Source organism: Pseudoduganella umbonata, from assembly GCF_014192225.1.
In the GTDB taxonomy this organism is placed as follows: Bacteria; Pseudomonadota; Gammaproteobacteria; order Burkholderiales; family Burkholderiaceae_D; genus Rugamonas; species Rugamonas umbonata.
On record NZ_JACHXS010000003.1, the window covers coordinates 703,906 to 761,318 of the forward strand.

Annotated in this window: 35 protein-coding genes; 16 read left to right on the forward strand and 19 right to left on the reverse strand. The window is 67.9% G+C overall.

What is annotated here, in order from left to right; translation table 11 throughout:
- Nucleotides 1–44 precede the first annotated feature (44 nt).
- From FHS02_RS11720 to FHS02_RS11755, 8 genes are all read right to left on the reverse strand, one after another.
- Complete coding sequence (locus FHS02_RS11720) at nucleotides 45–1,628, reverse strand: aldehyde dehydrogenase (NADP(+)) (protein ID WP_137313583.1); 1,584 nt, start codon at nucleotides 1,626–1,628, stop codon at nucleotides 45–47.
- A complete protein-coding gene (gene araD1 / locus FHS02_RS11725; RefSeq protein WP_137313584.1) occupies nucleotides 1,625–2,605 on the reverse strand; it encodes an AraD1 family protein in 981 nt (326 codons plus the stop codon). Before araD1 ends, FHS02_RS11720 begins: the two co-directional genes overlap by 4 nt.
- 150 nt (nucleotides 2,606–2,755) lie before the next feature.
- Nucleotides 2,756–4,498 (reverse strand): IlvD/Edd family dehydratase, encoded by a 1,743-nt coding sequence (locus tag FHS02_RS11730; protein WP_137313585.1) that lies wholly within the window; start codon nucleotides 4,496–4,498, stop codon nucleotides 2,756–2,758.
- Nucleotides 4,499–4,758: 260 nt separating this feature from the next.
- Entirely contained in the window at nucleotides 4,759–5,823 is a 1,065-nt protein-coding gene (locus FHS02_RS11735; RefSeq protein WP_137313586.1) for an aldose epimerase family protein, read from the reverse strand.
- Nucleotides 5,824–5,895: 72 nt separating this feature from the next.
- The gene (locus FHS02_RS11740; protein ID WP_137313587.1) at nucleotides 5,896–6,879 is read right to left on the reverse strand and encodes a glycoside hydrolase family 43 protein; all 984 of its coding nucleotides are present in this window, start codon (nucleotides 6,877–6,879) and stop codon (nucleotides 5,896–5,898) included.
- Nucleotides 6,880–6,945: 66 nt separating this feature from the next.
- Nucleotides 6,946–7,920: a glycoside hydrolase family 43 protein gene (locus FHS02_RS11745; protein WP_137313588.1), complete on the reverse strand. Its 975-nt coding sequence runs from the start codon at nucleotides 7,918–7,920 to the stop codon at nucleotides 6,946–6,948.
- A 26-nt stretch (nucleotides 7,921–7,946) separates the two neighbouring features.
- Nucleotides 7,947–9,299 carry an MFS transporter gene (locus FHS02_RS11750; protein ID WP_137313589.1) on the reverse strand — a complete coding sequence of 451 codons (1,353 nt, stop codon included), beginning with the start codon at nucleotides 9,297–9,299 and terminating at the stop codon, nucleotides 7,947–7,949.
- A gap of 405 nt (nucleotides 9,300–9,704) precedes the next feature.
- Complete coding sequence (locus FHS02_RS11755; protein WP_175424780.1) at nucleotides 9,705–11,141, reverse strand: ATP-binding protein; 1,437 nt, start codon at nucleotides 11,139–11,141, stop codon at nucleotides 9,705–9,707.
- Nucleotides 11,142–11,310: 169 nt separating this feature from the next.
- On the opposite strand from FHS02_RS11755, the gene FHS02_RS11760 reads away from it, so the two are divergent.
- The 3 genes from FHS02_RS11760 to FHS02_RS11770 all read left to right on the forward strand — a co-directional run bounded on the left by FHS02_RS11760 (nucleotide 11,311) and on the right by FHS02_RS11770 (nucleotide 15,401).
- Nucleotides 11,311–11,949: a response regulator gene (locus FHS02_RS11760; RefSeq protein ID WP_229422592.1), complete on the forward strand. Its 639-nt coding sequence runs from the start codon at nucleotides 11,311–11,313 to the stop codon at nucleotides 11,947–11,949.
- A 92-nt stretch (nucleotides 11,950–12,041) separates the two neighbouring features.
- Nucleotides 12,042–14,999 carry a CHASE domain-containing protein gene (locus FHS02_RS11765; protein WP_137313591.1) on the forward strand — a complete coding sequence of 986 codons (2,958 nt, stop codon included), beginning with the start codon at nucleotides 12,042–12,044 and terminating at the stop codon, nucleotides 14,997–14,999.
- A 24-nt stretch (nucleotides 15,000–15,023) separates the two neighbouring features.
- The gene (locus FHS02_RS11770; RefSeq protein ID WP_229422593.1) at nucleotides 15,024–15,401 is read left to right on the forward strand and encodes a hypothetical protein; all 378 of its coding nucleotides are present in this window, start codon (nucleotides 15,024–15,026) and stop codon (nucleotides 15,399–15,401) included.
- Between the two features lie 10 nt (nucleotides 15,402–15,411).
- Here the strand turns inward: FHS02_RS11770 and FHS02_RS11775 are convergent, their stop codons facing one another.
- Both FHS02_RS11775 and FHS02_RS11780 read right to left on the reverse strand, forming a co-directional pair.
- On the reverse strand, nucleotides 15,412–16,911 hold the full coding sequence (locus FHS02_RS11775; RefSeq protein WP_371861478.1) for an AMP nucleosidase: 1,500 nt from the start codon (nucleotides 16,909–16,911) through the stop codon (nucleotides 15,412–15,414).
- Nucleotides 16,912–17,042: 131 nt separating this feature from the next.
- Complete coding sequence (locus FHS02_RS11780; RefSeq protein WP_137313593.1) at nucleotides 17,043–18,020, reverse strand: ribose-phosphate diphosphokinase; 978 nt, start codon at nucleotides 18,018–18,020, stop codon at nucleotides 17,043–17,045.
- Between the two features lie 157 nt (nucleotides 18,021–18,177).
- On the opposite strand from FHS02_RS11780, the gene FHS02_RS11785 reads away from it, so the two are divergent.
- Both FHS02_RS11785 and FHS02_RS11790 read left to right on the forward strand, forming a co-directional pair.
- The gene (locus FHS02_RS11785; RefSeq protein WP_175424781.1) at nucleotides 18,178–20,496 is read left to right on the forward strand and encodes a sensor histidine kinase; all 2,319 of its coding nucleotides are present in this window, start codon (nucleotides 18,178–18,180) and stop codon (nucleotides 20,494–20,496) included.
- Nucleotides 20,497–20,745: 249 nt separating this feature from the next.
- The gene (locus FHS02_RS11790) at nucleotides 20,746–23,763 is read left to right on the forward strand and encodes a TonB-dependent receptor (protein ID WP_307722198.1); all 3,018 of its coding nucleotides are present in this window, start codon (nucleotides 20,746–20,748) and stop codon (nucleotides 23,761–23,763) included.
- A gap of 23 nt (nucleotides 23,764–23,786) precedes the next feature.
- On the opposite strand, the gene FHS02_RS11795 is transcribed toward FHS02_RS11790, so the two are convergent.
- Entirely contained in the window at nucleotides 23,787–25,151 is a 1,365-nt protein-coding gene (locus FHS02_RS11795) for an MATE family efflux transporter (RefSeq protein WP_137313595.1), read from the reverse strand.
- A gap of 78 nt (nucleotides 25,152–25,229) precedes the next feature.
- On the opposite strand from FHS02_RS11795, the gene FHS02_RS11800 reads away from it, so the two are divergent.
- A complete protein-coding gene (locus FHS02_RS11800; protein ID WP_137313596.1) occupies nucleotides 25,230–25,628 on the forward strand; it encodes a group III truncated hemoglobin in 399 nt (132 codons plus the stop codon).
- A gap of 121 nt (nucleotides 25,629–25,749) precedes the next feature.
- Here the strand turns inward: FHS02_RS11800 and FHS02_RS11805 are convergent, their stop codons facing one another.
- Nucleotides 25,750–26,133: a tautomerase family protein gene (locus FHS02_RS11805; protein WP_137313597.1), complete on the reverse strand. Its 384-nt coding sequence runs from the start codon at nucleotides 26,131–26,133 to the stop codon at nucleotides 25,750–25,752.
- A 219-nt stretch (nucleotides 26,134–26,352) separates the two neighbouring features.
- On the opposite strand from FHS02_RS11805, the gene FHS02_RS11810 reads away from it, so the two are divergent.
- Nucleotides 26,353–27,636 carry a cytochrome P450 gene (locus FHS02_RS11810; protein ID WP_137313598.1) on the forward strand — a complete coding sequence of 428 codons (1,284 nt, stop codon included), beginning with the start codon at nucleotides 26,353–26,355 and terminating at the stop codon, nucleotides 27,634–27,636.
- A 4-nt stretch (nucleotides 27,637–27,640) separates the two neighbouring features.
- Here the strand turns inward: FHS02_RS11810 and FHS02_RS11815 are convergent, their stop codons facing one another.
- From FHS02_RS11815 to FHS02_RS11825, 3 genes are all read right to left on the reverse strand, one after another.
- Nucleotides 27,641–28,591 (reverse strand): alpha/beta fold hydrolase, encoded by a 951-nt coding sequence (locus FHS02_RS11815; RefSeq protein WP_175424782.1) that lies wholly within the window; start codon nucleotides 28,589–28,591, stop codon nucleotides 27,641–27,643.
- Between the two features lie 104 nt (nucleotides 28,592–28,695).
- The gene (locus FHS02_RS11820) at nucleotides 28,696–29,862 is read right to left on the reverse strand and encodes a PEP-CTERM sorting domain-containing protein (protein ID WP_175424783.1); all 1,167 of its coding nucleotides are present in this window, start codon (nucleotides 29,860–29,862) and stop codon (nucleotides 28,696–28,698) included.
- A 190-nt stretch (nucleotides 29,863–30,052) separates the two neighbouring features.
- A complete protein-coding gene (locus tag FHS02_RS11825) occupies nucleotides 30,053–32,260 on the reverse strand; it encodes a TonB-dependent receptor (protein ID WP_229422595.1) in 2,208 nt (735 codons plus the stop codon).
- A 295-nt stretch (nucleotides 32,261–32,555) separates the two neighbouring features.
- On the opposite strand from FHS02_RS11825, the gene FHS02_RS11830 reads away from it, so the two are divergent.
- The 4 genes from FHS02_RS11830 to FHS02_RS11845 are packed head-to-tail and all read left to right on the forward strand — an operon-like array spanning nucleotide 32,556 to nucleotide 41,214.
- Nucleotides 32,556–34,784, forward strand: coding sequence for a TonB-dependent receptor (locus tag FHS02_RS11830; protein ID WP_137313601.1), 2,229 nt, complete (start codon nucleotides 32,556–32,558; stop codon nucleotides 34,782–34,784).
- A gap of 12 nt (nucleotides 34,785–34,796) precedes the next feature.
- Nucleotides 34,797–37,952 (forward strand): hybrid sensor histidine kinase/response regulator family protein, encoded by a 3,156-nt coding sequence (locus FHS02_RS11835; RefSeq protein WP_137313602.1) that lies wholly within the window; start codon nucleotides 34,797–34,799, stop codon nucleotides 37,950–37,952.
- The gene (locus FHS02_RS11840) at nucleotides 37,949–38,851 is read left to right on the forward strand and encodes a diguanylate cyclase domain-containing protein (RefSeq protein ID WP_137313603.1); all 903 of its coding nucleotides are present in this window, start codon (nucleotides 37,949–37,951) and stop codon (nucleotides 38,849–38,851) included. Before FHS02_RS11835 ends, FHS02_RS11840 begins: the two co-directional genes overlap by 4 nt.
- 14 nt (nucleotides 38,852–38,865) lie before the next feature.
- The gene (locus FHS02_RS11845) at nucleotides 38,866–41,214 is read left to right on the forward strand and encodes a DNA polymerase II (RefSeq protein WP_217496964.1); all 2,349 of its coding nucleotides are present in this window, start codon (nucleotides 38,866–38,868) and stop codon (nucleotides 41,212–41,214) included.
- Nucleotides 41,215–41,597: 383 nt separating this feature from the next.
- Here the strand turns inward: FHS02_RS11845 and FHS02_RS11850 are convergent, their stop codons facing one another.
- Nucleotides 41,598–43,046, reverse strand: a complete 1,449-nt coding sequence (locus tag FHS02_RS11850; protein WP_137313604.1) for a M28 family peptidase — start codon at nucleotides 43,044–43,046, stop codon at nucleotides 41,598–41,600.
- Between the two features lie 235 nt (nucleotides 43,047–43,281).
- On the opposite strand from FHS02_RS11850, the gene FHS02_RS11855 reads away from it, so the two are divergent.
- The 4 genes from FHS02_RS11855 to FHS02_RS11870 all read left to right on the forward strand — a co-directional run bounded on the left by FHS02_RS11855 (nucleotide 43,282) and on the right by FHS02_RS11870 (nucleotide 48,168).
- On the forward strand, nucleotides 43,282–44,601 hold the full coding sequence (locus tag FHS02_RS11855; RefSeq protein WP_221403835.1) for a GGDEF domain-containing protein: 1,320 nt from the start codon (nucleotides 43,282–43,284) through the stop codon (nucleotides 44,599–44,601).
- Nucleotides 44,602–44,778: 177 nt separating this feature from the next.
- On the forward strand, nucleotides 44,779–45,579 hold the full coding sequence (locus tag FHS02_RS11860; RefSeq protein ID WP_137313606.1) for an HDOD domain-containing protein: 801 nt from the start codon (nucleotides 44,779–44,781) through the stop codon (nucleotides 45,577–45,579).
- 455 nt (nucleotides 45,580–46,034) lie between these two features.
- A complete protein-coding gene (locus FHS02_RS11865; protein ID WP_137313607.1) occupies nucleotides 46,035–46,661 on the forward strand; it encodes a LysE family translocator in 627 nt (208 codons plus the stop codon).
- Nucleotides 46,662–46,722: 61 nt separating this feature from the next.
- A complete protein-coding gene (locus tag FHS02_RS11870; protein ID WP_229422596.1) occupies nucleotides 46,723–48,168 on the forward strand; it encodes a pyridoxal phosphate-dependent decarboxylase family protein in 1,446 nt (481 codons plus the stop codon).
- Here FHS02_RS11870 and FHS02_RS31510 read toward each other — a convergent pair.
- Nucleotides 48,165–50,255 (reverse strand): ATP-grasp domain-containing protein, encoded by a 2,091-nt coding sequence (locus FHS02_RS31510; protein WP_137313608.1) that lies wholly within the window; start codon nucleotides 50,253–50,255, stop codon nucleotides 48,165–48,167. The genes FHS02_RS11870 and FHS02_RS31510 overlap by 4 nt on opposite strands.
- Nucleotides 50,256–50,365: 110 nt before the next feature.
- Here FHS02_RS31510 and FHS02_RS11880 point away from each other — a divergent pair, with 110 nt between their 5' ends.
- Complete coding sequence (locus FHS02_RS11880) at nucleotides 50,366–52,165, forward strand: pectinesterase family protein (protein ID WP_175424784.1); 1,800 nt, start codon at nucleotides 50,366–50,368, stop codon at nucleotides 52,163–52,165.
- Between the two features lie 45 nt (nucleotides 52,166–52,210).
- Here FHS02_RS11880 and FHS02_RS11885 read toward each other — a convergent pair whose 3' ends face one another.
- Both FHS02_RS11885 and FHS02_RS11890 read right to left on the reverse strand, forming a co-directional pair.
- Nucleotides 52,211–53,863: a GH35 family beta-galactosidase gene (locus FHS02_RS11885; protein ID WP_137313609.1), complete on the reverse strand. Its 1,653-nt coding sequence runs from the start codon at nucleotides 53,861–53,863 to the stop codon at nucleotides 52,211–52,213.
- A gap of 7 nt (nucleotides 53,864–53,870) precedes the next feature.
- Complete coding sequence (locus tag FHS02_RS11890; RefSeq protein WP_137313610.1) at nucleotides 53,871–56,951, reverse strand: TonB-dependent receptor; 3,081 nt, start codon at nucleotides 56,949–56,951, stop codon at nucleotides 53,871–53,873.
- Between the last annotated feature and the right edge of the window lie 462 nt (nucleotides 56,952–57,413).

Below are 57,413 nucleotides of genomic sequence, written 5' to 3' on the forward strand. Positions count from 1 at the left end.
CTCCCGTTTCTTATCCAACAACAACTCTTGTTTAATCCTGCCGGTCATTCCTTGCCCAGCACGCCATCGCGGCGGCGCCAGATCCCCAGCGGATTACCGTCGCGCAGCGCGTCCGGCAGCAGCGGCTGCGGCAGGTTCTGGTAGCACACCGGGCGCAGGAAGCGCAGGATGGCACCGGTACCGACCGAGGTACTGCGGCCGTCGGACGTGGCCGGGAACGGACCGCCGTGCACCATCGCCGTCGATACTTCGACGCCGGTCGGGAAGCCGTTCGCGAGGATGCGGCCGACCTTGCGTTCCAGTGCCGGCAGCAGCGCGGCGGCGGCATTGTAATCTTCTTCCTCCAGCTGCAGCGTGGCGGTCAGCTGGCCTTCCAGGTGCGTCGTCACGCGGCGCATCTCTTCCACGTCGCGGCAGGCCACCAGCAGCGAGGCCGGACCGAACACTTCGCCATGCAGCGCCTTCTCCGCCAGGAACGCATCGGCGGACGTGACGAACAGCGCCGCGCCACCCTTGCCTTCCGCGTGGGCACCCAGCGCCAGCGTCTTCACGCTGCCCTGGCCGGCCAGCGCCGCCACGCCCTGCTGGTAGGCGCCGGCGATGCCGGCGGTCAGCATGGTGCCCGCCGCAACGCCACCCAGCGCGGCGGCCGCGGCATGGGCGAAGGCGTCGAAGTCCGGGCCGGCGATGCCGAGCACCAGGCCCGGGTTGGTGCAGAACTGGCCGACGCCCAGCGTCAGCGAACCGGCGAACTGCTGGGCGATATCAAAGCCACGCGCCTTCAATGCGCCCGGCAGCAGGAACAGCGGATTAATGCTGCTCATCTCGGCATACACGGGAATCGGCTGCGGACGCGCCGCGGCCACGGCCATCAGCGCCAGGCCGCCGAAACGGGAGCCCGTGAAGCCGACCGCCTGGATTTCCGGATGGGCCACCAGCTCCTGGCCGATGGCATTGCCGACGCCGGTCAGCAGCGCGAACACGCCGGCCGGCAGGCCGGACAGTTCCACCGCCTTCGCCACCGCGCGGCCCACCAGTTCGGACGTGCCCGGGTGCGCCGGATGCGCCTTCAGCACGACCGGGCAGCCGGCCGCGAAGGCCGACGCGGTGTCGCCGCCGGCGACCGAGAACGCCAGCGGGAAGTTCGATGCGCCGAACACGGCGACCGGGCCCACGCCGATCAGGCGATAGCGCAGGTCCGGGCGCGGCGGTGCGCGTTCCGGCAGCGCGGAATCGATCCGCACGTCGCGGTACGAGCCTTCGCGCAGCAGGTCGGCGAACAGTTTCAGCTGGTTGACAGTGCGGCCACGCTCGCCTTCGAGGCGGGGGCGCGGCAGGCCCGTTTCGGCCATCGCGCGTTCGATCAGTTCATCGCCGATGGCGAGGATCTGTCCGGCCACCGTTTCCAGGAACGCGGCGCGTTCCGTGTCGGTGGTGGCGCGGAACGTGTCGAACGCGGCACCGGCCAGGCGGCATGCCTGGTCGATCTGGTCCGTATCCGCCGTGTGGAACGCCGGCTCGATATGCTGGTTCAGGCCCGGATTCCAGGCCTTGAAGTCGCTGCCGTTGCCCTTGACGGCAACGCCGCCGATCAGCGAGTTGCCGGTAATCGTCGGGCTGGCGATCATAAGGCCTTGACCTGCGCCACTTGCGTTTCGACGACGGTCAGCTTGTTGCGCAGCGCCGGGCCGAAGGCCGGCGATTCCACTTCGAACGTCTCGCCCGGCTGCACGGAGATGTTGTCGGCGAAGCTCAGCGTGGCGGTGCCGAAGAAGTGCACGTGCACGTCGCCCGGGCGCTTGAACAGCTGGTACTTGAAGTGGTGGTGTTCCAGGTTGGCGATGGTGTGCGACATATTGTTTTCGCCGGACACGAACGCCTTTTCCCAACGGACCTTGCCATCGGTGTCCAGCACGCGCGACACGCCGTCGATGTGCGCCGGCAGTTCGCCCACCAGCAGTGCCGGGCCGACGCCGCACACGCGCAGCTTCGAGTGGGCCAGGTACAGGTAGTTCTGGCGTTCGGTCACGTGGTCGGAGAATTCGTTGCCGATCGCGTAGCCCAGGCGGTACGGCTGGCCGTCGTCGCCGATCACGTACAGGCCGGCGATTTCCGGCTCTTCGCCGCCATCGAGCGCGAAGTCGGGCATGGCCAGCGCTTCGTTGGTGGCAGCCACGATCGAGCCGTCGCCCTTGTAGAACCATTCCGGCTGCACGCCCGCTTCGCCCGCCGCGGGCTTGCCGCCTTCCACGCCCATGCGGAACATCTTCATCGAGTCGGACAGCGTTTCGACGTCGCCGCCGATCTTCTTGTGCATCGCGTCGCGCGCGTCGGCGGAACCCAGGTGGGTCAGGCCGGTGCCGGTCACGTAGGTGTGTGCGGCGTCCTCATGGTCCAGCGGTGCCAGCGGGGTCACGTCGGCGTAGGCGACGGTCGTCGAGCCGGCCGACGCTTCGGCCAGCGCGGCCAGGCCCTGGCTTGAGCGGATGGCCGCTTGCGCCAGTGCGTAGGTGGTGGCGTAGCCGTCGATCACGCGCAGCGTGCCGTTTTCCAGGATGCCAACGTGGCGGGCGCCTTCTTTGTTCTTGAACTGTACGAGCAGCATATCGGAGTCTCCTGAAGCCATCCGCGACACGCATGTCCTGCTGCCGCGAACGTCTCGATTAATTGGGTGCCGGCGCCGCCACGAGGGGGTGGGAGTGGGCAGCGGCGCCGGCGAAAGGTTTCAGTACGCCAGGATCAGTGCGGGCAGAGATCAGTGCGAGTGCTTCGGCACCTTGGAACCGCGCATGCCGACCAGGAAGTCGAAGTCGCAGCCCTCGTCCGCCTGCAGCACGTGGTCCACGTACAGCTGGGCGTAGCCGGATTTCGGCAGGTCGTTCTTCTGCTCGGCGCGGGCGGCCTGGCGGGCTGCCATTTCCTCGTCGGAGATCTCCAGGTCGAGGCGGCCGCCGGCGCAGTCCAGCGAAATCATGTCGCCATCCTTGACGATGCCCAGCGGGCCGCCGGCCATCGCTTCCGGCGCCACGTGCAGCACCACGGTACCGTAGGCGGTGCCGCTCATGCGCGCGTCGGAGATGCGCACCATGTCCTTGATGCCCTTGGCCAGGATCTTCGGCGGCAGGCCCATGTTGCCCACTTCGGCCATGCCCGGGTAGCCTTTCGGGCCGCAGTTCTTCATCACCAGCACGCAGTTTTCATCGACGTCCAGGTCCGGATCGAGGATGCGCGTCTTGTAGTGGTCGAAGTCCTCGAACACGATGGCGCGGCCGCGGTGCTGCATCAGGTGCGGCGAGGCGGCGGACGGCTTCAGTACGGCGCCGCGCGGCGCCAGGTTGCCGCGCAGGATGCAGATGCCGCCATCCTTGATCAGCGGATTGTCGATCGGACGGATCACTTCCTCGTCGTAGATCGGCGCTTCCTTGTTGTTTTCCCAGATTGTCTTGCCGTTGGCGGTCAGCGCGTCCTTGTGCGGCAGCAGGCCGTTCTCGCCCAGGCGGCGCAGCACGCCCGGCAGGCCGCCGGCGTAGTAGAACTCTTCCATCAGGAAGCGGCCCGACGGCAGCAGGTCGACGACGGTCGGCGTGCCGCGGCCGATCTTGGTCCAGTCTTCCAGTTCGAGATCGACACCGATCCTGCCGGCGATCGCCTTCAGGTGGATCACGGCATTGGTCGAACCGCCGATCGCGGCGTTGACGCGGATCGCGTTCTCGAACGCTTCCTTGGTCAGGATCTTGGACAGGCGCAGGTCTTCCCACACCATGTCGACGATGCGCATGCCGGACATGTGCGCCAGCACGTAGCGGCGCGCGTCGACGGCCGGGATCGCGGCGTTGTGCGGCAGCGACGTGCCCAGCGCTTCGGCCATGCAGGCCATCGTGGAGGCGGTGCCCATCGTGTTGCAGGTACCGGCCGAGCGGGAGTGGCCCGCTTCGGCGGCGAGGAAGTCGTGCATCGAGATCTCGCCCGCCTTGACCTGCTCGTGCAGCTGCCAGACGGCGGTGCCGGAGCCGATCGACTTGCCGTTCAGCTTACCGTTCAGCATCGGGCCGCCGGTGACGACGATCGCCGGGATGTCGCACGATGCGGCGCCCATCAGCAGCGCGGGGGTGGTCTTGTCGCAGCCAACCAGCAGCACCACGGCATCCATCGGATTGCCGCGGATCGATTCCTCGACGTCCATCGACGCCAGGTTACGGGTCAGCATCGCGGTCGGGCGCAGGTTCGATTCGCCGGAGGAGAACACGGGGAATTCGACCGGCCAGCCGCCGGCCTCGATGATGCCCTTCTTGACGTGCTCGGCGATCTTGCGGAAGTGGGCGTTGCAAGGGGTCAGCTCCGACCAGGTATTGCAGATACCGATGATGGGCTTGCCCTGGAATTCATGGTCCGGAATGCCCTGGTTCTTCATCCAGCTGCGGTACATGAAACCGTTCTTGTCCTGGGTGCCGAACCATTCGGCGGACCGCAGTTTTACATTCTTCTTCGTCTCAGACATTCGCTTCTCCAGAGTTGTTCTGCGCCCGCCGAAATGAAAATCCCCCGCCGAGCTTTGATTTACGAATGTTAAAGAATGGAATGATTCTATTCCAATGAATAAAAAATGGTCAGCGATATGAAAAAAGATATCGATGCACAAAAAAACCGGTGTCTGACACCCATCCCGTCGGGATGGATGTCAGACACCAGTCGGATGAGCCATTGGCGGCTCGCGAAATTGGTGTCAGACACCCTTCAGGGTGTCTGACACCGGTTTTTTCAAGCCTGAACGGTAAACCGGTACAGCGACCGCGTCGAATACGTCTCGCCCGGCCGCAGGATGGTGTTCGGGTAGTCCGGCCGGTTCGGCGAATCCGGGTAATGCTGCGGTTCGAGGCACAGCGCTTCGCGGTGGCCGAACTGCCAGCCCTTGCCGGTCAGCGAGCCGTCCAGGAAGTTGCCGCTGTAGAACTGCACGCCCGGTTCCTGCGTATACAGTTCCAGCACGCGGCCCGAGGCCGGGTCGCGCAGCGTGGCGGCCAGGCTCAGCACGTTGGGATTCGGCTTGTTCAGCACGAAGTTGTGATCGTAGCCGAGGCCGTTTTTCAGTTGTTCGTCTGCAACGTCGATGCGCGAGCCCACGGTGTGCGGCGTACGGAAATCGAACGGCGTGCCATCCACCGGCGCCAGCGGGCCCAGCGGGATTGAATCGGCATCGATCGGCGTGTAGCGGTCGGCGTGGATGGTCAGTTCGTGGTCCAGGATCGAACCGCGGCCGGCCAGGTTGAAGTAGGCGTGGTGCGTCAGGTTGACGGGGGTGGCCTTGTCGGTCGTCGCGCTGTACTTCACCAGCAGTTCGTTGGCGTCGTTCAGTTCATACGTGACCGTCACGTCCAGGTTGCCGGGGTAGCCATGGTCGCCGTCCGGGCTCGTCAGCGTGAGCTTCAGGCCGATGGTCAGGTCCGTCACCAGCGGTACCGCATGCCATACCTGCTTGTGGAAGCCGAGCGAACCGCCATGCAGGTGGTTCTTGCCATTGTTCACCTCGAGCTGCACCGGCTGGCCGTCCAGCGTGAAGCGGCCACCGGCGATGCGGTTGCCGTAGCGGCCGATCAGCGCCCCGAAGTACGGCACCGCATCGGTGAAGTACGGCGCGGCTTCGTCGAAGCCGAACGTCACGTCGGCCAGGTTGCCATGCTTGTCGGGAATGTGCAGCTCGGTGATGACGCCGCCATAGTTGCTGATCTTGACGACCATGCCGCTGCGGTTGCGCAGCGTGTACAGGCTCAGCGCCTGGCCATCCGGCGCGATGCCGAACGGTTCCTGCTCGATACTCAATTCCATCCGTATGTGTTCCTGGAAAGCGCCGGTGCAATGCACGTTTATTCAGGCAACCGAGACTCAGGCAACCAAGACTCAGGCAACCGAGGGCCGGCCAAAGTCCGGCATGCCGTCATCGCGCCAGCGCAGGGGTTTGACGAAGGTATGGCGGTCCGGATTCCACAGCGGATCGCCTTCGATTTCAGTATAAGTCCGCGCATGGTACACCAGGAGCACGGTTGCGCCATCCTCGGCTACCGTGAAGCTGTTGTGGCCCGGACCATAGATCCTGTGCTCGGCGCAGGTCTGCAGCACCGGCTCGCGCGACTTGGTCCACGACGCGGGATCGAGCAGGTCGGCATCCTCGTCGGCCCACAGCAGGCCCAGGGCGTAGCGGTGGTCCGTGGCGCTGGCCGAATAGCTGATGAAGATCCTGCCGTTCTTCTTCAGCACCGACGGCCCGCCGTTGACGCGGAAGCCCTGGCATTCCCAGTCGAACTCCGGCTTGCTCAGCATGACCGGCGCGCCATCGATCTGCCATGGCGTCTTCATCGGCGCGATGTACAGGTTCGAGTTGCCCTCGATGTCGTCGTGCTTCTGCGCCCACAGGTAGTACAGCCGGCCCTTGTGGGTGAAGGTCGTCGCATCCAGGCAGAACGTGTCGATGCCCGTATCGACCTGCCCGACGAATTCCCACTCGCCCACCAGCGGATTGGCGTTGGTGTTGCGGATCGCGTACATGCGGTGCTGGAACAGCTTGTTCCTGGTATCGGCATCGCGCGACGGCGCCGCGGCGAAGTACACGTACCAGTCGCCGCCGTTGCAATGGATTTCCGGGGCCCACACCAGGTCCCCGCACGGGCCGGGACTCTTGCGCCACACGGTACGCGTCTGCGCCGAGGCCAGGCCTTCGATCGTTTTCGCGCGGCGCAGTTCGATGCGGTCATAGCGCGGCACCGAGGCGGTGAAGTAGTAATAGCCGTCCGTATGGCGGTAGATGTGCGGATCGGCGCGCTGCTCGATCAGCGGCTGGAGGATGTCCTCTTCATTTTCTCTTTCCAGAAATCCAGCCTGCCACATGATCCAGCCTCCGCGTGTCGTCCGTTACATGGTGGGAACCGCCGCTGCGCCGTTCTCCGCCGCCGCTCAGGCGATCGAAGGACGCCCGAACACCGGCATGCCCTGGTCGTCCCAGCGCAGCGGCTTGACGAAGGTGTGGCGGTCCGGGTTCCACAGCGGGTCGCCGATGATTTCCGTGTACGTGCGCGCGTGGTACACCAGCATCACGCCTTCGCCGTCTTCGGACACGGTGAACGAATTGTGGCCAGGGCCGTAGATGCCGTGTTCCAGGCAGCTCTGCAGTACCGGTTCCTTCGATTTCGTCCACGACGCCGGGTCGAGCAGGTCGGCGTTTTCATCGGCCCACAGCAACCCCATCGCATATTCGATGCCGGTGCCGCTGGCCGAGTACGAAATGAAGATCCGGCCGTTGCGCTTGACCACCGACGGGCCTTCGTTGACCCAGAAACGCTCGATTTCCCAGTCGTACTCGGGCTTGCTCAGCATCACCGGCGTGCCGGCGATGGTCCACGGATTGCTCATCGGCGCGATATACAGGTTCGAGTTGCCGCGGATCTCCTTGTCCTTCTGCGCCCACAGGTAGTACAGCTGGCCCTTGTGCGTGAAGGTGGTGGCGTCCAGGCAGAACGAGTCGATGCCGGTGTCGATCTGGCCCATGAACTCCCACTCGCCTTCCAGCGGGTTGGCGTTCTGGTTGCGCACGCAGTACATGCGGTGCTGGAACAGGTCGTCCTTGATGTCGCGGCTCGGCGCGGCGGCGAAGTACACGTACCAGGCGCCTTCGTTGAAGTGCAGTTCCGGCGCCCACAGCAGTTCGCTGTACGGACCGCTGTCCGGCTTGGTCCACACATCCTTCGGCGCGGCTTCGGCCAGGCCGGCGATGGTGGTGGCGCGGCGGATCTCGATGCGGTCGTATTGCGGCACCGAGGCGGTGAAATAATAGTAGCCGTCGCTGTGGCGGTAGATATGCGGGTCGGCGCGCTGCAGGATCAGCGGGGCGAGTTTTTCAACGGCGGTCTGTGCTTGGTTCGTAGTAGTCATGATGTGTTACCTGGATCGTTCAGTGGTCAGCCGGCTGCGTAGCCGCGCTTGTTCATGTCGGCTTTCAGCTCGACGTAATAGGAATCGCTGATGCGGTACTTGAACATGAAGAGGCCCATCAGCAGGTGGAAGAAGCCGGGAATCACGGTCAGCATCAGCGCGATGCCGTTCAGCGCGTGGGCCGATTGCGCGGCGTTCGGCACGTAATGGAAATAGGTGAACAGGCCGCCGACGATGGCGCCGGCGATGCCCATGCCGGCCTTCTGGCATACCGAGATGCCGCCGAACGCAAAGCCGGAGACGCGCTTGCCGGTCTTCACATGGCCGTAGTCGATGGTCTCGGCGATCGCCGACCAGAACACCGGCGCATGCAGGTCGACGATGAACGACAGCAGGAAGTACAGGACGAACGCCAGCACCATGTCGCCCGGCTTGACCAGCACGTAGATCGCCACGCTGATCAGCGCCACCAGCACCTGCGAGTTGCGGAACAGCTTGACCTTGCAATACGACTTGGTGATCCAGGTGGATGCCACCATCGACAGGATCGCCGCCGCCACGCCGGTCGACAGGAAGGCCGATACCACGGCCGCGTCGCCGCCCAGGTAATACTTGGCGTAGTAGATCGCCACCGAGCCGCGGATCACGTAGCCGATCGTGCCGGTCACGCAGGCGCCGCACAGCAGCAGCCACTGGTCGTTTTTCAGCAGCACTTTCAGCTGCGCGGCCAGCGACTGGCGTTCGACCACGTGGCGCACCCGCTCCGTGGTGGTGAAGAAGCAGAACAGGAACAGCGCCACGCCCATCGCCGCCATCACCGCCATCGCGGCCTGGTAGCCGGCGGCCGGATTGCCGTGGCCCCAGCGTTCGGCCAGGATCGGCACGATGATCGTCACCATGAAGGCACCGATCTTGGCGAAGAACAGCCGGTAGCCGTTGGCCGACAGGCGCTCCTGCGGATCGGCCGTCAGCGCGCTGGGCAGCGAGATGTACGACACGCCGACGCCGGAGGTCATCAGCGTCATCAGGATGTACGTCGAATAGGCCCACAGCAGCTTGGCGTCATACTGGAAATCCGGCGTCATGAAGACGAAGAACACCGAGATCCCGTACGGTACCGCCAGGAACAGGAACCACGGGCGGTAGCGGCCCCACTTGTTGGTGTAGCGGTCGGTGATCTGGCCCATCGCCAGGTCGGAAATCGCGCCGATCACCTTCACGACCAGCAGCAGCATCGCCAGGTCTTCGACACGCAGGCCGTAGATGTCGGTGTAGAAGAAGGTAATGATCAGCATCATCGACGAGATCACGACGTTCAGCGCCATGTCGCCGGCGCCGAAGCCTACCTTTTCCAGCGTGGTGAGTTTTTTAGTCTCCATGTCTTCCTCTTCAATAGCCTGGCGGTGGCCGGGCTGGAACAGCGGCGTTACTTTCGCGCCACGCACGGGGCGTGGGCGCGGTCCAATGGGCGAACCGGGGCGGCAGGAGCCGTCGACGAGTCGCGTGAAACGTTCGGGATGGAAGAAGTGGAGCCGGGCACGCTGCCTGGGGAGATGGGCTTCATGGTCTCCGACGTTTCTTTTGCTTGTTATGTTGTATGGATGCAGCAGGCTCGCAGGATGAGCTGCTGGCCTGCACCGATCTTAGGCGGGCGAGCGAAAACGATCCAATCAAATTTTACCAATTTGCAATATCATTTTTGGTATCGGATGCTCGTTTGGTGAGCAAACTGATCAAATTTTTGATCATTCTATGGCGAAAAGGCCGGTTTTTACGCCGATCGATCAGTAGCGGTCGAGCGACAGCGCATAGGCGCGCGTTGTAGCGAGGAGACGAAAGCGGGCCTGCCGGCCGTGTTCGACGGCGAGCAGCGAATGGGCGGCGAGCGCGGCGAGGCTGTCGATCGTTTCATAGGCGGAGTACGCCGGACGCAGCAGCGCGGCCGCTTCATCCAGTGTAAACCAGGCCGGCAGCCCGGCCAGCCGGCACAGCGCGGCCTGCGCTGGTGGCGGCAGCAGCACGTAGCTCCAGTCCAGCGCGGCGCGCAGCGTGCGGTGGCGCGGCGTGGCGGTGCCGGCCGGCCCCTGCAACAGGCGCAGCATGTCGTCGAGCCCCGCCCCGATGCGCTGCAGGCCCAGGGCGGGCACCTGCGCGGCGGCCAGTTCGATCGCCAGCGGCAGGCCGTCGAGCCGGCGGCAGATCGCCGCGACCGACGCCAGACCGGCCGCATCCGGTACGAACGCGTGGCCGGTCGCGGCGGCGGCCCGCGCCACGAACAGCGCCACGGCGCCGCTGCCGGCCAGCCGGGCGGGATCGGTTTCCTCCGGCGCGGGCAGGTCCAGCGCGGGTATGCGCACCACCATTTCGCCGCCGGCCAGCAGCGGTTGCCGGCTGGTGGCCAGCACGCGCAATGCCGGGCACTGCGCCAGCAACGTTTCCACCAGCCGGCTGCAGGCATCGGCCAGGTGCTCGCAATTGTCCAGTACCAGCAGGACCGGACCGGCATACTGCGCGGGCGGCAGCGCGGCCACCAGCGCGCCCGCCGAGCTCCAGCGCGGGCCGGGCGCCAGGCCCAGTGCCCCGGCCACGATGCCGAGCATGCCCTCTTCCGTGCCCGTCGCATCGAGTTCGGCCCAGGCGACCGTACCGGCATGGCGGTGCGCGGCCGCCAGCGCCAGCGCTGTCTTGCCGATGCCGGGGGCGCCCGCCAGCGTAACGAACCGGCTGGCGGCGACGCGCGCCAGCACGGTATCCGCGGAAACACCAGCGCCGGAAACAGCAGCGGCCGGCACGCCAGCGGCCTGGGTGGCATGCCGGGCCGCATCGGGCTGTTCCGCGCGGCCGACGAGGGGCGACGCCGGCACCGGCAGCCGCGACCGGGCGACCGGGCGCCGCTCCGCCCTGCCGGCAAACAGGTAGCCGCGGCCGGCCACCGTGCCGATCAGCGCGCGGTCGTCCGCCAGGGCGCGGCGCAGCGCGGCGATCTGCACGCGCAGGTTGCCGTCATCGATCTGCTGGCCCGGCCAGGCACGCCGCAGCAGGTCGTCGCGGCTGAGTACGCGGCCGCCCGCTTCGATCAGCGCCTGCAGCAGGCGGGCGGCGCGCTGCCCTAGCGGCACCGGAGCGCCGGCCGCGGTGCGCAGTTCGCAGCGCTGCGGATCGAAGGTGTGCCGGCCGAAGGCGATCGCCCCGGTAGCGCCGGATATCCAGTTTGTTTCCATGGCCGAAGGGTACGTTGCCACGGCGCCGCGGCCCATCCCACAACGGGTCCGTATTTGCTGCCCCGATATGCTGGCGCGGCCATCCCCCGAAAGGGGAACCTCCCTCGATCGGGGGCTATCGGCCCCGCCTGCCGGGTGTAAGATGCGCTTTTTCAGCGGGAGCGGCAGCATGCGGGATAGCTTGGGTGGCGCGCCGGTGCGCGTGATGGTGGTGGACGATCATCCACTGATGCGCGAAGGGATCGCCGCCGTGCTGTCGATCGGCGGGCGCTTCGAACTGGTGGCCGAGGCGGGCGACGGCCGCGAGGCACTGGAACAGTACGTGCGCCACCAGCCCGACGTGGTGCTGATGGACCTGCAGATGCCGGTGATGAACGGGCTCGACGCGATCGTGGCGATCCGCGAGATCGCCCCGCAGGCCCGCATCATCGTGCTGACCACCTACAAGGGCGACGTGCAGGTGCTGCGCGCGCTGAAGGCAGGCGCGATGGGCTACCTGTTGAAAAGCATGCTGCGCACCGAACTGGCCGACGCGATCGGCAAGGTGTATGCCGGCCAGCGCCACATCCCGCCCGAGATCGCCATCGAACTGGCGGCCCATATCGATGCCGATGCGCTGTCCGCCCGCGAAACCGAGGTCCTCGGCCTGGTTGCCGACGGCAATTCCAACAAGCGCGTGGCGCAGGCGCTCGGCATTGCCGAGGAAACCGTGAAAGCACACATGAGCACCGTGCTCGGCAAGCTGGGCGCGCGCGACCGCACGCACGCCGTCACCATCGCGATCCGGCGCGGCATCCTGGAACCCTGAAAGCCGGCGGCCATCCGCAAGACGTTCCCTCAGAGCATCAACTCGTGGAGAAGCGGGCGCTGACGAGCCGGTCGGGGGAGTACGATGGCGAAATGCCGACGTCCGCCTACCTTCCACCCCCGCCCGGCCGCGCCGCGCGCCTGCTGCCCCTGGCGCTGGCGCTGGCCGCGCTGTGCGCGGGGCTGGCTGCCACCGCGCTGGTCTGGGACGGCCTGCGCGACGGGCACGACCGCGAAGCCAGGGCCGAATTCGACTACCGGGTGCGCGAACTGCAGTCGCGCATCGCGCGGCGCATGGCCACGTATGAACAGGTGCTGCGCGGTGCCCAGGCCTATGCGCTGGCCGCCCCGCCGCTGCCGGACGCCGCCGGTTTCCGCACCTTCATCGGTACCCTGCAGTTGCGCGAATACTATCCCGGCATCCAGGGCGTGGGCATCGCCATGGCGCGAGGCGATGCGGGCAGCGCCATCGAGATGATCGAACCGCTGGACACGATGAACCGCCGCGCGCTGGGCTACGACATGTTTGCCGAACCGGTGCGCCGCACGGCGATGGCGCGGGCGCGCGACAGCGGCGCGGCGGCGCTGACGGGCCGGGTGCGCCTGGTACAGGAAGGCAGCGGCGCCGGCCAGCCGGGTTTCCTGATGTACCTGCCGCTGTACGCGGCGGGTGCGAACGGCCAGCCGGCCGACGTGGCAGCGCGCCGCCAGGCATTCCGTGGCTGGGTGTACGGCGCCTTCCGCATGCACGATTTCATGTCGGGCCTGAACGGCGAGCGCGAAGCCGACCTGCACGTGACGGTCTACGACGCGGCGCCCGATCCGGCGAGCTGCATGTATGGCTGCGCCTACCCGGAGGGCGCCGCGCACCTGGACGAGCTGCGCACGATCGCCATCGCCGGCCGTCCCTGGATCCTGCGGGTGCGCAGCAATCCGGTGTTCGAGCAGCGCCTTGCGTCGCAGCAGGCTGCCTGGGCCGGCGTGTCGGGCATCATCGTCAGCATGCTGTCGGCCACCCTGGTCTGGCTGCTGGCGCAGGGCCGCGACCGCGCGCGCCAGCTGGCCCGCCGCATCACCGACGACCTGCAGCGCTCCTATGGCACGCTGCGCAACGAGCGCAGCCGGCTGGTCAGCATTCTCGATAACGCCAACGATGCCTTCGTGGCCGTCGATGCGGCCGGGCACATCATCTATTGGAATCCGCAGGCCGAGCGCATCTTCGGCTGGACCGTGGCGGAGGCGCTGGGCCGCCCGCTGCGCCACCTGTTTCCCGGCGAGCAGCCGGAGCTGGACCGCCTGCTGGCGTTCGACGACGCGGCGTTCGAAAACGGCCGTGGCCGCCGGCTCGAGCTGCTGGCCGCCACCCGCGAAGGCTTGCAGCTGCCCGTCGAGCTGTCCTGTTCGCGCGTCGACAGCGACGGCGCGCCGGTACTGCATGGTTTTATCCGTGACCTGACGGCAAGGCACGCGGCGCTGGCGCGCGAGACCCAGCGCCAGCGCGACCTGCAACAGGCCCAGCAGGCGCTGGAGCGCGCCCGCAAGCTGGAAGCGGTCGGCAAGCTGACGGGCGGCGTGGCCCACGACTTCAACAATGTGCTACAGGTCATCTACGGCAACGTGCAGGCCGCGGCCATGGCGCCGCGCTCTCCGGAAGCGCCGCGCCGGCTCGCGGGCGCGCTGGCCGCCGTCGAGCGGGGTGCCAACCTGTCGCGCCAGCTGCTGGCGTTCGCCCGGCGCCAGCCCCTGGAGCCGGTGGTGATCAACCTGGCGCGGCTGCTGCGCAATATCGGCGACCTGCTGCACCGGGCGCTCGGCGAAGGCGTGGAACTGGCCACGCACGTGGAGCCGGGGCTGTGGAACACGCGCGCCGATCCGAACCAGCTGGAGAACGTGGTGCTGAACCTGGCCATCAATGCGCGCGACGCGATGGCCGGCCACGGCCGGCTGACGATCGAACTGTCGAACCAGGTACTGGACGAGGACGACGCCGCCACGGTGCCGGATGCCGTGGCCGGCGACTATGTGCTGCTGGCGGTCTCCGATACCGGCAGCGGCATGCCGCCGGAAGTGCAGGAACGCGTGTTCGAGCCCTTCTTCACGACCAAGCCGGAAGGCGAAGGAACCGGCCTCGGCCTGTCGATGGCCTACGGCTTCGTGCGCCAGACGGGCGGCCATATCCGCATCGACAGCGAGGTGGGCGTGGGCACCACGATGCGGCTGTACTTCCCCCGTTCCGGCGCCCCGGAAGCGGCGCAGCCGGACCTGCCGCCGCCGGCGACCGGCGGTACCGAGACGATCCTGCTGGTGGACGACGACGCCGACGTGCGCGACACCGTGGGCGCCATGCTGCGCAGCCTGCGCTACACGGTGCTCGAAGCGGCCGACGCCGACGCCGCCCTCGGCATCCTGCGCTCGGCCGGGCCGGTGGACCTGCTGTTTACCGATGTCGTCATGCCCGGCGGCTTGCCGGTGGCCGAGCTGGCACGCCTGGGGCGGCAGCTGCGGCCCGGCCTCGCCGTGCTGTTCACGTCCGGCTACACGCAGGATGCGGCGCAGCATGGCAGCCAGCTCGAACCGGGCACGCACCTGCTGTCCAAGCCCTACCGCCGCGACGAGCTGGCCCGCAAGGTGCGCGCCGTGCTCGATGAGCGGTCCACCCCTCCCCCGCCGCCGCCGGCGCCGCAGCGCGTGCTGGTGGTCGAGGACAACGATGACCTGCGCGACCTGACCTGCGAAATGATCATCGCGCTGGGCTGGCAGGCCACCGGCGTCGGCAGCGCCGAAGCGGCGCTCGAGTCGCTGCAGGCGGGCGGCATCGGCGCCGTATTCACCGACGTGGAACTGCCCGGCATGAGCGGCCTGGAACTGGCGCGGCGCCTGGCCGACGATCCCGACCTGCCGGTAGTGGTCGTCAGCGGCCGCGCGCTCGGCAACGACGTGCCGCCCGGCGTGCGCTCCCTCTACAAGCCCTACCGGATCGATGCCGTGGAAGAGATCCTTGCGCAGTTGCGGCTGCAGCGCCAGGAGACTAGCGATCCCGACATGGAGTGATCCCAGGACAGGATGGACGATGCAATGTCAGATGCGATGCCCGATACGATGCCCGATGCGATCTCCGACAAGCAGCCCGATAAATATCCCGTGACGCCGGATGGCCGCTACTTCGTCGTCAATGGCCGCCTGTGGCGCACCAGCAATCCGCACCTCGCCCCGGATGTGCGGCAGGAACTCGTGGTGCAGCTGATGAACGCACGCCGCCAGGTCGGCGCCGCGAAAAAGGCGGACGATGCCGCCGCCGAACGCAGCGCGCGCGCCGCGGTCGACGAGGCCAAGCGCGCGCTCGGCGAACGCGGGCCGGTCTGGTGGACCGACGGCGCGCCCGATTTCAACCGGCGGATGGTGGGCAATACGCCGTATGCGGACTGGTACGCAGGCATCGCACAGCCTGAATGACGCCAGAACGCTACTGGAACGCCACCTCGGCAAAGCTGCGCAGCTTGCGGCTGTGCAGCCGGTCGACGCCCAGCGCGCGCAGCAGTTCCAGCGCGCGGATGCCGATCCGCAGGTGCTGGTCGACCCGGTCCCGGTAGAACTGGTTGGCCATGCCCGGCAGCTTGATCTCGCCGTGCAGCGGCTTGTCGGAGACGCATAGCAGCGTGCCGTAGGGTACCCGGAAGCGGAAGCCGTTGGCGGCGATGGTGGCGCTTTCCATGTCCAGCGCCACCGCGCGGCTCTGCGAGAAGCGCCGCTCGGGCGTACGCTGCGGCAGCAGTTCCCAGTTGCGGTTGTCGGTACTGGCCACGGTGCCGGTGCGCAGCACGCGCTTCAGGTCGTGGCCCGTCAGCTGCGTGACCTCGGCCACGGCGCCCTCGATCGCCACCTGCACCTCGGCCAGCGCGGGGATCGGCACCCACAGCGGCAGGTCTTCGTCGAGCACGTGATCCTCGCGCACGTAGCCGTGGGCCAGCACGTAGTCGCCCAGCTGCTGCGTGTTGCGCAAGCCGGCGCAGTGGCCCAGCATCAGCCACGCATGGGGGCGCAGCACGGCGACGTGGTCGGTGATCGTCTTGGCATTGGCCGGGCCGACGCCGATGTTGACCATGCTGATGCCGCTGCCGTCCTCGCGCACGAGGTGGTAGCCCGGCATCTGCGGCAGGCGCAGCGGCGGCGCGCCCAGCGATTCGCCCGGCCGCGCTTCCTGGCCGGCGCGGCGCGTGATCAGGTTGCCCGGCTCGACAAAGGCCACGTACCTGTCCTCGTCGCTGGACGGTTCGCGGCTCATGATCGCATGGCCGAGGCGCACGAATTCGTCGATGTAGAACTGGTAGTTCGTAAACAGCACGAACTTCTGGAAGTGCTCCGGCGACGTGCCCGTGTAATGGCGCAGGCGCTGCAGCGAGTAGTCGACGCGCGGCCCGGTGAACAGCGACAGCGGCAGGGCCTCGCCCGGCGCCGGATCGCAGGTGCCGTTGGCGATGCCGTCGTCCATCGCCGCCAGGTTGGGCAGGTCGAACACGTCGCGCATCATGGCGCGCCGCTCGGCGCTCATGCTGCCCTCGATGTGGTCGTGCTCGGCGAACGAAAAGTGGATCGGGATGGGCTGCGACGACAGGCCCACTTCCAGCTGCACGTTGTGCTGGCCGTGGTTCTTCAGCAGCAGCCGGAATTGTTCGAGGTAGTAGCGCGCGAACAGGTCCGGCCGCGTCAGCGTGGTTTCATAGGTGCCGGGGCCTTCGACGAAGCCGTAGGAAAGCCGGGTGTCGGCGCGCGCGAACGTCTCGGTCTGCACGCGCACGAACGGATAGCAGGCGCGCACGTGGCTCGGCGTTTCGCCTTCCACGAAGCGCTGCAGGCTTTCGCGCAGGTGGCGGATGCTGCCGTCATAGATCTCCTGCACGCGCGCCAGCGCGGCGGCAGGATCGTCGAACCGTTCAGGGGGTACGAAGGGGCGTGTGGACACGATGCACTCCTGTTCTTCTGTTGTTGTTCTTGGTGTGATCGTAGCATGGCCCGCCATGTCATGCCGGCAAGCGCGCGGCTGTATCCGGCGTGACCTTCCAGCATCGTTCCCCCATCCGACGCCCCCGGAAACCCTTACCGGGCCACCTCGTCGTGCAACGCCCGGATCGCCCCGGCAAACAGCGCGCCGCTGTCCAGCACCGTGAACAGCGGACCGGCCCGCTCGCCATCCTGCACGGTGTCGGCCACCGCCCCGGCATCGAGCCCGGCGCGGGCCAGCGTGCCGGCCGCGTCGCCGGCGAACACCGCATGCGTGGCCGCCGCCATCACGCGCGCCGCGCCGTGTTCCCGGCAGGCCTCGACCGCGCGCGCCATCGTGCTGCCGGTACCGATGATGTCGTCGAACACGATGGCCAGCTTGCCGGCCACGTCGCCGGCCATCAGGTCGCCCGTCAGTTCGCGGCCGCGCCGGTGTTTCTCGACGAAGGCCAGCGACACCGGCCGGCCCAGTTCGTGGGCCAGCGCCACCCGCAGGCCCTCGGCACGGCGGATGCCGCCGCCGTCCGGCGCCACCACGCACACCTCCCCGTCGCCGGCCACGGTGGCGAAGTGCGCCGCGAACAGCGCACTGCCGTCCAGGTGCTCGGTGCGGCAGCGGAAGGCGTTCTGGAATGCGGCAAGGTTGTGCACGTCCAGCGCCAGCACGGTGTCGGCGCCGGCCGCCTCCAGCAGCGTGGCCACGTAGCGCAGCGTCAGCGGATCGCCGGCCTGGTGCCGTGTGTCCTGGCGTGCGAACGCCACGTACGGCAGCACGGCAGTGATGCGCGCCGCGCCCGCATCGCGCAGCGCGCCGATGAAGAACAGCAGCCGGCACAGCCGTTCGCCGCTGCCCTGCCCCGGCGCGCCGGCCAGCGAATGGATCACGCAGGCATGGCCGCCGCGCACGGCCGACGGGGCCCGCACGATGTATTCGCCGTCGTCGAAGTCGTTCTCCTCGTGGGCGGCCAGCGGCAGGCCCAGGTGCCGGGCCACGCGCTGGCCGAACGGTGCGCTGCCAGCCAGCGCAAACAGGTGCAAGGTCGGATGCAAGGTCGGGTGCAGGGGTACGTTCATCGTCGTGCGGGTTGCTGTCGTGAGTGGTGGATAAGCCATTGTAGGCGCAAGGGGCGGATCGCCAACGTACGCGGACGTACAAAGAGCGGCGTGCCAACTGGTAGTATGCGCACTCCAGCGGCGCATGTGGCCCGCGTGGTGGCATACAGCGGGCAACATGACAGCCGAAACGACCGATACCGACATCCTGATCCTGGGCCATGCGCCGAAGGCCCGCGAATGGCTGCGCGCGCTGCCGTGCTTCGTGCGCGCCGTGACCGACGCCTGCCTGGCCGCCGCCCAGCCCTGGCACGGCGTGCGCCTCCTGCTGTGCGCGCCCGCCGTCGATCCCGGCCTGCTGGCCCGGCTGCGCGTGCTGCCGGCAATGCAGGATTGCGCGATGGTGGCGCTGTCGCCCGCCTGCGACGACGGCCGGGTCGAGTTCGACGACGTGATCGACCTGGCCGGCAGCACGGCCGAGGCATTCGTGGCACGCATCCAGGCCACGCTGAACGGCGCGCGGGTACGGACGCGGCGCAACGCCCGCTACCGGCTGCTGCAGCAGGTCGACGACATGTTCCGGCACCTGGACGACCCGCGCGACATCGCCCAGGCCGCCGCCGGCCTGCTGGGCCGGCACCTGCGCGTGAACCGCTGCGCGTTCGCCGACGTGGCCGCGGACGAGGACACGTACCAGCTGACCGGCGACTACAACGCCGGCGTGCCCGTCATCGCCGGCCGCAGCCGGTTCGCCGATTTCGGTGCCGCCTGCCTGGCCGCCATGCGGCAGGGCGTGCCGTTCGTGGTCGAGGATGCCGAAACCGATCCGCGCACCGCCGCCACGCTGGAACGCTACCGCCAGGGCGGCATCTATGCGGCGATCTGCGTCCCGGTGCTGAAGGAAGGCCGCTTCGTGTCGGCGATGGCGGTGCACACCGTCACGCCGCGCCGCTGGCGCACGGACGAAGTCTCGCTGCTGGTGGCGGTGGCCGACCGCTGCCGCGAATCGATGGAGCGGGGCCGCATCGCGCGCACGCTGCAGTCGAAGGAGGCGCGCTACCGCACGCTCGTCGAGACGATGTCCGCCGTGGTCTGGCACATGGAAGGCGACCGCATGCGCGCCGGCGAGAATCCCAGCTGGTCGGCATTCACCGGCCAGTTGCCGGAAGAGTACGAAGGCGCGGGCTGGATGGATGCGCTGCATCCGCACGACCGGCCCGCCGCCGCGGCCGCATGGCAATCGGCCTCCACGCACGGCCATCCGTACGTGGCCAGCTACCGGCTGCGCCGGCACGATGGCGAATACCGCCACATGCTGTCGCGCGGCGCCGTCGTGCGCAGCGGCGACGCGGCCGTCGAGTGGGTCGGCAACTGCCTCGACGTGACCGATATCCGCCATGCGCAGGAAGCGCTGCGGGTGGCCAACACGCGGCTGCAGTTCACGCTCGATTCGGCGCAGATCGCCGACTGGATCTACGATCCCGTGCGGCACAGCATCAGCGGCTCGGCGCGGCTGGCACGGCTGCTCGAATGCGACGCCCCCGACGGCGCGTGGGAACTGGCCAAGGTCAGGGAGCGCATCCACCCGGACGACCTGCCCCGGCTGGGCGAGAGCTTCCGCGCCGCCGTGGCGGCGAACCGGCCATGGCGCGACGAATGCCGGCTGGTCGGTCCGGACGGCAAGGAACGCTGGGTGGCCGCCCACGGCAGCCGCTACAGCGACGACCAGGCGTCCGGCTGGCGCCTGCTCGGCATCGTCTACGACATCACGGCCCACAAGCGCTCCGAACAGGCACTGCGCGAGGCCGATGCCCGCAAGGACGAGTTCCTCGCCATGCTGGCGCACGAACTGCGCAACCCGCTTGCGCCGATCGGCGCCGCCGCCCAGGTGCTGGCGGTGGCCGGCGCCGATGCGGCCAAGGTATCGATGGCCAGCGCCGTCATCGGCCGGCAGGTACGCCACATGGCCGGCCTGGTCGACGACCTGCTCGACGTGTCGCGCGTGAAGCGCGGCCTGGTGCGGCTGGAAAAGCGGCGCTGCGACATGGCCGCCGTGATCGCCGCCGCGCTCGAGCAGGTACGCCCGCTGGCCGACCGCCGCGGCCACCGGCTGGCGGTGGCGCTGCCCGATGCGCAGGCCTGGGTCGACGGCGACGAGAAACGTCTCGTGCAGGTGGTTGCCAACCTGCTCAACAACGCGGTGAAATACACGCCGGACGGCGGCAGCATCGACGTCGTGCTGGCGCTCGGCGGCAGCACCACGGTGGTGACGGTGCGCGACAACGGCGTGGGCATGAGTGCCGACTTCCTGGAACGGGCCTTCGACGTGTTCGCCCAGGCCGACCAGAGCATCGCCCGCTCGCAGGGCGGCCTGGGACTCGGCCTGGCGCTGGCGCGCAGCCTGGTCAGCGCGCATGGCGGCGCCATCGAAGGCGCCAGTGGCGGGCCGGGCAAGGGCGCGACCTTCACGGTCACGCTGCCGCTGGCGGCCGGCTAGCGCGCGCCAGCTGTCGTCCAGCCGTCCTGTCGTCCTGCCTCTCTTTTTCCCTGCTGCCCCGCCTCCTCCTGACGGCCATTCCGGCCGTCGATCGCGTTAGCGCCCTTGCAAATTTCATTGTGTGGTTTCGTCGTTCTCATAATTGAAAACGTTTGCAAACCACCAGATGATTCCCATGGCTTTGGATTTTTATAAATAGAATACAAGTCACCAATAACGCGAACAACAACCACGATCTGGAGACGCACCATGGGAATGAGGAAACAGCTGAGGAAGCGCGCGATCGCCATCGCCGTCGCGCAACTGGCCATGATGTCCGGCGCCGCCTGGGCGCAGGACACCGCCGCCGGCAGCGAAGCACAGGCGCCGGCCGCCGCCGTCGTCACCGTCACCGGGCAGCGCGCGGCGCTCAACTCGGCGCAGAAGATCAAGCAGAACTCGGACGAGATCGTCGATTCGATCGTCGCCGAAGACATCGGCAAGCTGCCGGACAAATCGGTCACGGAGGTACTGCAGCGGGTCGTCGGCGTAACGATCGACCGCATGCTGGCCAAGGGCGACGACGAGCATTTCTCGGTCGAAGGCTCCGGCGTGTCGATCCGCGGGCTGAACTACGTGCGCTCGGAGCTGAACGGGCGCGATTCCTTTTCCGCCAACGGCGGCCGGGCGCTCAACTTCGAGGATGTGCCGCCCGAGCTGATGGCCGGCGTGGACGTGTACAAGAGCCCCTCCGCCGAGCAGGTCGAAGGCGCGGTCGGCGGCCTGGTCAACCTGCGCACCGCGATGCCGTTCGACTTCAAGGGCTTCAAGTTCGGCGCCTCGCTCGACACCACCTATTCGGAGCTGCGCAAGGACCGCGACCGCCCGAGCGGTTCCGTGCTCGTGTCCAGCCGGTGGAAGACCGGCCTGGGCGAGTTCGGCGCGCTGATCGACGTGGCCTCGTCCAACAGCAAGGTGCGCACCGACGGTTTCCAGGTCGACGCCTACTTCCCGCGCGACGACGTGAGACCCGGCGGCCGGGTGTGGGTGCCCAAGGCGGCCCAGTGGCGCACCATGACATACGACCGCGAACGCGACGGCATCTATGGCGCACTGCAGTGGAAACTGAACAACGACCTGCGCAGCTCCCTCACCTATTTCAAGTCGAAGTACAAGATCCACTGGGATGAGAACGCGGTGTTCGCCTCGGCCGAGCCGTACCGGGTCACGCCCAGCGCCGACACGGTGTACGACGCCAACGGCGTGATGCTGACCGGCACGCTGGAAACGCCCAACTCGACCGGCATCAACTTCGGCAACGACACACGCTCGGCGGACCGCGAATCGTCCACCACCGACCTGGCGTGGAACGTCGAGTGGCGCCCCAGCCCGGCATGGACGCTGTCGGCCGACGTGCAGCGCATCCGCGCCCGCACCGAGGCGTTCGATTCGACGATCGCCACCGGCATCCTGGTGCCCAAGGAACGGCTGGACCTGACCGGCCGCGTGCCGCACATCACGTTCGACGACAGCGACCGTGCCTTCCTGGTAAACCCCAACAATTATTTCTGGGATTTCACGATGGAGCACCGGGATGCCAGCGTGGCCAACGAGACGGCGTGGCGTACCGATGCGAAATACGCGTTCGACCACCCCGTGCTGCGCGACGTGCGCTTCGGCATACGGCTGACCGACCGCGATTCGCTCAACACGAACTCGAATCCCAGCTACAACTGGGCGGCCGTCTCCGAACCGTGGATGCTGGGTTCGCAGATCGGCCAGCTGGCCTCGCTGGGCGATCCGCGCTTTGCCGGTGGCGCCTCGGTGCGCACCTTCCCCAACTACTTCAACGGCGATGCGCCGGCGCCGCCGCCGATGCTGTTCCCGGACGTGGCGCTGACCACCGGCTACCCCGGCAGCTATGCGAAACTGCACAGCTACCACGAGGTGCTGTGCGCGGAATTCGGCTCCACCTGCGAGCCATGGAAGCCGGCTGCCTGGGGCACCGATCCGGCCGGCGTGAACCGCCAGAACGAAAAGACCAAGGCGCTGTACACCCAGCTGCGCTTCGGCTGGGACGACCTGCGCTATCCGGTGGACGGCAATATCGGCATCCGCTACGTCAGGACGAACATGACCGCGGCCGGCTACACCGCCTTCACGCCACCGGCGAACCTGATCCCGGAGGGCTACGCGGTCATCGGCCCGGCGGTGCCGCGGATTCCCGCGTATGCCGAAGCGCGCGATTACGACCACAGCTACGGCAATGTGCTGCCCAGCCTGAACCTGCGCATGAAGGTCAGCGACCGGCTGCAACTGCGCCTGGCATTTTCAAAAGGTATCTCACGGCCGGACTTCTCGCAGCTGCAGGGCTACACGAGCCTGAGCCAGTCGATCACGGCCGAGCGCGACGAGGCAACCAGGCAGATCATCGTGTCGAGCAACAACCTGACCGGCACGGCGTCCGGCAATCCGTACCTGAAACCCGTGTCGTCGAAGCAGCTCGACCTGACGGCCGAATATTACTGGTCGCAGGTGGGCTCGTTCACGGTGGCGCTGTTCAACAAGGACCTGAAGGACATCATCATCAAGCAGCTGAACAGCTTCACGGTGAACGACACGTCCGGCCGGCCACAGGAATTCATCGTCGACTCGCCCGTCAACGGCGCCAAGGGCCACGCGCGCGGCGTCGAAATGGCTTACCAGCAGTACTTCGACATGCTGCCCGGCTGGCTGTCCGGCTTCGGCGTGCAGGCCAACTTCACCTTCGTCGACAGCAAGAAGGAGCTGTACAACCCGGTCTACCAGGAATACTGCTCGGGCGGCAGCACCCAGTCCAACCTGAACATGGCGCTGAACGGCTGCGACACCGATGGCCGCACCTTCGGCAACCTGCCGCTCGAGGGTTTGTCGCGGCGCGCCGCCAACCTGGCGTTCATGTACGACAAGGGACCATGGTCGGCCCGCGTGGCGTACGCGTGGCGCTCGAAAAGCCTGCTGACGGCCAGCGGCACGCGCGGCGGCCAGGCGCTCGACACCAACCCGGCCAGCCCGACCTTCGGCCAGCGCAACCTGAACTGGAGCCTGCCGGTGTGGACCGACCAGTACGGCCAGGTCGATGCGTCGCTGTTCTACAAGATCAACGAGCACGCCACGTTCGGGCTGGAGGGCACCAACCTGACCGACGCCATCTTCCGGCAGGTGATGCAGCAGCACATCGGCATGAAGGGCCGCGCCTGGTTCTCGTCCGGTCCGCGCTATTCGGCCAAGCTGCGCATCAATTTCTGATCGGCGTAACGGCGGCCGGGCGCTCAGCGATCGCGCAGCCGGCGCCGGGCGGCGCGGGCGTGCGGCACCCAGGCCTGCACGGCCCAGCGCCGCCACATGATCAGGCCGCGGATCCACTCGTCCGCGGCGAAGGCGATGTACAGGCCGGCCAGGCCGAAGCCGAAATGGATGCCCAGCACCCAGCTGCCGCCGGCCAGCACCAGCGCCATCGACGCGGCGCCCGCCATCACGGGGAAGCGCACGTCGCCGGCGGCGCGCAGCGCGTTGATGACCACCAGGTTGAACGTGCGCCCCAGTTCCACCAGCACACCGATCCACAGCAGCTTGCACCCTTCGGCGACGATCGCCGGGTCGTTCGTGAACGCACCCAGCAGCCAGGGCCCGGCCAGCGCGACGCCGCCCGCCACCACGCCGCTGATGACGAGTCCCCGCCCCAGCGCGCTGCGCACCAGCCGGTGCGCAGCGCCCAGTTCGCCGGCGCCGACCATGTGGCCGACCATGATTTCCACGGCGAACGCGGTGGCCAGGCTGAACACGATCACCATGGCGCCGATCTGCTGCACGTAGGCATGCGTGGCCAGTGCCGCCGCGCCCAGCGTGCCGGCGGCCGCCATCGCGGCCATGAACGCCAGCCGCCACGCGATGTTCTCGGCCGCCGCCGGAATGCCGATGTGCAGCACCTCGGCCAGCTCGCGGCGCGGCAGGTGCCACCAGTCCGCGGCGCGGGTGACAAGGCCGAGGTGCTGGCGCCACAGCACCAGGTGCAGCACCAGGCCGAGCGCGCGGCTGACCGTCAGCGCAAGCGCGAAGCCCGGCAGGCCCAGCGCCGGCACCGGCCCCCAGCCCTGCATCAGCGGCACCGCCAGCACCACGTGCGTGGTATGCATGGCCACCAGCACGAGCAGGGTGTCGCGGGTGCGCAGGTGGGCGCGCATCACGGCCGCCATCGACGCGTTCCACGCATCGAACAGCAGCGCGGGCGCCAGCGCCATCAGGAACGGCGCCGCCAGCGGGAACACGTCGGCCGGCGTCTGCAGCAGCTCCAGAAGCGGCCCGGCGCCGAACAGCGCCACCAGCGCCGTGACGACGCCGATCCAGGTGCTGGCGCCGACCGAGGCCAGCGCCACCCGGTGGGCGCCGTCCCGCTGCCCTGCCCCGAGGCTTTGCGTGATGACCACGCCGACGCCGGAACCGACGATACGGAACAGCAGGAACAAGGTGACGGAAATATTGTGCGCGATCGCGAACGCGGCACCGGCCGTGTCGGACAGGTGCGACGCCAGCCACGTGCCGGCGACGCCGATGGCGACAGCGAGGACGAGTTCGACGAGCAGGGGCCACGCGAGCGTGAAGATATGGGGACGGGGGGAGTTCGGGGAAAGAGTCATGGCGGCGGCGGAGAATCCGCCATTCTACGTGCTCCGGGCTCCTATAATGATGGTTTCCAGCGCATTTTTCGCCCAGCCATGTACGCCGCCGCCGATCCAGCCTCGCTGACCCGCCTGGTCCACGAATTCTATGCCGACGTGCGGCGCGAGCCGCTGCTGGCCGCCGTGTTCGGTCCCCGCATCGGCGACGACTGGGACGCCCACCTGGCCCGCATGGTGGCCTTCTGGAGCGACGTGATGCTGGGCCGCACGCCGGGAACCCCTGCTTTCCAGGGCAATGTCTACGGCAAGCACATGACACTCGAAGGCGTCACGCCCGAGCATTTCCGGCGCTGGCTCGACCTGTTCGACGCCACCGCGCGCCGCCTGTTCGAGCCACCGGTGGCGGACGAGCTGCTGGTGGTGGCGAAGCGCATCGCCGCCAGCCTGCAATATGGCTTCTTCGGCAAGGTCGAGGTGGCCGGGCCTTCCGCCTGAGCGTCGCCTCATGCCTCACGCCTCACGCCTCACGTCTCAGGCATCAGGCATCAGGCATCAGGCATCAGGCATCAAGCATCAGGCATCAGGCAGCGCGCCGGCGACAGCCATCCGGCCGGTTTCAGGTGACGTACTGCGCGACCCCGTTCCCGAACGACCAGTTTTCCTTCTTCACCTCGATCAGGTTGATAAACACGTCTTCCGGCCGCACGCCCGCCTCGACACCGAGGCCGTCGGCGATGCTCTTGTAGAGCAGCTTCTTCTGCTCCACCGTGCGGCCTTCGCTGATGGTGATCTGGATGAACACCAGCCCATCGGTGCGTTCGATGCCGAGGTATGCCGGGTCGTAGACGAAGTGGTCCTCGTCATGCTCGTTCAGCACCTGGAAGTTGTCGCGATCGGGTACGCCGATCGTGGCTTTCAACGCTTCATACACCACATTGCCGAGCTTTCGGGCATACGAAGGATCGGGGTTTTTCCTGATATCGATCCGGACCAGGGGCATCGGGTTTCTCCTCGCAGATGATGGATCGTTCAATATAACCCAGCGCCGCGGCGCGGCTTGCGCTGCGTGCCTGGGCGCCCGGTGCAGCGTTCCGGGCCCCCGCCATGGCGCGTTCCGCGCGATGCGGGTTTCCTTCCGGATCGGTGCGCCGCCCGCCCCGCCGCCGCTGCTAAGCTTTTGACTCTCCGCCGGTCACGCCGGCCATCACGAGGAGCGCCGATGAAGACAAACGCCCATTCCACCGCCGCCCCGGCCAGCCGCGCGTTGCCGCGCGACGGGCGGCTCGACGCGACGCTGGCACTGAAGCGGGATCCTTACGGCTATCTCCGCAGCCAGTGCGAACGCCTCGGCAGCGACGCCTTCCAGACCCGCATCCTGCTGCAGCGAACCATCTGCATTACCGGCCCGCAAGCCGCGCAACTGTTCTACGACCCGCAGCGCTTCATGCGCAAGGGCGCCGCGCCGATGCGGCTGCAGGCCACGCTGTTCGGCCGCGGCGGCGTGCAGGCAATGGACGATGCGGCGCACGGTGTCCGCAAGGCCATGTTCATGAACCTGATGACCCCGTCGCGCATCGGCGAGCTCGGCGACCTGTTCGACGAAACTTGGCGGGCGGCGATGCACCGCTGGGCCGCCGCGCCGCGGGTGGAACTGTATGCGGCAGTGCGCGAAGTGCTGACGCGCGCGGTCTGCCGGTGGGCCGGCGTGCCGTTAGCCGAAGCCGAGGTGCCGCTGCGGACAAAGCAGCTGTCGGCGCTGTTCGACCTGGCGGGCGCCGTGGGCCCATGGCACTGGTTCAGCCGCTATGCGCGTTTTCGCGCGCAGCAATGGTGCGGCGGCGTCATCGAGCGCATCCGCGCCGGGCAGCTGGCGGTACCACCCGACAGTGCCGCCTACGCGGTGGCCCGCCATGTGGACGCCGACGGCCGGCGGCTCGATGCCCGCACGGCCGCGGTGGAATTGCTGAACGTGCTGCGGCCGACCGTGGCGGTGGCCGTCTATATCGTGCACGAAGCACTTGCGCTGCACGCGTTTCCCGCCTGCCGTGCGCCGTTGCGGGACGATACCGATGGCCGCTATGCCGGCTGGTTCGCCCAGGAAGTACGGCGTTTCTACCCGTTCTTCCCCGCCGCGGTGGCGCGCGTGCGGCAGGATTTCGACTGGCAGGGCTGGCACTTCCCGAAGGGGCGCCGCGTAATGCTGGACTTGCACGGCACCAACCACGATCCCCGCGCATGGCAGGAACCGCTGCGCTTCCAGCCCGAGCGGTTCGCGACCTGGAACGACAATCCGTTCTCTTTCGTGCCGCAGGGCGGCGGCAACGCGGCCACCGGGCACCGCTGCCCCGGCGAGTGGATCACGCTGGAACTGATGCAGCGCGCCGCCCGCTGGCTGGCCGGCGGCATGGGCTACGAGGTGCCGCCCCAGGACCTGGCACTGGACATGACCCGCCTGCCGGCGATCCCGAAGTCGGGCTTCATGATCGCCGTGCACGGAGATTGACGGGTTACGGACGGGCTTGCGTCTCGTCGAACGCGCGCGGATCGTTCCTGAACCACCGGGTCAGGCCGGCCACGAAGTCCTGCACGTGCCGCCTGTCGCCGCGCTGCAGGCCGTGGCTGGCGCCTTCGTACTCGATGAACCGGAACGGCTTGTGCGGGTGGCGGGCGTAGAAATCCCTCAGCGCCCGGCCCGACTCGATGGGGACGCTTTCATCCTTCTCGCCCATCGCCGCCACGACGGGGATGTCGAGCCTGGCGAAGTCGGGCAGCGGGTCATTGAACAGGTGGGAGCTCCAATACGCATACGGATGCCCCAGGAAGGACTTGTCCAGCGCGGCGGGATGCGCGGCGATGTCGGCGAACTGCTTCTCCAGCAGTGCCCTGGAATAGGGATCCGCATACGGCGCCACGCCACGGTCCGCGAATACGAGGAACTCGTCGGACTGCCGCATGCCGCCGCTGCCCGCCACCGCCAGCCAGCCGGCCTTGCCGCTGCGGCCCGCCACGACCGGCGCGATGCGGCCCCCTTCGGAAAATCCGACCAGCGCAATCGACCTCGGCCCCGCCGCCGCCAGCACCGGCTGCCGGTCCAGGAATGCCAGCGTGTCGCGCACCCGGCGCTGCAGGTTGTCGGCCTGTTCGTACTGCGGCGAACAGGTGCCGGGCTGGCCGGTCGCTCCCTTGCCGACATGCGGCTTCTCGAGATGGTAGACATCCACCGGCGCCGGGTATTTCTCGAAGAAATACGGCAGGCGCGAACCGAATTGCGCGCAGCCGGAGCCGCTGACGACGACGATGACCTGCGCGCCCTGCTTCGCTTCGGTGTCGTGCAGCCGGAAATACCGGCCCGGCTGGCCGTCGATCGCGATGGTGTGCTCCTCGAGCACCCGCCCGGCGTGTGCAGGTGTCCCGAGGGAGAAGAATGCAGCGGCTGCGAACAGGGCGTTCCGCCCCATGGATTGCAAGGTAGTCACTGGCATCGCTGGCAGAATGGGAATCGGGTTGACAAGGCGGGTGCCAGCTTAGCCGCGCCTTGCCATAAAAGCAAACTGCCCGGCCATCATGCCGCCCTGGGCTCCTGCCGGCGCCGGGCCCGCCTGCGCGCCACGGCAGCCACCGCCGGCAGGCCGGCCAGCCAGAGGGCCCAGGCGGCCGGCTCCGGTACGGGCGTCAGCAGGAAATGGCCGCACCCCGGCCACCCCAGCAGGCACCCATAGACGAGGATTTCATTGCTGTCGCTGATGGCCAGCGCATTGTAGATTTGCCCGGGGCTCGGCCCGACCAGCGTATCCAGGTAGATCATCTCCCCATCGATGTACACGAAGCCCCTTTCGCGCGTATGCACGATGGACTGGCCGGCGATCCAGCCGTGATTGTTGATGTCGTTGGCGTAAGTGGAGCCCCTGCCCCGTTCGCCGATGTAGGTCACGCCGTCGGGTCCATAGATGATGGCCCGCGCGCCCATGTCGGAGGTTTGCCCGATGACCGTGCCCTCTTCGTTGATCGCCACGGCACGGCTGTAGGTCAGGCCGGATCCGGAAACCTGGTCGAGGTTGCGCATGATGCCGTTCTCATGGATGAAGGCATGCTGCTCGCCGTTTGCCGTGTCCGCCCTGCCGACCACCGTGCCCCGCGCGTTGACGTCGAGACCGATGCTTCCGGCCCCGCCCAGCGTGCCGAGGTCCACCATCGTGGCGTTCTGTGCCGGCGTACCGTCCACGGTCCAGCGGGCCGCGTGATAGCCCTCGGGCGTTAACCCCGAACCCGCCACATGCCAGCCGCCCTGGGCATTCGTGTTGCTGAGGGCGTTCGACGTGAACGAGGACATGCCCGGTGCCGGCGCGATCTCGACCGGAGGCGTTCCTCCGGTCCTGGCGAAGAACGCCCGCTCGGCGGAGCCGTCGGCGGGCAGCAGGCGGCCCGTGACGCCGCCATTGTCATTGATCGCGGCCAGTATCAACTGGGCCGTGGGGTCGATGAAGTCCAGGTTGCGGAAGGTGCCGTTCCGGTCGAACCAGAAGCCGGTATATTCTCCGCCGCCGCCAGGGAAGACGGTGGAGTGGTACCCGGCAAAGTCGCCCGCATTGTTCATGCTGATGTCATGGACCAATTGCGGGAATGGAGGCGCTGTGATGTTGAAGTGGAGGCCGGGCGGCGCCGCGGCGCCGGCCAGCAGCGGCATGGCGAAAGCGATACCGGACAACGCTTGGAACAGGCGTGATGACATGGCTGAGCTCCTTGTCTGTGGAAGAAAGGCCGCGGCGGCTGCCGTCAGCCATTCTCGCGCAGAAGAAGGTGTCAAAACGTCATCAACATAATTTTGTCGGTTTAATGCACTCGGCAGTATGGGACAGTGGCAACGGTGCCGGGCGCAGGCAACTTCCAGCACCCGGCCCGGTGGCCGAAGCCCCTGCCGCCTACAGCTTGCCCGACAGCGTGAAGAACACCTGCCGCGGCGCGCCGGACATCAGCGTCATCGACGTGCCCTGCACGTCCGAGGCCGCGAAGCCGTTCGAACCGATGGTGCCGAAGTAGCTCCTGTCGAACAGGTTCGTCACGTTCACCTGCAGGGTCAGGTCCTTCAGCATGCCGGCGGAACCGAGCCGGTAGCCGCCGGACAGGTTGGCCACCACGTACGACGGCACCGAGTTGTCGTTCAGGTAGGTGTAGTAGCGCTTGTCCGTGTACTTCGCGCCGAGGCGGGCGAAGAAGCCGTTGGCGTCGTACGCCAGCTCCGTGTTGAACATCTTCTTCGGCGCGTCGACGACCTGCTTGCCCTTCACCGCCACCAGCCGGCCATTGTCCGTGTAGTTCGATTCGTAGGTGGAATCGTTGTACGTGAACGTGTTGAACCACGACAGCGACGGGGCGATCTTCCACACGGCCAGCGCTTCCAGGCCGCGGGTTTCCACCTTGCCCACGTTGACGATCGTGCCGGCGCAGCCGACGATGCCGGCGCAGGTGGCGATGCCCATCTGGCGGTCGTCGAACTTGGCGTAGTAAACAGCGACCGACCCTTGCACAGCATCGCGCTTGAAGCGCATGCCCACGTCGAACGTGGTCGAGGTTTCCGGTTTCAGTTCGCCGATCGACAGCGCATAGCCGGCGCGGGTCTGCGAGAACGGGCCGTTCACGCCGGGCTGGTACGAGCGCATGTTCTTGGCGCCCGACGCGAACAGCTCGTCGCTGCGCGACAGCTGGTACGTCACGCCCACCTGCGGCAGGAACGTCTTCTTCGCCGTGATCGTGCCGTCGGCCCGGTCGCCGATGAAGGTGTGCGCGTCGATCTCCACCTTCGGGCTCTTGAAACCGGCGTTGATCTTCAGGCGGCCGTCCAGCAGCGCGATGGTGTCCTGCACGTAGAACTGCCGGGTATCGGTGACGAACGACTGCAGGAAACCGGTGCTCATCGGGCCGCGCAGGAAGTCGTCGATGTAGCGGCCGTCCGTCGCGGCGTAGAAGTTCCGGGTCAGCATGTGCTTGTTGCGCTCGGCCCAGAAGCCCGCGTTCAGCGTGTGCATGCCCAGCTCCCACGTCACGTCGCCCAGCACGCCGTTGCGGCTGATCGTGTATTCGGTGGTGCGGATCGAGATCGGCACTTCCGCCGACGTCGGCGTGTACGGCGTGTACCAGTGGCCCTGGCCTTCGTTGCCGTGGTGGTAGCCGGTGACCTTGGCGGCGAGTGCCGGCGTCAGTTGCAGGTCCAGCGTGGCGCCGGCCAGCTTGTCCTTGCGCAGGCCCTGGCCCAGGTAGTAGGCGTCGTCCAGGCTGTTGACCGCGCCGCTGTAGATGCCTTTTGCCGCGTTCACGGCGCGCTGCCAGTCCGGGTAGTAGTTGTCCCAGTCCATGCCCAGGCGCCGCGCCATTTCGTGCGACAGGTCCTGGTAGTCGACTTCGCGGCGGTCCGAGTAGTTGAAGAAGGCCGACAGCGTGTGCTCGCCGATGCGGCGCTCGATCCTGCTGTTGAACTGGTCCTGGTCCTGCGGGCCGGCTCCCTTCCATTTTTCGGACCGCATACGCGTGCCGCTGATATAGAACTTCGTGCCGCCGGCGAATTCGCCGCTGTCGAAGCGCACGAAGGTGCGCGCCGTGTCGTCGCTGCCCAGCGTTTGCGCGGCCGTCACGCCCGCCTCGTTCGCCGGGCCCAGCGTGACGAACTGCACGGTGCCGCCCAGGTTGTTGGTCGACGCGGTGCCCAGTGCGCCGGCACCCTGCGACACGGCGACGCGGCCGATGTTTTCGGACGAGATCGCGCGGGAAATGTGCAGGCCGTTGTTGTTCCCGTAGCTCATGTCGCCCAGCGGGATGTCGTCCAGCGTGAAGCCCAGCTGGTTCTGGTTGAAGCCGCGGATCGAGAAGCGCGTCGACCACTCGTAGCTGCCGAACGGGTCGGCCGACTGGAAGCTGACGCCGGGCAGTTTTTCCAGGGTCTTCAGCGGGCTGGTGCCGGGGGCCGCCTGCTGCAGGTCGGCGCGGGTGATGTTCTGCACCTGGCGCGACTGGCCCGTGCCTGTCACCTCGACGATCGCCATCGGCGGCGCGCCGGCAGGGTCGGGTGCTGCGGGATCGGCACCGAATGCCAGCGCGGGCAGCACCGTCAGCAACGACAGGCAGAGGGGTTTCAAGCGTGGGTGGTACGAAGGCTGGCGCATCGGTATCTTTCGGTCAAAGTTAACTGATTGAAAACTGTGCCGAATGGTAATGACTTGTTGTGACGACGCCATGACAGGCGGACAACCCGCCGCGGCGCGTGGCTCGGCAGCGACAGTCTGGCCGATCTGATCATTTGCTCTAGAGTAATTCACTATTACTCTACAGGCCGAACTGATAGACTCGCAGGTTGATTTCACCTCGCCGCGCATAAAAATTAACAATTCGATACTGAGAAAAGCGCGGCGTGTCCTACCTGAAAGAGAAGCAATGCAACATCATCGGGGTTACCCCACCTTGCTGGCCGCCCTGGTGGCCGCAGCCTGTTCCAGTGCCGCGCATGCGCAGGCCACGGACGGGCCAATCCAGGAAGTCGTCGTCACCGCGCAGCGTACCGCGTCGCTGGAATCGAAAACCCCGGTCGCCATGAGCGTGCTGTCCGGCGAGGCGCTGCGCGAAGCGGGCTTCGACAGCCCGGCCGAACTGGCCAAGCGCCTGCCCAACGTGCACCTCGACGGTGCCGCGGACGGCCTGCGCATCACGATCCGCGGCGTGTCCAATTCGGACGCCACCGACAAGGGCGACCCGTCCGCCGCCTTCATGCTCGACGGGATCTATATCGCCCGCCCGCAGAACCAGAACGGCCTGCTGCTGGACGTCGACCGCATCGAAGTGCTGCGCGGCCCGCAGGGCACGCTGTACGGCCGCAATACCACGGCCGGCGTCATCAATGTGATCTCGCGCGCGCCCACGCGCGTGCTGGAAGCGGAATTCGGTGCCGATGCCGGCAACTACGGCAGCCGCAAGGCGAACGGCATGCTGAACGTGCCCGTCGCCGACTGGCTGGCGCTGCGCGCCGCCGTCGCCGTCGACCGCCACGACTCCTACCTGCGCAACGGCCAGGGCACGCGGCACACGCTGGGCCAGGATGCCGACAGCCGCAGCGTCCGGCTCTCGGCCAAGGCCACGCTGGGGCCGGCGGCGTCGCTGCTGCTGCGCGCCGACCACTCCAGCAACCACTACAACGCGGACAGCTTCGTCTCCGACAACAACTTCTTCCGCAATGCCGACAGCGGCAACCCCGTCTGGTACGGCGCATCGGCCGGCGACCGGCTGACGAACCGCTTCGTGCCGCCGAACATGGTGCCGGAACAGGGCTGGGCGCGCAGCCGTACTTCCGGCATCGGTGCCGAATTCACGTGGAACCTGGGGCCGGCCACGCTGTACTACCTGGGCGCGCACCGCGAGTTCGACCTGGACTTCCTGACCAACTACATCTACCGCGTGACGCCGGCGACGACGCTGGGCGTGCGCCAGGTCTACACCGGCGGGCAGCGCCAGGATTCGCACGAAGTACGCGTGGCCAGCAACGGCACCGGCGCCCTGTCCGCCCAGGCCGGCCTGTACTGGTTCGACGAGCGCTCGCATTCGAACTACGCGTTCCGCGACCTGATGCCGATCGGCTTGCCGCCTTACTACGCCTACCCTTCCGATCCCACCCTGGCGAAGAGCCGCGCCGCATTCGGCCAGCTCACCTGGCGCGTCACCGGGCAGCTGCGCGCCACCGCCGGCCTGCGCTACACCCAGGATGAAAAATCGCGCGTCGGCGCCACCAGCTTCCAGCAGGGTCCCGTATTCAACCCGGCCACCGACTTCCAGTTGCCGAATGCGGCGCTGATCGAGACGGACAAGCGCACCTGGCGCCTGGGTCTCGACTACGACCTGGCCCCGTCGACCTTCGTGTACGGCACGCTGTCCACCGGCTACAAGGCGGGCGGCTTCAACGACGGCTGCGTGGCCGGCATCACGCTGGGCGTGGCCTGCCCGGCGGCGACCGCGTTCACCCCGGGTTTCCTGTACTACCAGCCGGAGACGCTGAAGGCCCTCGAACTGGGTGCCAAGACGCGCTTCTGGAACAAGCGGGCCAGCCTGAACGTGGCCGCGTTCAAGTACGACTACACCAACCTGCAACTGTCCGGCAATGCGATCATCGCCGGCGCGCCACGCTTCATCACCACCAACGCCGGTGTCGCCAGCGTGCGCGGCCTGGAGCTGGACGGCAAGGTGCAGGCCACGGCCGATGACCGTTTCACGTATGGCCTGACGCTGCTCGATGCGCATTATGTGTCGTACACGCCGGACGGCGTGCAGTCGTGGGACGGCCGCAAGCTCGACCGTGCGCCGTCGCACGTGCTGTCCGCCGGCTATGAACGCCGCGTGCGGCTGGCCGGCCACGAAGTGCGTGCCGGCGTCAATGCGCGCCGCAGCGCGGCCTACATGATCGGCGTGCCATCGCGGCTGGTGCAGTACCGCATCCCGGCCATGTCGACGGTGGATGCCACGCTGGCGTGGCGGCCGGACGATGCGCCGTGGTCGGTGGCCGCCTATGCGCACAACCTGGGCAACAAGATCGCCCCTGCCACGATCGACAGCTTCGGCATGTCGGTGCCGGGCGCGCCGCGTACCTACGGCGTGCGCCTCGACTACCGGTACCAGTAAGCAAGGCCCCGCATGCGCCAGCACCGCCGGCTCTTCCCCCCAGGCTGCCGGGGCGGACCATCCCCGCGCGCTTTCCTTGCCGCCCTGCGCTTCGTGCTGGCCGCGGCGGCCTTCGGCTGGAGCGCCCTGGCCTGGGCCGCGCCGGTGCTGCTGGACGACGCGCTGGACGAAGTGGACGCATGGTCGGCCATGACGATGCTGCCCGACCCGGAACGGCGGCTCGATGCGGCCGCCGCGCTGGCGGCGCGGGACCGGTTCGCGCCGCCGGCGACGGCGCGCGGCACCACCGGCAAATACCAGCGCGTGCTGTGGCTGCGCATCCCGGTGCGGGTGCCGCAGGGAGCCGACGGCCAGTGGGTGCTGGCACTGAATTACGCGCTGCTGGGGCGCGTCGATACGTGGATCGTCACGGACGGCCGTCCCGGCCACCACATGGCCGCCGGCAACCGGCTGCCGCCGCCCGGACCGCACATGGGCGCGCGTGTTCCCGCCTTCGTGCTGGCGCTGTCGCCGGGCGAGCACACGCTGCTGCTGCGCGTCGAGGCGCGCGGCCCGATCATCCTGCCGGTACGCCTGGAGAAAGCCGCGCATTTCCACCGTACGGAACTGCTCGAACAGATGGTGCAGGGCCTGCTGGCCGGCCTGGCGTTGTGCCTGCTGGTCTACAGCCTGTCGCACTGGGTCACGCTGCGCGACCACACGTTCGGCAAGTTCGCGCTGGCCACGCTGGGCCTGGCGCTGTACGCCGTCGACTTCTTCGGCGTCGGCCAGCAGTTCCTGTGGCCGGGCAGCCCCTGGCTGATCGAGCATGCCGGTGGCATCACGGCGATGATCGCCTCGTGCGGCTCCTACCTGTTCGTCGAGCAGGTGCTGGCGCGGCGCGGCATGGACCGCCGCTTCAGCCTGCTGATGAAGGGTTGCGCGGCGCTGATGGCGCTGACCGCCCTCACCTATGGGCTCGACATCCTGCCCATGAACGGCCTGCTGGTGGTGGTCTCCACGCTGGGCGCCGCGCCCAAGCTGTTCGGCCTGCCCGGTGCCTGGCGGCTGATGCGCCGCGGCGATCCGGTGGGCTGGTATTTCACGACCGGCTGGGTCCTGTCGTTTACCGGCGCGGTGGCGTTCGGACAGGTATTCGCCGGCGAGCTGGAAGCCACCTTCTGGACCATGCACGCGCTGCAGCTGGCCAGCGCCGTCGACATGCTGCTGTACGTGCGCATCCTTGGCCTGCGCACCGAGGGCCTGCAGACGGCGATGCTGCGCGCCGAGGCGGCGGCACGGCTGAAATCGGAATTCATGGCCAACATGAGCCACGAGATCCGCACGCCGATGAACGCCATCCTCGGCATGAGCCGGCTGGCGCTGATGGCGGGACCCGATGCGCGCCAGCGCAACTACCTGTCCAAGATCCACGGCGCCGGCGAACACCTGCTGGGCATCATCAACGACATCCTCGATTTCTCGAAGATCGAGGCCGGCAAGATGACGCTCGAACAGGTTCCGTTCGACCTGCATGCGCTGCTCGACAACCTGGCCAGCCTGGCGGCGCCGAAACAGGACGGGCGCCCGGTGGCACTGGCGCTTCGCGTCGGCCCCGGCGTGCCCGCGGCGCTGGTCGGCGATCCGCTGCGGCTCGGCCAGGTGCTGCTGAACCTGGCGGGCAATGCCGTCAAGTTCACCGAACGGGGCGAGGTGGTGGTGGCGGTCGAGCTGGAGGAGCGACCCGCCGGCCATGCGGCGGCCGGCGCCAGGCTGCGCTTCTCCGTCAGCGATACCGGCATCGGCATCAGCGAGGAGCAGCAGGCCATGCTGTTCCACGCCTTCAGCCAGGGCGACGCGTCGGTGACCCGCCGCTACGGCGGCACCGGCCTGGGCCTGACGATCTCGCAGCAGCTGGTGCAGCTGATGGGCGGGCGGATCACCGTGCACAGCCGGCCCGGCGTGGGCAGCACCTTTACGTTCTGCGTCGAAATGGGCATCGCCGCCGCCGGCTGGGATGCCGCGGCCGGTACCGGCGGCGCACCGCCGCGCACCCGCGACCTGGCGCGCCTGGACGGCGCCAGCGTGCTGCTGGTGGACGACAATGCCAACAACCGCGAGGTGGCGCTGGACTTCCTGTCCGCCGCGCCGCTGCGGGTCGAGGTGGCCGTCAACGGCCGCGAAGCGGTCCGCATGGTCCAGGAACGCGACTATGACCTGGTGCTGATGGACATCCAGATGCACGGCATGGACGGCCTGACGGCGGCGCGCCGCATCCGCGCGCTGCCCGGGCGCGGCAACCTGCCCATCGTGGCGATGACGGCGCATGCGCTGGCCGGCGACCTGGAGAAGAGCCTGGCGGCCGGCATGAACGATCACATCGTCAAGCCGATCGACCCGGACCTGCTGTTTGCCGCGCTGCTGCGCTGGATCGACCCGCAGCGGCTGGCCGACCGTGCCACGCAGCCGCTGTCGGCCGCCGAGCAGGAGTTGGTACCTGCCGGGCAGCAGGCGGCCCGGCAGGTGGCACATGAGCCGGCCCCGCTGCCGGCGCTGCCGGGTGTCGACTGGCAAGCCGCGCTGGCCGGCGTGGATGGCCGGCGCGCCCGGCTGGGCAAGCGGCTGGACGGCTTCGTGCGCGAATACGCACAGGCGCCGGCGGCGCTGCGCACGGCGCTGGCGGCCGGCGATCGCGGCACGATCGCGACCCTGGCGCACAACCTGAAGTCGAGCGCCGTGTACATCGGCGCCACGGCGCTGTCGCAGGCGGCCGGCAGCGTCGAGCAGGCATTGCGCGCCGGCGACGCAAGCCGGGCGGACGACATGCGGCCGGACGGCGACGGCCGCCACGACCCGCTTGCCGCCCTGGTGCCGGCGCTGGCGGGCACGCTCGGGACAGTGCTGGCCGGCCTGGCGCCGCTGGTGGCGGTGCCGGCCGTGGAACCCGCGGCGGACGGCACCGCCGGCCTGCAGGCGCTGCTGCGCGAGCTGGCCGCCTGCCTGCGCGCCGACGATGCCCGCGCCGAAGACCTGCTGCACGCGCTGCGGGGGCAGCCCGCCGCGGCCGCCCATGATGCTTTGCTGACAAGTATCGGCAAGGCGGTGGGCGATATCGAGTATCATGCGGCAATCCAACCGCTGGCCCGCCTGGCGCATGCGCTGGACACGACCCTCGAAGATCCCGCATGAATCCCTTGCAAAAAGTGCTGGTGGCCGACGACGACCCGACCAACCGCGCGGTGCTCGCCGAGCTGCTGAAACCCGAGTACACGGTACTGCTCGCCAAGGATGGCACGCAGGCGCTCGAACGCGCGGCGCGCCACGTGCCCGACCTGGTCCTGCTGGATGTGATGATGCCGGACCTGGACGGCTTCGAAGTGCTGCGCCGGCTGCGCGCCGACCCGCGCACGGCGGACATCGCGGTGATCTTCGTATCCGGCCTGGGCCGCCCCGAGGACGAGGCGCAGGGCCTGAAGCTGGGCGCCGCCGACTATATCGCCAAGCCCTTCAACGCCACCGTGGTGATGGCGCGCGTGGCGCTGCACCTGCAGATGGTGCGCCAGCGCCGCATGCTGGAACACCTGGCGCACGTGGACGGCCTGACCGAACTGGCCAACCGGCGCCGCTTCGACGAGGTGTTCGCGGCCGAATTCGTGCGCGCCCGCAAGCGCGCCACGCCGCTGTCGGTGGCCCTGCTCGACATCGACGCCTTCAAGCAGTACAACGACCATTACGGCCACCCGGCCGGCGACCGCGCGTTGCGCGCCGTGGCGCGAACGGCCGCGGCGTGCGTGCGCCGGCCCGGCGACCTGGCCGCGCGCTACGGCGGCGAGGAACTCGTGCTGCTGATGCCGGAAGCGGATGCCGGGGTCGCGCGGGCCGTGGTGGACCGGGTGCGCGACGCACTGGACCGGCTGGCGATCGGCCACGAGGCATCGCCGGTGGCGCCGGTGCTGACCGTCAGCGCCGGCGGCGCCACGCTGCTGCCCGGCGAGGACACGACGGCGCTGTTCGCCGCCGCCGACGCGCACCTCTACCGCGCCAAGCAGGCCGGCCGCAACCGCGTGGTGTGGCGCAGCGCGCCTTGACCGACGTGGACGGCATGCAGGAAGGCTTCCTGCTGACCCGCCACTGGCGCGATACCGATGCCGGCACCGAGGTCGAATTCTGGATCGCCACCGACGCCGGACCGCGCCGCGTGCGGCTGCCGCCGCAGCCGTCGGTCGCCTTCATCCCGGCCGAATGGCAGGAAGCGGCGCAGGCCGTGCTGCGCGCCGAGCGCGGCTGCGAGTTGCGGCCGCTGGCGCTGCGCGACTTCCGCCACCGGCCCGTCGTCGGCCTGTACTGCCGCCATTACCGGCAGTTGCTGAAGCTGGAAAAGCGGCTGCGCGAGCATGGCATCGACGTCTACGAAGCGGACGTGCGGCCCCACGAGCGCTACCTGATGGAGCGCTTCATCACGGCCCCGGTATGCTTCGGCGGCGAAGAGCGCGACGGCGTAATCGCCGATGCGCGGCTGAAGCCGCACGACAGCTACCGCCCGAAGCTGCGCCTGGCGTCGCTCGACATCGAAACCACCGCGCACGGCGACCTGTACTCGATCGCGCTCGAAGGCTGCGGCGCGCGCGACGTCTACATGCTGGGGCCGCCGAACGGCGACGCCGGCGGCATCGACTTCGACCTGACCTACTGCGCCGACCGGCCGGCGCTGCTGGCGCGGCTGAACGACTGGATGGCGCGCCACGACCCGGATGCGGTCATCGGCTGGAACGTGGTGCAGTTCGACCTGCGCGTGCTGCACAAGCATGCGGAACGCTTCGGCGTGCCGCTGCTGCTGGGCCGCGGCGGCACGCCGATGGAATGGCGCGAGCACAGCAACGGCCAGCACTTCTTCGCCGCCGCGCCGGGCCGCCTGATCATCGACGGCATCGAGGCGCTGCGCTCGGCCACCTGGAGCTTCGCGTCGTTCAGCCTGGAGCACGTGGCGCAGACGCTGCTGGGCGAAGGCAAGGCGATCGACAATCCATACGACCGCATGGACGAGATCAACCGCATGTTCGTGGAGGACAAGCCGGCGCTGGCCCGCTACAACCTGAAGGACTGCGAACTCGTCACGCGCATCTTCGCGCATACCGGCATCCTCGACTTCCTGCTGGAGCGCGCCAGCGTGACAGGCCTGCCGGCCGACCGCAGCGGCGGCTCGGTGGCCGCTTTCGAGCATTCCTACCTGCCGCTGATGCACCGCGCCGGCTTCGTGGCGCCGAACCTGGGCGACGTGCCCAACGCGGACAGCCCGGGCGGCTTCGTGATGGATTCGCGCTCCGGGCTGTACGATTCGGTGCTGGTGCTGGACTACAAGAGCCTGTATCCGTCCATCATCCGCACTTTCCTGATCGATCCGGTCGGGCTCATCGAGGGACTGCGCGAGCCCGAGCCCGATACCGTGCCGGGGTTCCGGGGCGCGCGTTTTTCGCGCAAGACGCACTGCCTGCCGGAGATCGTCACGCGCGTGTGGCAAGGCCGCGAGGCCGCCAAGCGGGACGGCAACAAGCCGCTGTCGCAGGCCCTGAAGATCATCATGAACGCGTTCTACGGCGTGCTCGGTTCGTCCGGCTGCCGCTTCTTCGACCCGCGGCTGGCGTCGTCGATCACGATGCGCGGCCACGAGATCATGCACCGCACGCGCGAGCTGATCGAGGAACAGGGCTACCAGGTGATCTACGGCGATACCGATTCCACCTTCGTGTGGCTGGGCCGCGCCCACGGCACGCGGGAAGCGGACGACATCGGCCGCGCGCTGGTGGACCGCGTCAACGGCTGGTGGCAGGCGCAACTGCGGGAAGAGTTCGGGCTCACGAGTGCGCTGGAACTGCAGTACGAGACGCATTACCGCCGCTTCCTGATGCCGACGGTGCGCGATTCCGACGAAGGCAGCAAGAAGCGCTACGCCGGCCTCGTGCTGCGTGCCGGCGGCGGCGACGACATCGTGTTTAAGGGCCTGGAAACGGTGCGCACCGACTGGACACCGCTGGCCCAGCAATTCCAGCAGACGCTGTACGGACTGGTCTTCCGCGGCGAACCGTACCGCGACTACGTGCGCGACTACGCCGAACGGATGCTGCGCGGCGAGCTGGACGAGCTGCTGGTCTACCGCAAGCGGCTGCGCCGCGCGCTGGGCGACTACGACCGCAACGTGCCGCCCCACGTGCGCGCCGCCCGCATCGCCGACGAAGTCAACGCCGCCCAGGGCCGCCCGCTGCAATACCAGAACCGCGGCTGGATCCGCTACCTGATGACCACCGCCGGCCCCGAACCGCTGGAACGGCGGCGCTCGCCGATCGATTACGGGCATTACCTGGACCGGCAGCTGCGGCCGATCGCCGATGCGATCCTGCCGTTTTTGGGGGATAGTTTTACGGGGCTGACGAGCCGGCAGCGGGTGCTGTTTTAGTTAAAACAGCACCCGCCAGGTGCTGGTGTCGGACACTTTTTTCGGGCGCTTGATCCGGAAAAGGTGTCGGACACCGGTGTTAGCCGGATGTCGCAGATAACGGTGGATCAGCAGGGGGCGGAGCAAGGGTTTCGAGGAGCATGCTCCTCGCCTGCGCAGCGGTGCTCCCGTGCACGGGAGCACTCCTTCCTGTCCCCGGTAAGTGTTGGCTTGCAGCCCTGTTGATAGCGTGGCGAGGGGACTGACCCCGGTTTTTGCGTGCGCCGTCGCAGCGCCGGCAAACACCGGGGTCAGTCCCCTGGATCAGCGCCAGCGTCCAAGCTTGCAGCCGCGGACCGGCGGGGACAGACCCCTGTGACGCATACGCCAACCGCGACTTCTACTCACTCCCCCATCAACTTCCTGCCCGCCTCCCGATACGGCGCCGCTTTCGGCACATTGGTCCACTGCGGCCGGGCCGGATCGTTGGCGATGTCCTGCAGCCCCAGCGCGACCATGCGGGTGATGCGCGCCATGTTGTCGTAATCGAGCTTGCTCCAGTCGTCGTCCTTGCCGTGGTAGTCGGGGAAGCCGAAGGCGACGGCCAGCGTGTGGGCCGGCACGCCGACGTCGGCCAGCGCCTGGTTGTCGCTGCGGGCGAAGTAGCGGTCGCTGTTGGCGGCGTGCTTCCACAGCCGCACGCCGGAGCGCTCGCCGGCCTTCTTCAGGTAGTCCGGGACCGTCGAATAATCGAAGCCGGTCAGCGTGGCCGTGCCCACCTGGGCGCCTTCGCTGTCGTCGGTGCGGCCGATCTGTTCCAGGTTCAGGTGCGCCACCGTGTCCTTCAGCGGGAACACTGGATGGCGGCCGTAGTAGCGCGAGCCCAGCAGGCCCAGTTCCTCGCCGAACAGCGCCATGAAGACGATGCTGCGGCGCGGGCGGGCCTTGTCCGCGGCGAGCGCGGCGGCGATGTCGATGACGGCCACGGTGCCGCTGCCGTCGTCGTTGGCGCCGTTGTGGATTTCACCGTTGCGGATGCCCAGGTGGTCGTAGTGCGCCGTCAGCATCACGTAGGTATTCTTCAACGCCGGATCGGCGCCGCGCAGCACGCCGATGACGTTGCGCAGCTTCGCCGCACGCAGCTGCGGCACGCCGATGGTGGCGGCGACCGTGGTCCCGGCACTTTCCAGCGCGGCCGCGGCGGCCGCATCGTGCAGCACCACGACCGGCGCGGCGCCGGCCGGCGCCACCTGCTCCGGGTCGATCAGCCAGCCCTCGCCGCGGTTGCGGTGCTGGCCCCGCGTATCGACCAGCACCACCAGGGCCGGCCGCGCCTTCAGCGCGTCGCGCAGCACGTCGGCGGCGTCGGGCACCGCCGCGGCCGGCACCACGAGGACCTTGCCGTCCACCTGCGGCCCTGCCGCCAGGGCCTCCTGCCACGTCATCCGCACGACACCCGTCGCGCCCAGCGTCACCGGCTGCACGAAGTTGGCGGTGGCTGCCGAATGCGGCACGGCGATCGTCTTGCCGCCGGCCTGCACGGTGAGCGTGAAATCCCCGGCATTGCGCTGCGCATGCTGCCAGTTCGCCGTCTGGAAGTAGCCGTCGTCGCCGGCCGCCTCCAGGCCGGCGCGGCGGAATTGCGCGGCGATGTATTCGGCCGCCAGGTCCAGTCCGCGCGACGGCGTGCCGCGTCCTTCCAGCAGGTCGGACGAAAGGAACGACAGGTGGCCGCGCAGCGAATCGGCCGAGATGCGGTCGGCGGCGGAGCTGGCGGGGACCTGGGCACCGGCGCCGGGGGCGCCCAGCGACAGGCTCGCTGCCAGGGTCAATGCGGAGAGGGAGAGACGCATGCAATCGCTTTCAGGATAAGCAGAAAATGCAATATTGCATGGGAGTTGTCGGCTGGTCAATCCTGCGCAGCGTGCGGGCGGGATTCGCTACCATGTTGCATCATGCACACATGTCGAGTAACGATTCTATAAATATAGTTGCTTCATGGAAATCCAAAGAGTATCGTCGCCTGGCCTCCTCTGATAATGGTTTCACGTGAATTCGACTCCCGCCCACCGCCGCATGCACCGTACGATGCACCGGGTTATCGCCGCTCTGGCGATGGCCACCATCGGCCTGCTGGTCTGGCACCACTACGGCATGGAACGCGTGATCGACCTGACGGCGCGGCCCGACGTCCGGCGCGACGTGATGGACGACCGGTGGATGGGCGGTACCAGCCGGGTGACGCTGGAGCGCCGTGGCCATGCAATGACGATGCGCTGCCAGCTGGCGCGCACGATCGACTGGCCGGCCTGCAAGTACCAGTTCGCCATTTCCGATACGGGAGCCGGCATCGACCTGTCGGAGTTCGAGAGCGTGACGTTCGACGTGTCGTATCGCGGACCGGGGCGCCGCTCGCTGCGCCTGATGGTGCTGAACTATGAACCGGACATGTCGACACTCGACAATCCGATGTCGCAGAAAGTCAACGAAGTCGAGTTCGAGGTGCCCGCGTCCGGCATCGTGCGCGTGCCGCTGAATGTGCTCCACACGGCGACCTGGTGGATCGACTACATGAAGGTGCCGCTCGACGGCACCGACATGCGGATCGATAACGTGACGCGCGTCGAACTGCTGACCGGCGCCACCAGCGCTGGAGGCGAACACGTGATCGAACTGCGCTCGCTGCAGTTCCATGGCAAATGGATCACCAGCGACGAAATGTATATGGGATTGATGGCGGCCTGGATCCTGTGCGCGGTCAGCTGGCCGGTACTGGCCGCGCTGCAGCTGCGCCGGGAACTGGGCGACAGCGGCCGGCGCCTGGCCCTGCTCGGCGAGATCAATGCCGCGCTGCAGCTGGAAGCGCGCGAGCTGGTCGAGCAGGCCAACACCGATCCGCTGACGGGGGCGCTGAACCGGCAGGGATTGCGCACGGCGCTGATGAGCACCGCGTCGCTGCTGGCGTCGCCGATGGCCGTCGTGTTTGCCGATATCGATCACTTCAAGCGCGTCAACGACGGTCACGGCCACGATACCGGCGATGCCGTGCTGCGCGCGTTCGCCGCGGCGATCCATGCCGAGATCCGCAGCAATGACAGGCTGGTGCGCTGGGGCGGCGAGGAATTCCTGATCGTCTGCCCCGCCACGGGTGCGGAACAGGCGCGGCAGCTGGCCGAGAAGCTGCGCGCCACCCTGCACAGAGCGGCGTGGCCGGCCGGCCTGAGCGTGACGGCGTCGTTCGGCATTGCCGCGCGCGCCCCGGACGAAGATATCGGCGCGGTGATCAAGCGTGCCGACGAAGCCCTCTACGCGGCGAAAGCGGCCGGCCGCGATTGTGTCGTGGTGGACGGGGCCACACCGGCGCCGGAAGCGTGGGCGCCCCAGCCGAGCGGCCGGCATTACGACTGACGGAAGCCCCCTGCCCTGGCGCAATCCGGGCGGAATGCGCGGGCGATGGCACTTGCATTTCCGCAACAACCAGAATTAATCTTAAGCAATCTTTTGGCATTTCCCGCGAAATCAGGGCTTACACTGGGTTCACCGGCGGCAACCGAACAGGCCGCACCGATCAACCGAGAGACCCCGATGCCTACGCTTACCCAATTCTTCGCCGACGTTAAACTGCCCGTGATCCCCGAAGTGGCGCATGCCCTGATCGCCACGCTCGATGACGAGGATGCTTCGTCGAAAAGCGTCGCCGCCATCATTGCCCGCGACCCCGCGCTGACGGCCAAGCTGATGCGCCTGGCGAACAGCGCCCGCTTCGGCTTCTCCCGCGGCGTCGCCTCGCTGGACGACGCGGTGGCACTGGCCGGCATGTCGCACATCCGCACGCTGGCGCTGGCCGCCTGCTTCGCCGAATCATTCCCGCAACTGCCGGGCCTGGACTCCGGCGAGTTCTGGAAAAGCAGCATGGCCTGCGCCGGCTATTCGAAATGGCTGGCGACGGGACTGGGCATCGACGGCGGCGAAGCGTGGCTGGCCGGCATGATGCTGCGGCTCGGCGAACTGCTGATCTACCAGGTCGCGCCCGCCCAGTTCGCGGAGATCGAGGAACAGCCGCATCTGCCGGGCGGCCGCTGGGAACGCGAGCAGCGCCTGCTGGGCTTCTCGGAAGGCCAGATCACGGCCGAACTGGGCCGCCGCTGGAACTTCCCCGCCAAGATCGTGCACGCCCTCGAGAGCTCGTCCGACCCGCTGGCCGCCCGCCCGTTCTGCCAGCTGGCCGGCGTGATCCACCTGGCCAGCCTGCTGGCCGACACGCCCAGCGACGACCCGGAAACCATCGGCACCCTGCCGGCCGACGTGGTCGACGCGCTGCAGTTGCGGCGCGAGTGGATGATGGCCAGGTTCCCGTCGCACGAATCGTTTTCGGCTGCGCCTTGAGGTAACCCTTGCGCGTCGTTCGCTCAAACGACAGCTGTTAGCTGCGGAACACCGGTGTCAGACACCTTTTCTGGGGCCCCTTCCAGAAAAGGTGTCTGACACCGGTTCTCGTCCGCCGCGTGTGTCACCATGCGTCGCGTATACTCGCCCCTTTCCCTCGCGTGAGGTAGCGGGCTGGCAGTAAAAAAACGGAAGTCGCGGATAGCCGGGGAGCAGCAGGGGTCTGTCCCCGCCAGTCGGCGGCTCCAGCCCCGGTCGCAGGCGTCAATCCAGGGGACTGACCCCGGTTTTCGCATGCGCTACCTTGGCGCATGCAAACACCGGGGTCAGTCCCCTCGTTCCATGCTGGCGTCCAGGTTTGCGGCCAGCGACTGGCGGGGACAGACCCCAGTACTCATCCGCCAACCGCGACATCGTACATACCGTATACTCGCCCCTTTCCCCGCGAGTCCCCGATGCTGACCCCCGACCAGTTCTTCCCCTTCCTGCTTGCCGCGATCGTGCTGACGGCGTCGCCCGGCCCCGATAACCTGATGGTGCTCGGCATGGGCATGTCGAAGGGGCGCAGGCAGGGCATCGCGTTCGGCCTTGGCTGTGCGTTCGGATGTCTCAGCCATACGGTGCTGGCGGTGGTCGGTGTCAGCGCGCTGATCGCCGCGTCGCCGACCGCGTTCACGGTGCTGAAGGTGGCCGGCGGCCTGTACCTGGTCAAGCTGGGCTGGGGCGCGTGGCGCCATGCGGGCGCGGTGAACGTCGCCGCCGTCGGCGTGCCGGCCGACTCCGCGGCCCGGCTGTTCTGGAAAGGCTGCCTGGCCAACGCGATCAATCCGAAGGTGATCCTGTTCTTCCTGTCGTTCCTGCCGCAGTTCGTGGTGGCCTCGCGCGGCGATGCGCCGTGGCAGCTGGCGGCGCTGGGCGTCACGTTCACGCTGCAGGCCGCCGTGCTGTTCGGCCTGCTCGGCTGGTTCGCCGGCGCGATCGGCCAGTGGCTGAGCCGCAAACCGCGCGCCGGCGTCGTGCTCGACCGCGTGGCCGGCACCGTGTTCATCGCGCTGGGGCTGAAACTGATCGTCTCGCGGTAAGACTGCGCCAGGCGGGCGCGCCGGTACAGTATAGTGCCGCCATCCCCAGACAGGAGCCGCCATGGCCGAGCACAAGACTTCCCTCGATCCCGACGACTGGGCCGCGCTGCGCGCGCAGGGCCACCGCATGCTCGACGACATGTTCGACTATCTCGAACAGTTGCGCGAGCGCCCCGTGTGGCAGCCGGCGCCGGCCGAGGTGCGTGCCAGGTTCCAGGCGCCGCTGCCGCGCGCCGGCAGCGACATCGCCGGCCTGCACCGTGCCTTCATGGAAGACGTGCTGCCGTACGCGGTCGGCAACGCGCACCCCGGCTTCTTCGGCTGGGTGCATGGCGCCGGCACGCCGGTCGGCATGCTGGCCGAGATGCTGGCGGCGGGCCTGAACGCGAACGTCGGCGGCCGCGACCAGATCCCCGTCGAAGTGGAGCGCCAGGTCACCCGCTGGATGGCCGAACTGTTCCGCTTCCCGGCCGGCGCCGGTGGCATCTTCGTCACCGGCACGTCGATGGCGAACATGATCGCGGTGCTGGTCGCGCGCCGCCGCGTGCTGGGGCTCGAGGTCCGCGATGCCGGCCTGGCCAGGCTCGGGCACGGCCTGGTCGCATACACGTCCGCCGCGGCGCACGACTGCATTGCCCAGGCGATGGACCTGACCGGCATCGGCCGTGCCGCGCTGCGCCTGGTCCCGCTCGACGATGATTACCGGATGGACACCGTGGCGCTGGAACAGGCGATCGCCGCCGACCTGCGGGCCGGCCTGCGGCCCTTCTTCGTGGCCGCCACCGCCGGCACGGTGGACACCGCCGCCATCGACCCGCTGGCGCGCGTGGCGGCGATCGCGCAGGCCAACGGCCTGTGGTTCCATGTCGACGGCGCGTTCGGCGCCATGGCGATGCTGGCACCCGAACTGGCGCCGCTGCTGGACGGCATCGAACGGGCCGATTCGATCGCCTTCGACTTCCACAAGTGGGCGCAGGTGCCGTACGACGCCGGCTTCGTGCTGGTGCGCGACGGCGAACTGCATCGCCAGACCTTCGCCGCCGCTCCCCGCTACCTGAAGCGCGAGCCGCGCGGCATGGCCGGCGGCTCGCCGTGGCCGTGCGATTTCGGCCCCGACCTGTCCCGCTCGTTCCGCGCACTGAAGACATGGTTCACGCTGCAGGCCTACGGCGCCGACCGGATGGGCGCCGCGATCGCCGGCACCTGCGAACTGGCGCGCTACCTGGCCGGCGAAGTAGGCAGGCGCCCGGCCTTCGAGCTGCTCGCGCCGGTGGCGTTGAACATCGTGTGTTTCCGCTACAAGGTGGCCGGCCAGGATGTCGACGACTTCAATGCCGCGCTGGTGGCGGACCTGCAGGAGGCCGGCATCGCCGCGCCGTCGCTGACGACGCTGCGCGGCAAGGTGGCCATCCGCGTGGCGATCGTCAACCACCGCAGCGAGCGGCGCGATATCGATGCGCTGCTGACGGGACTGGAGGAGCTGGCGGCGCGCAGGTTGCGCGGTTAGCGGCGCGTGCGGGCGTTTTCCAGCATCCGGCGGAATGCCGTGAAGATCTTGCGCATGGCCGGCTTCTTGTACGGGTAGGTGGCTTCGTCGTCCATCGCGTGCACGATCATCGCGTTGTCCACTTCGAATACCAGCAGCCTGCCGTCCGGCGTTTCGGCGCAATCCATGCCCACGTACTGCAGGCCGATGCGGCGGTCGATCTCGGCCAGCGCGGCGCGGTGGCGTGCCGCGAACGTGGCATCGAACTGCGCCATCGCTTCCGCTTCCAGCGCGCGCTTGGCCGCGCTCTCGCCCATGCCGGCATTCAGGTAATGCACCATCCAGTGTTCGGAGCTGGCGAAGTGCGCCAGGTACGGCACGCCTTCGACCAGCACCACGCGGTACTTGCCGAACAGGCCGTTGGCGCCGCGGTAGTCGACGAAGCGCGACAGGTAGAAACTGTCGGCCGGTACCCGCTCCAGGTAGGCCGCCAGGCCGGCCGGCGTATCGATCTTGTCGAGGTCGTGGCCCGCGTGCGATCCCAGCGGGCGCACGATCAGGGGGAATACGCCGTCCGGCAGCACGTCGGTCAGTGTCTCCGGCGCGGCGGCGAGGGCCGCGACCCGCGCGCGCGCCAGCCGCACCGTCTGCGGCATTTCCACGCCGTCGATGCCGCTCAGCGCATTGCAGGCGCCGTCGCGCGACAGCACGGCGATCCGGTCCGGCCCGTTGATGACCGGCCGCGGCCAGCCGGCGATCCATTCGGACAGCCGGGCCAGCAGCGGCTGGTTGGCATCGTTCTCGCCCATGCAGACCATCATCACGTCGTGCTCGGGCACCACGTCGGGCCAGGGCGCATCGGCCGTCACGTACAGCATTTCCAGCGTCACGTCCGACTCTTCCAGCAGGAACTCGATCGGCGTATTCGCCATCAGGTCGCCCAGGCCCATGATCACCAGCAGGCGCAGCATCTCGCCCTGCCGCGCCGGCAGCGTGTAGTGCGGGCGGATGCGCACCGCCTCGGCCTGCACGTCCATCGCCACGTCGCGATCGCCCGTCAGCTGCAGCGTGATGGCGAAATCGAGGTAGGCATTGGCATCGAGCTGGTCGGATTCCGCACGCGCCAGCAGCGCCTGGGCCACCGGCGCCATGTCCACCTTGTTGAAGGCGCGGCGCATCAGCGGTGCCGTGCCCACCAGGGGTGCGAACGGCAGCGCGGCGGCGGCCACCTGCGGATCGGCTTCGCGCGCCACGTCCGGCACGAAGCGCTTCAGCAGCGCCAGCTTGCCGGCCAGGCGCGGCGCATCCCAGCGCGGCGCATAGTCGACCGGCGCGGCGCCGTCGAAGGCCCGCACCGCGTACGGGCGGTCCGACAGCACGATGTGCGCGTACAGCGCGAACGCTTCGGCGAAGTCGTCGAGCGGACTCTGCGCGCCGAACGGCGTCAGCCAGGCGGTGCCTTCGATGGCTTCGTAGGTGGCGGCGGGATCGGCGCCCGCGCGCCGCAACGCATCGTCGGCCGGCACGATGCCGCCCGCCTCGTCGACCCGCCAGGACAGCGGCAGGAACGAGTATTCGCCCTGTGCCTCGCCGGCCCACCAGTCGGGAATGAAGCGGCGGCCGGCGGCCAGCGCCTTGCCCGCCTCGTGCAGCAGCACCAGGCGCAGCGCATTGGCGCGGGTGTCGGCACCGGCTTCCTCCACGCGCACCTCGACCAGCGATGGGGACGCCGGGAACGCGGCGCTGGCGCGCGCGCTGGCCCAGCCGTTCGCGGTGACGTCCGCCAATTCGCCCGCATCGAGCAGCGTGGCGATACCGAGGAATTCACCGTCGGGCGTGAGCACGAGATCCGTCAGCGCCTCGCGCTCCAGCCCTTCCACGACATAAGCCCCCAGCCAGCTGGTGTGCAGCCGCGCCAGCACGGCCGGCGGCAGGCTGGCCAGCGCCCGATCGACATCCTCGTCGAAGCCGGCCGCGGTGGCGAAGGCGAGTCCGGCATGCGATGCGCGCAATGCGGCAACGAGGTGCTCCGGCGCGGGACCGTGGCGCCGCTCGGCCGGTTGCTGGATGGCGTCGTTCCAGAAGGCGATTTCCGGGCTGATGATCATGGTTGCGAGGACGGTGGTGGTGGAAGGTCCAGTATACGACGGATGATCGAGCGCTTGAGCGCAACTGGCCGCCGGGCCGCTCTACAATGGGAAAAACATCGAGGAGACCCATGAGATCCGCTGCCACGGCCCGTTCGCTCACGCTTGCCCCTGCCCTTGTCCTTGCCCCTGCCCTTGTTGTCGGCTGCTGCTTCGTCCAGCAGGCTGCCGCCGTCGAACTGCTGCCGCGCGCCGGCGCGACCGGCGTCAGTCCGGATACGCCGCTGCGCATCGTGTTCGACGCGCCCCCGGTGCCAGGCACGCGCGGGCAGATCCGCATCTACGATGCCGCCGACGACAGGCTGGTCGATACGCTCGACCTGTCGATCCCCGCCGGCCCGACGGCGCGGCGCACGGCACCGCGCGCGCCCTACCTCGCCCAGGCCTACCCGTACGGCGGACCGCGCCGCACCAATGCCGATACCAAGCCCGGTACGCCGACGCCCGGCGTCGACCCGGCACCGGTGAACCCGCCGGGCGACTACCAGCTGACGATCATCGGTGGCTTCACCGAAGGCTTCCACTTTTATCCGGTGATCGTGCGCGGCAACACGGCCTTGATCACGCCGCACCACAACCTGCTCGCCTACGGCAGGACGTACTATGTGCAGGTCGATCCGGGCGTGCTGGCGGGCGATGGTTTCCAGGGCATCACGGGCAAGCAATGGCGCTTCGCGACGAAGCGGCAAGGCCCGGCGAAAGATGCGGCGCTGGTCACCGTCAGCGCGGCCGGCGACGGCGATTTTTCAACCGTACAGGGCGCGCTGGACCACGTGCCCGACCGCCCCGACCGATCGGGAAAACGCACGACGATCTTCGTGAAGAATGGCGACTACGAGGAGATCGTCTACTTCCGTAACAAACGTGGCTTGAGCATCGTCGGCGAGGACCGCGACAAGGTGCGCATCCACTACGCGAACAACGAGGTATTCAATCCGCATCCGCTGAACGTGGCGACCAATGAACTGCCCGGCACGTTCCCTTCGCGCCGCGCCGCCTTCATGGCCGACAACGTGGAGGACGTCGCCCTTGTCAACCTGACGATCGAGACCACGGCGAAAGGCCAGGCCGAGGGACTGCTGCTGAACGGCGCGCGCAACATCGTCACGCACGTGACGGTGCGCGGCTCGGGCGACGCCCTGCAAACCAACGGCAGCGCGTACTACAGCGACTTCAGCCTGGTCGGCGACGGCGACACGATCCTCGGGCGCGGCCCGGCCTACTTCCGCGCCTGCGACATCGGCTCGAAGGGCGCATTCATGTGGATCAGGAATACCGCGGCCAATCACGGCAACGTGTTCGTCGGCTGCCGCTTCACGGCGATCGGCGGGCCGACCGAGATCGCCCGCCTGCCGGACAACAAGGGCAGGAATTATCCGTACGCCGAGGCGGTGCTGATCGATTCGACGCTGGACGGCATCAGCCCGGCCGGCTGGGCCGACGTGGGCGACGGCGCCACCCATGCGAAGTTCTGGGAGTTCAATTCGCGCGGAGTCGACGGCAAGCCGGTCGATGTCGGCGCCCGCCACCCGCGCTCGCGCCAGCTCGATGCCACGCGCGATGCCGCCGTGATCGCGCAGTACCGCGATCCGGCGTTCGTGCTGGGCGGCTGGAAGCCGGCGCTGGCGCCGCTCATCCTGGCACAGCCGAAGGCCGCCGCCAACGGTGGCGCCACACTGAGCGGTGGCACCACGCTGTCCGTGCGCGCCGCCGGGGTGCCGGAGCCGGCGTACCGGTGGTATCGGGACGGCAAGCCGCTTGCCGGAGCTTCCGGCGCGGTGATGCCGGTGCGGGAACCGGGCAGGTATACGGTCGAGGTGTCGAACGACAGCGGGAAGGTCGTCAGCGAAGCCGTGACCGTCGGCATCTGAAACAAGGTGGCGGCCGGCCGTCGCGGCCTGCCGCCACCGTTGCCGTCACCGATAGCGGTACAGCTTCACCTTCTGGATCGTGAATCCGTCGCCGGCCGGCAGCCGGATATGCCGCCCCTGGTGCGTTTCGTCGCCGTTCAGCCAGCGGCCTTCCTGCCAGCGGCCGTCGACGAAGCGCCCTTCCGTGACCTTCTCGAACCCCACGCCGGTCTGCGGGCCGGCCGGATCCTTGAACACGACCGTGATGCCCTTGCCGGCGACGATGAATTCGTCGTCGCCGGTCTGGATCACGAGCCCGCCGCGCTCCTCGAACTCCGCGGTCTCGGTCTTGCCCCACTGGTTCGCGAAGCTGACGTCGAGGGTGTAGCCGCCCAGCCTTGTCTGCACATTGGCCGTGCTGACCACGCCGTCATACGACACGTCGGCCTTGAAGCCGCGCATGCGGTCGCGCCCCTGCGCCGCCAGGATCAGCGGCGCCAGCTGCCTCAGGATCGCATACGCCCCGGGCAGGTTGTCGACCTTCGGGTCGGCAACGGCATCGATGGCGAATGGCGAGTAGCCGATCGCATCGAGCTCGCCGATCATGTAGAGCGCGTAGGCGCCCTGCTCCGGCCGCCCGGCGCGGTTGGCTTCGGGAATGAACAGCGGATTGTCCGGCCGCCTGAACTGCTTCGCCCAGTGGATGAAGTTGGGCATGTAGGTATCGATGGCGAGAATGTCGATGGCGGGGCCGGCCGCCTTCCACACATCGAACAGGTGCGGCAGCGGTCCGGCGCTGGGGTATTCGCCGGGCTTGCGGCCGGGCCGGTTCAGCGCCACGTTGACGAACATCGGCAACGCGTATTCCGTCTTGCCGGCGGCGGCCAGGCCGTTCGCGAACGCGGCGTAATGCCAGGCCTGGAATACCTCCTGCGCTTCGACCGAGTCGCCGAAGACTTCGGTCCAGCTGCCGGCGGAACGGCTGCCGCGCGCTTCCCACAGGCTGCGCACGTAGGGATGCAGCGTGGCGCGGTGCGCCGCCAGGTACGACAGCAGCGTGGACGGCACCGGCTGGGCCAGCGCGGCATCGGCCAGCGGCCCGAAGTCGCGCACGTCCGGCAGCATGCCGATCTCGTTTTCCACCTGCACCATGAGGACGGTCCGCTGCGGGTCGGCCTGCTTCAGGTGCTTCATCAGCGCGGCGAACGCCTTGCGGTCGGCATCGAGCGTGTTGCCGGAAAACGGCGTCAGGATCTCCTGCGGTTCGCCGGCGCGGTTGCGCGTGCGCGGGAAACGCTGGTGGTCCTTCTTGACCCAGGCCGGCACGTAGGTCGACATCGAATTCTTCCAGGCGCCGAACCACAGCAGGACAAGCCGCGTGTCGTTCGCGCGGGCCTGCTTGAGCATGCCGTCGAGGATGGTGAAATCGAATTTACCTTCCACCTGCTCGACCTGGTCCCACTCGACGGGCGCGAGCAGCGTGTTCAGGCCCGTGGCCTTCAGGCGCGGCCACAGCTTCTCGAGGTAAGGCAGGCTGGAGGCGGAGGAGTTGTACAGTTCGCCGCCGAGGACGAGGTAAGGCTTGCCGTCGACGATCAGTTGGGATGTGGTGCCCTGCTTCTGCAGGGTGGGGATGGGACGGTCGGCGGCGGTGGCGCCCAGCCCGGAGAGGGCGAGCGCCACCGCCAGCACGACGGTCCTCGCGAGAGGAACCGTCATGCGCGCCTTAGAACTTCATGCGCAGGCCGAGGGCGAAGGTGCGGCCCGGGTCGTACTGCGACATCGTCGCGTTCCCGTACTGGAAGTAGCCGCTGCGCTTGGCCTTGTTCAGGTTGACGATGTCGAACGTCAGCATCGGCAGGCCTTCGCGGTCGAAGATCTGGTCCAGCTCGAAGCTCGACGAGAAATCCAGCTGCTTGTAGTCGCGGCCGAACAGCGCCGCCTTCGTGATGCCGCTCTGGTTGGCGTTGGCCACCTGGCTGCCCTGCGAGTACGTGTGCATGAAGCGCAGCATGTAGCCGTAGTTCTCGTAGTACACGCCGAAGTTGTTGGTCTTCTTCGGCACGCCCAGCGCGATGAAGCCGGAAGAACCTTCGCCGCTGGCCTTCTGGTTGATCAGCGTGAGCGTTTCGTTGATGCCGAAACCGCGCCACGGCAGGATCTTGTCGAGCGGCTGCACCCAGCCGATTTCCAGGCCGCGGATGCGCAGGATGCCGTCGGCGTTACGAGGGCGGGTCATCACCACGGTGGCGTTGTTCGGGCCGCCGCGCGAATCGATCGCCAGCTGCTGCGCCGGGATCAGCGTGTTGTAGTTGATGCCGTACTGGGCCAGGTTGGAGAACGGCATCGAGATGTTCTCGTTCACCGTGAAGCCGTTCAGCCGCTTCTGGAACGCCGTCACCGACAGGTAGCCTTCGCGGCCCGTGTACCAGTCCACGCCCAGGTCGATGTTATCCGACAGGTACGGGTTCAGGCCTGGATTGCCGATCGTGCCCACGTCCGCCGACACCGACGAGAAGTTGATGCCGGGGCGCAGGTCGTTCGGGTTCACGCGGGTCATGCTGCGCGAGGCGGCGGCGCGGAACACCACGTCCTTGGTCAGGTCCAGCGCGATGGTACCGGAAGGCAGCGTGTTGCTGTATTCCGTGTTCTGGTACACCCACTGGCTGATGTTCGGGTACTTGCTGCCGTTCAGCGTCAGGTTGGCGTTGCGCGGATCGGACGTCGAGTTCAGCGAGCCCACCTGCTGCTCGGTGCGCACGTAGCGCACGCCGGCATTCCAGCGCAGGTTGTAGCCGGCCGGCTGCAGTTCGCCGTTCGCTTCCACGTAGATCGCCTTCGACTTCTCGCGGATGTAGCCGGCGCTGGCGCCGGTCGACGACGCGCCCGAATCCGGCGCCGTGCTGTTGTAGAACTCGTAGTTCGAGTCGTTGCGGAAGCGGTCCCAGTCCAGTGCCAGGTGGCCGTACGGGCCCGGCATCAGGTAGTTCTGCACCGCGGCGTTCGGGATCAGCGAACCGCCGTAGGTCAGTGCCGCGTTCTGGCCGGCCGTGTAGCCGGTGCCGTAGCCTGGATACAGGCCGGCAGCCGATGCGCCCGGCGTGGAGGCGCCGTCGCATGGCGGCGCGCCGTTCGGTCCCTGCAGGAATACGCTCGGGTTGTTGCCGCAGACGGCAGCCTGCCATGCGGCCGAGTTGTCCTGCGCGCGGATGGTGCGGTTGATGTCGTCCCAGGCGAAGCCGGTGCGGATCGTCAGCTTCTTGTCGCCCCACGCCATGTTGGTGTGGAAGCCCTTGGTCTCCGTTTCGCGCAGTTCGTTCTGGATGTTGACGCGGCCGCCCACCCACTGGTAGCTGGCCGGGTTGTTCAGGTCCAGGTTCGACACGATCGACGGCACGCCGCCGTTGTTTTCATACGTGATCGTGTTGCCGCTGTTCGGCGCCGTGATCGGCATGATGGTCGGCGCTTCGTGCGTGAAGCGGCTGCGGTTCCAGTTGCCGGACGCGTCGAACGTCAGCTTCGGCGTGATCTTCCATTCCACGCCCGGGTTGATGCCCAGCAGGTCGACCTTGTCGCGGCGCGGGCCGAATTCGATGAAGTTCAGCGCGTTGGCGAAGGTGCCCTTGGTGACCACGCAGCCGTCGGCGCAGTCGCTGCGGTCGACCGCCATGTTCAGCGGGATCGACCCATTGTTGCGCACCGCCCACGTGTAGGCATTGCGCTGCATGTCGTCGTCCTTCTTGCTGTACATCGTGTCCAGGTAGAAGTGCAGGTCTTCGGTCGGACGGTATTCGCCGGCCAGCACCACCGAGATCTTGTCGCGGGTGCCGTAGTACTCCATCGTGCGGCCCAGGCGCGGCACGATCGCGTTGTCGATCTGGTCGATCGACAGGCCCGGATTGTTCGCCAGCAGGAATGCCTGGTTAATGGCGGTGCCCGCCACCAGCCCGTTGCCGGCGTTGGCCGGCACGACGGCCGGAATGGTCCAGTTGCCGCCGCCGGTCGCGTTGCGGGTCGGCGAGTTGCTTTGCGCCGCGGTCAGGTTCGGGTTTGTCCAGCCGACCGTCTCGAAGCCGCTGGTGCGGTTCTGCTGGCGCGAGAACGACACGCCGCCCAGCAGGCCGAACTTGCCGCCCCACGTGTTCGACGCGATCACATTGCCGCGGAAGCCGGCCTTGTCGGCGATCTGCTGCTTGGTGCCCGTCAGGCCCATCGACAGCTGCCGGCCTTCCTTGTCGAACGGACGCGCGCTGCGCAGGTTGACGACGCCGGCGGCGCCGCCCTCGATCTGGCCGGCCGTCGGGCTCTTGCTGACGGTCAGCTTGGTGAACAGGTCGGTCGGCAGCAGGTCCAGGTCGACTTCGCGGTTCGTGTTGGCGCCGTCGATCGGGCCGGACGAGGCCACGGCGATCGGCGAGTTGTTCAGCAGGATCTTCGTAAACGAGGAACCCAGGCCGCGGATCTGGATCGTCATGCCCTCGCCCGTCACGTCGCGCGCCACTTGCACGCCGGGTACGCGGCTCAGCGATTCGGCCAGGTTCTTGTCGGGGAATTTGCCGAGGTCCTCGGCGTTGATCGAATCCTGGAAGCCGACGGATTCCTTCTTGTCGCGCGCGGAAGACAGCAGGCTGTTGCGGTAGCCCGTGACCTGCACGGTCTGCATCGGCGCCTCGGCGGCGGTAGCGGTATTCGGGGCGGTAGGTGCGGTAGTAGCGGTGGTGTCCTGGGCGTAAGCCTGGGCGATCATGCTTGCCATCACGGTCAAGCCGAGCGCGACACGCCGGCCGGCGGTCGTTCGATGATTCATGGTCTGTCTCCTGTTTTTATCAGCACTGCCGTGCTATCTGTTGCCTTTTGGTAGCACAGCGGAACCGAGTTTAGGAGTCGCACGAAACAAAGTCAACATTTTTTAACATCGTTTGTTAAGCGCTACCATTTGCGCAACACCTCGTCCCCGCTGAGCAATTTCCCCTATGACAGAGCATGATTCCGGTGGTCAGGCCGGTGTGATATGCGCAACCATTTGGTAGCGCATATCAATTGTAAAAGCGTCATCTACGGTTACCTGACATCAAAATTCTAAAAATAGGGACGGACCCTGGTTTTTGAGGAAACACCTTCGGTAAAACAGGGACGGACCCTGGTTTACGGGAAACCGCTGGCGGGAGGCGCAAAAAAAGGCAATGGGATGGACGCCCCCTCCGAAACGGCATCGATGTGCCAAAGTGGAAGTGTCAACAAGCCACGATATCGAGGGAGGCGTCATCAT

Excerpts from the sequence above, each read along its gene's own strand:
- FHS02_RS11720 (WP_137313583.1), bottom strand. The coding sequence starts at position 1,628 with ATGATCGCCAGCCCGACGATTACCGGCAACTCGCTGATCGGCGGCGTT.
- araD1 (WP_137313584.1), bottom strand. The coding sequence starts at position 2,605 with ATGCTGCTCGTACAGTTCAAGAACAAAGAAGGCGCCCGCCACGTTGGC.
- FHS02_RS11730 (WP_137313585.1), bottom strand. The coding sequence starts at position 4,498 with ATGTCTGAGACGAAGAAGAATGTAAAACTGCGGTCCGCCGAATGGTTC.
- FHS02_RS11735 (WP_137313586.1), bottom strand. The coding sequence starts at position 5,823 with ATGGAATTGAGTATCGAGCAGGAACCGTTCGGCATCGCGCCGGATGGC.
- FHS02_RS11740 (WP_137313587.1), bottom strand. The coding sequence starts at position 6,879 with ATGTGGCAGGCTGGATTTCTGGAAAGAGAAAATGAAGAGGACATCCTC.
- FHS02_RS11745 (WP_137313588.1), bottom strand. The coding sequence starts at position 7,920 with ATGACTACTACGAACCAAGCACAGACCGCCGTTGAAAAACTCGCCCCG.
- FHS02_RS11750 (WP_137313589.1), bottom strand. The coding sequence starts at position 9,299 with ATGGAGACTAAAAAACTCACCACGCTGGAAAAGGTAGGCTTCGGCGCC.
- FHS02_RS11755 (WP_175424780.1), bottom strand. The coding sequence starts at position 11,141 with ATGGAAACAAACTGGATATCCGGCGCTACCGGGGCGATCGCCTTCGGC.
- FHS02_RS11760 (WP_229422592.1), top strand. The coding sequence starts at position 11,311 with ATGCGGGATAGCTTGGGTGGCGCGCCGGTGCGCGTGATGGTGGTGGAC.
- FHS02_RS11765 (WP_137313591.1), top strand. The coding sequence starts at position 12,042 with ATGCCGACGTCCGCCTACCTTCCACCCCCGCCCGGCCGCGCCGCGCGC.
- FHS02_RS11770 (WP_229422593.1), top strand. The coding sequence starts at position 15,024 with ATGTCAGATGCGATGCCCGATACGATGCCCGATGCGATCTCCGACAAG.
- FHS02_RS11780 (WP_137313593.1), bottom strand. The coding sequence starts at position 18,020 with ATGAACGTACCCCTGCACCCGACCTTGCATCCGACCTTGCACCTGTTT.
- FHS02_RS11785 (WP_175424781.1), top strand. The coding sequence starts at position 18,178 with ATGACAGCCGAAACGACCGATACCGACATCCTGATCCTGGGCCATGCG.
- FHS02_RS11790 (WP_307722198.1), top strand. The coding sequence starts at position 20,746 with ATGGGAATGAGGAAACAGCTGAGGAAGCGCGCGATCGCCATCGCCGTC.
- FHS02_RS11795 (WP_137313595.1), bottom strand. The coding sequence starts at position 25,151 with ATGACTCTTTCCCCGAACTCCCCCCGTCCCCATATCTTCACGCTCGCG.
- FHS02_RS11800 (WP_137313596.1), top strand. The coding sequence starts at position 25,230 with ATGTACGCCGCCGCCGATCCAGCCTCGCTGACCCGCCTGGTCCACGAA.
- FHS02_RS11805 (WP_137313597.1), bottom strand. The coding sequence starts at position 26,133 with ATGCCCCTGGTCCGGATCGATATCAGGAAAAACCCCGATCCTTCGTAT.
- FHS02_RS11810 (WP_137313598.1), top strand. The coding sequence starts at position 26,353 with ATGAAGACAAACGCCCATTCCACCGCCGCCCCGGCCAGCCGCGCGTTG.
- FHS02_RS11815 (WP_175424782.1), bottom strand. The coding sequence starts at position 28,591 with ATGGGGCGGAACGCCCTGTTCGCAGCCGCTGCATTCTTCTCCCTCGGG.
- FHS02_RS11820 (WP_175424783.1), bottom strand. The coding sequence starts at position 29,862 with ATGTCATCACGCCTGTTCCAAGCGTTGTCCGGTATCGCTTTCGCCATG.
- FHS02_RS11830 (WP_137313601.1), top strand. The coding sequence starts at position 32,556 with ATGCAACATCATCGGGGTTACCCCACCTTGCTGGCCGCCCTGGTGGCC.
- FHS02_RS11835 (WP_137313602.1), top strand. The coding sequence starts at position 34,797 with ATGCGCCAGCACCGCCGGCTCTTCCCCCCAGGCTGCCGGGGCGGACCA.
- FHS02_RS11840 (WP_137313603.1), top strand. The coding sequence starts at position 37,949 with ATGAATCCCTTGCAAAAAGTGCTGGTGGCCGACGACGACCCGACCAAC.
- FHS02_RS11845 (WP_217496964.1), top strand. The coding sequence starts at position 38,866 with ATGCAGGAAGGCTTCCTGCTGACCCGCCACTGGCGCGATACCGATGCC.
- FHS02_RS11850 (WP_137313604.1), bottom strand. The coding sequence starts at position 43,046 with ATGCGTCTCTCCCTCTCCGCATTGACCCTGGCAGCGAGCCTGTCGCTG.
- FHS02_RS11855 (WP_221403835.1), top strand. The coding sequence starts at position 43,282 with ATGCACCGGGTTATCGCCGCTCTGGCGATGGCCACCATCGGCCTGCTG.
- FHS02_RS11860 (WP_137313606.1), top strand. The coding sequence starts at position 44,779 with ATGCCTACGCTTACCCAATTCTTCGCCGACGTTAAACTGCCCGTGATC.
- FHS02_RS11865 (WP_137313607.1), top strand. The coding sequence starts at position 46,035 with ATGCTGACCCCCGACCAGTTCTTCCCCTTCCTGCTTGCCGCGATCGTG.
- FHS02_RS11870 (WP_229422596.1), top strand. The coding sequence starts at position 46,723 with ATGGCCGAGCACAAGACTTCCCTCGATCCCGACGACTGGGCCGCGCTG.
- FHS02_RS31510 (WP_137313608.1), bottom strand. The coding sequence starts at position 50,255 with ATGATCATCAGCCCGGAAATCGCCTTCTGGAACGACGCCATCCAGCAA.
- FHS02_RS11880 (WP_175424784.1), top strand. The coding sequence starts at position 50,366 with ATGAGATCCGCTGCCACGGCCCGTTCGCTCACGCTTGCCCCTGCCCTT.
- FHS02_RS11885 (WP_137313609.1), bottom strand. The coding sequence starts at position 53,863 with ATGACGGTTCCTCTCGCGAGGACCGTCGTGCTGGCGGTGGCGCTCGCC.
- FHS02_RS11890 (WP_137313610.1), bottom strand. The coding sequence starts at position 56,951 with ATGAATCATCGAACGACCGCCGGCCGGCGTGTCGCGCTCGGCTTGACC.